Origin of the sequence: Pseudoalteromonas sp. BSi20429 (assembly GCF_000238895.1) — a bacterium.
In the GTDB taxonomy this organism is placed as follows: Bacteria; Pseudomonadota; Gammaproteobacteria; order Enterobacterales; family Alteromonadaceae; genus Pseudoalteromonas; species Pseudoalteromonas arctica.
In genome coordinates this window covers 1-57671 of the sequence record NZ_BADV01000043.1, presented here as the reverse complement: position 1 = coordinate 57671, position 57671 = coordinate 1, and the positions used below count along the sequence as shown (strand labels likewise).

44 protein-coding genes (1 of these 44 running past the window's edge) are annotated in these 57671 nt (G+C 39.1%); 11 read left to right on the top strand and 33 right to left on the bottom strand.

The features are described 5' to 3' along the window. Together asnB and P20429_RS10440 are read left to right on the top strand one after the other, a co-directional pair. Positions 1–1032, top strand: partial view of an asparagine synthase B gene (asnB, locus tag P20429_RS10435; RefSeq protein ID WP_007583083.1) — the 3' portion only. Its footprint begins 642 nt before the window's first position; the window shows 1032 of its 1674 coding nt (coding positions 643–1674); its start codon lies off the left edge, out of view; the stop codon is at positions 1030–1032. Then, a complete protein-coding gene (locus tag P20429_RS10440) occupies positions 1016–1891 on the top strand; it encodes a PhzF family phenazine biosynthesis protein (RefSeq protein ID WP_007583080.1) in 876 nt (291 codons plus the stop codon). The genes asnB and P20429_RS10440 overlap by 17 nt, the downstream gene beginning before the upstream one ends. A gap of 18 nt (positions 1892–1909) precedes the next feature. Here the strand turns inward: P20429_RS10440 and egtD are convergent, their stop codons facing one another. Beyond that, complete coding sequence (gene egtD, locus P20429_RS10445) at positions 1910–2884, bottom strand: L-histidine N(alpha)-methyltransferase (protein ID WP_007583078.1); 975 nt, start codon at positions 2882–2884, stop codon at positions 1910–1912. After that, positions 2881–4152 (bottom strand): ergothioneine biosynthesis protein EgtB, encoded by a 1272-nt coding sequence (gene egtB, locus P20429_RS10450; RefSeq protein WP_007583076.1) that lies wholly within the window; start codon positions 4150–4152, stop codon positions 2881–2883. The genes egtD and egtB overlap by 4 nt, the downstream gene beginning before the upstream one ends. 627 nt (positions 4153–4779) lie before the next feature. On the opposite strand from egtB, the gene P20429_RS10455 reads away from it, so the two are divergent. After that, positions 4780–6360: a BCCT family transporter gene (locus tag P20429_RS10455; RefSeq protein ID WP_007583074.1), complete on the top strand. Its 1581-nt coding sequence runs from the start codon at positions 4780–4782 to the stop codon at positions 6358–6360. 243 nt (positions 6361–6603) lie between these two features. Here P20429_RS10455 and P20429_RS10460 read toward each other — a convergent pair whose 3' ends face one another. The 3 genes from P20429_RS10460 to P20429_RS10470 form a co-directional block, all read right to left on the bottom strand. Continuing rightward, positions 6604–7314 carry a 3'-5' exonuclease gene (locus tag P20429_RS10460; RefSeq protein WP_007583073.1) on the bottom strand — a complete coding sequence of 237 codons (711 nt, stop codon included), beginning with the start codon at positions 7312–7314 and terminating at the stop codon, positions 6604–6606. Positions 7315–7317: 3 nt separating this feature from the next. Further along, entirely contained in the window at positions 7318–9213 is a 1896-nt protein-coding gene (locus P20429_RS10465; RefSeq protein ID WP_007583071.1) for a DUF294 nucleotidyltransferase-like domain-containing protein, read from the bottom strand. Positions 9214–9361: 148 nt separating this feature from the next. Next, a complete protein-coding gene (locus P20429_RS10470; protein ID WP_007583069.1) occupies positions 9362–10369 on the bottom strand; it encodes a rhodanese-related sulfurtransferase in 1008 nt (335 codons plus the stop codon). Between the two features lie 208 nt (positions 10370–10577). On the opposite strand from P20429_RS10470, the gene P20429_RS10475 reads away from it, so the two are divergent. Beyond that, positions 10578–11906 carry a DEAD/DEAH box helicase gene (locus P20429_RS10475; protein ID WP_007583068.1) on the top strand — a complete coding sequence of 443 codons (1329 nt, stop codon included), beginning with the start codon at positions 10578–10580 and terminating at the stop codon, positions 11904–11906. A gap of 2 nt (positions 11907–11908) precedes the next feature. Then, a complete protein-coding gene (locus P20429_RS10480; RefSeq protein ID WP_007583065.1) occupies positions 11909–12742 on the top strand; it encodes a S1 RNA-binding domain-containing protein in 834 nt (277 codons plus the stop codon). Between the two features lie 43 nt (positions 12743–12785). Here the strand turns inward: P20429_RS10480 and P20429_RS10485 are convergent, their stop codons facing one another. From P20429_RS10485 to gyrA, 10 genes are all read right to left on the bottom strand, one after another. Continuing rightward, a complete protein-coding gene (locus tag P20429_RS10485; RefSeq protein WP_007583062.1) occupies positions 12786–13160 on the bottom strand; it encodes a hypothetical protein in 375 nt (124 codons plus the stop codon). A 93-nt stretch (positions 13161–13253) separates the two neighbouring features. After that, positions 13254–13958 (bottom strand): orotidine-5'-phosphate decarboxylase, encoded by a 705-nt coding sequence (gene pyrF, locus P20429_RS10490; RefSeq protein WP_007583060.1) that lies wholly within the window; start codon positions 13956–13958, stop codon positions 13254–13256. A 351-nt stretch (positions 13959–14309) separates the two neighbouring features. Next, positions 14310–15446, bottom strand: a complete 1137-nt coding sequence (lapB, locus tag P20429_RS10495; protein WP_007583058.1) for a lipopolysaccharide assembly protein LapB — start codon at positions 15444–15446, stop codon at positions 14310–14312. Positions 15447–15448: 2 nt separating this feature from the next. Beyond that, entirely contained in the window at positions 15449–15730 is a 282-nt protein-coding gene (locus P20429_RS10500; protein WP_007583056.1) for a lipopolysaccharide assembly protein LapA domain-containing protein, read from the bottom strand. Positions 15731–15751: 21 nt separating this feature from the next. Next, a complete protein-coding gene (gene ihfB / locus P20429_RS10505) occupies positions 15752–16039 on the bottom strand; it encodes an integration host factor subunit beta (RefSeq protein WP_007583054.1) in 288 nt (95 codons plus the stop codon). 67 nt (positions 16040–16106) lie between these two features. Further along, complete coding sequence (gene rpsA, locus P20429_RS10510; RefSeq protein WP_002961176.1) at positions 16107–17774, bottom strand: 30S ribosomal protein S1; 1668 nt, start codon at positions 17772–17774, stop codon at positions 16107–16109. Between the two features lie 95 nt (positions 17775–17869). Further along, entirely contained in the window at positions 17870–18580 is a 711-nt protein-coding gene (gene cmk / locus P20429_RS10515; protein ID WP_007583052.1) for a (d)CMP kinase, read from the bottom strand. Positions 18581–18686: 106 nt separating this feature from the next. Further along, the gene (gene aroA, locus P20429_RS10520) at positions 18687–19964 is read right to left on the bottom strand and encodes a 3-phosphoshikimate 1-carboxyvinyltransferase (RefSeq protein WP_007583050.1); all 1278 of its coding nucleotides are present in this window, start codon (positions 19962–19964) and stop codon (positions 18687–18689) included. Continuing rightward, positions 19964–21046: a 3-phosphoserine/phosphohydroxythreonine transaminase gene (gene serC, locus P20429_RS10525; protein ID WP_010552860.1), complete on the bottom strand. Its 1083-nt coding sequence runs from the start codon at positions 21044–21046 to the stop codon at positions 19964–19966. Before serC ends, aroA begins: the two co-directional genes overlap by 1 nt. Before the next feature lie 321 nt (positions 21047–21367). After that, on the bottom strand, positions 21368–24067 hold the full coding sequence (gene gyrA, locus P20429_RS10530) for a DNA topoisomerase (ATP-hydrolyzing) subunit A (RefSeq protein ID WP_007583046.1): 2700 nt from the start codon (positions 24065–24067) through the stop codon (positions 21368–21370). 176 nt (positions 24068–24243) lie between these two features. Here gyrA and ubiG point away from each other — a divergent pair, with 176 nt between their 5' ends. The 5 genes from ubiG to yfaE all read left to right on the top strand — a co-directional run bounded on the left by ubiG (position 24244) and on the right by yfaE (position 30460). Further along, complete coding sequence (gene ubiG, locus P20429_RS10535; protein WP_007583044.1) at positions 24244–24954, top strand: bifunctional 2-polyprenyl-6-hydroxyphenol methylase/3-demethylubiquinol 3-O-methyltransferase UbiG; 711 nt, start codon at positions 24244–24246, stop codon at positions 24952–24954. After that, entirely contained in the window at positions 24954–25634 is a 681-nt protein-coding gene (locus P20429_RS10540) for an HAD family hydrolase (RefSeq protein ID WP_007583042.1), read from the top strand. Before ubiG ends, P20429_RS10540 begins: the two co-directional genes overlap by 1 nt. A 1075-nt stretch (positions 25635–26709) precedes the next feature. Next, on the top strand, positions 26710–28992 hold the full coding sequence (gene nrdA, locus P20429_RS10545) for a class 1a ribonucleoside-diphosphate reductase subunit alpha (protein ID WP_007583040.1): 2283 nt from the start codon (positions 26710–26712) through the stop codon (positions 28990–28992). 65 nt (positions 28993–29057) lie between these two features. After that, complete coding sequence (gene nrdB, locus P20429_RS10550; protein WP_007583038.1) at positions 29058–30188, top strand: class Ia ribonucleoside-diphosphate reductase subunit beta; 1131 nt, start codon at positions 29058–29060, stop codon at positions 30186–30188. Then, positions 30188–30460: a class I ribonucleotide reductase maintenance protein YfaE gene (gene yfaE / locus P20429_RS10555; protein WP_007583035.1), complete on the top strand. Its 273-nt coding sequence runs from the start codon at positions 30188–30190 to the stop codon at positions 30458–30460. The genes nrdB and yfaE overlap by 1 nt, the downstream gene beginning before the upstream one ends. Positions 30461–30532: 72 nt before the next feature. Here yfaE and aldA read toward each other — a convergent pair whose 3' ends face one another. The 3 genes from aldA to P20429_RS10570 are packed head-to-tail and all read right to left on the bottom strand — an operon-like array spanning position 30533 to position 33804. Beyond that, a complete protein-coding gene (gene aldA / locus P20429_RS10560) occupies positions 30533–31981 on the bottom strand; it encodes an aldehyde dehydrogenase (protein ID WP_007583033.1) in 1449 nt (482 codons plus the stop codon). A 4-nt stretch (positions 31982–31985) separates the two neighbouring features. Continuing rightward, positions 31986–32750 carry a 2,5-didehydro-3-deoxy-L-galactonate 5-reductase gene (locus P20429_RS10565; RefSeq protein WP_033012689.1) on the bottom strand — a complete coding sequence of 255 codons (765 nt, stop codon included), beginning with the start codon at positions 32748–32750 and terminating at the stop codon, positions 31986–31988. Between the two features lie 31 nt (positions 32751–32781). Then, on the bottom strand, positions 32782–33804 hold the full coding sequence (locus P20429_RS10570) for a zinc-binding dehydrogenase (protein WP_007583029.1): 1023 nt from the start codon (positions 33802–33804) through the stop codon (positions 32782–32784). 290 nt (positions 33805–34094) lie between these two features. Between P20429_RS10570 and P20429_RS10575 the strand changes: the two genes are divergently transcribed. Further along, on the top strand, positions 34095–36050 hold the full coding sequence (locus P20429_RS10575; RefSeq protein WP_007583027.1) for a CRTAC1 family protein: 1956 nt from the start codon (positions 34095–34097) through the stop codon (positions 36048–36050). A gap of 91 nt (positions 36051–36141) precedes the next feature. Here the strand turns inward: P20429_RS10575 and P20429_RS10580 are convergent, their stop codons facing one another. The 15 genes from P20429_RS10580 to galT all read right to left on the bottom strand — a co-directional run. Next, complete coding sequence (locus P20429_RS10580) at positions 36142–36345, bottom strand: hypothetical protein (RefSeq protein WP_007583026.1); 204 nt, start codon at positions 36343–36345, stop codon at positions 36142–36144. Between the two features lie 140 nt (positions 36346–36485). Then, entirely contained in the window at positions 36486–36683 is a 198-nt protein-coding gene (locus P20429_RS10585) for a hypothetical protein (protein ID WP_007583024.1), read from the bottom strand. Positions 36684–36826: 143 nt separating this feature from the next. Further along, positions 36827–39061, bottom strand: coding sequence for a beta-galactosidase (locus P20429_RS10590; protein ID WP_007583021.1), 2235 nt, complete (start codon positions 39059–39061; stop codon positions 36827–36829). Positions 39062–39209: 148 nt separating this feature from the next. After that, complete coding sequence (locus P20429_RS10595) at positions 39210–40760, bottom strand: LamG-like jellyroll fold domain-containing protein (RefSeq protein WP_237715156.1); 1551 nt, start codon at positions 40758–40760, stop codon at positions 39210–39212. Positions 40761–40762: 2 nt separating this feature from the next. Next, positions 40763–41347: an RNA polymerase sigma factor gene (locus P20429_RS10600; RefSeq protein ID WP_007583017.1), complete on the bottom strand. Its 585-nt coding sequence runs from the start codon at positions 41345–41347 to the stop codon at positions 40763–40765. A 9-nt stretch (positions 41348–41356) separates the two neighbouring features. Beyond that, entirely contained in the window at positions 41357–42505 is a 1149-nt protein-coding gene (locus P20429_RS20315; RefSeq protein WP_007583015.1) for a lactonase family protein, read from the bottom strand. Between the two features lie 14 nt (positions 42506–42519). Next, positions 42520–44805, bottom strand: coding sequence for an FAD-dependent oxidoreductase (locus P20429_RS10605; RefSeq protein ID WP_007583013.1), 2286 nt, complete (start codon positions 44803–44805; stop codon positions 42520–42522). Further along, positions 44798–46012 (bottom strand): family 43 glycosylhydrolase, encoded by a 1215-nt coding sequence (locus tag P20429_RS10610; protein WP_007583011.1) that lies wholly within the window; start codon positions 46010–46012, stop codon positions 44798–44800. Before P20429_RS10610 ends, P20429_RS10605 begins: the two co-directional genes overlap by 8 nt. Further along, complete coding sequence (locus P20429_RS10615) at positions 46002–47687, bottom strand: sodium:solute symporter family protein (RefSeq protein ID WP_007583009.1); 1686 nt, start codon at positions 47685–47687, stop codon at positions 46002–46004. Before P20429_RS10615 ends, P20429_RS10610 begins: the two co-directional genes overlap by 11 nt. Before the next feature lie 4 nt (positions 47688–47691). Then, complete coding sequence (locus tag P20429_RS10620; protein WP_007583007.1) at positions 47692–48966, bottom strand: family 16 glycosylhydrolase; 1275 nt, start codon at positions 48964–48966, stop codon at positions 47692–47694. A gap of 148 nt (positions 48967–49114) precedes the next feature. Beyond that, complete coding sequence (locus tag P20429_RS10625; protein WP_007583005.1) at positions 49115–52585, bottom strand: TonB-dependent receptor; 3471 nt, start codon at positions 52583–52585, stop codon at positions 49115–49117. Positions 52586–52795: 210 nt separating this feature from the next. Continuing rightward, on the bottom strand, positions 52796–55135 hold the full coding sequence (locus P20429_RS10630) for an alkaline phosphatase D family protein (RefSeq protein WP_007583002.1): 2340 nt from the start codon (positions 55133–55135) through the stop codon (positions 52796–52798). Between the two features lie 67 nt (positions 55136–55202). Next, positions 55203–56231 (bottom strand): UDP-glucose 4-epimerase GalE, encoded by a 1029-nt coding sequence (gene galE / locus P20429_RS10635; protein ID WP_007583000.1) that lies wholly within the window; start codon positions 56229–56231, stop codon positions 55203–55205. A 10-nt stretch (positions 56232–56241) separates the two neighbouring features. Next, the gene (gene galK, locus P20429_RS10640; RefSeq protein WP_007582997.1) at positions 56242–57396 is read right to left on the bottom strand and encodes a galactokinase; all 1155 of its coding nucleotides are present in this window, start codon (positions 57394–57396) and stop codon (positions 56242–56244) included. Continuing rightward, positions 57393–57671: galactose-1-phosphate uridylyltransferase (gene galT / locus P20429_RS19455; RefSeq protein ID WP_033026718.1), on the bottom strand; the 279-nt coding region annotated here is incomplete at its 5' end. The genes galK and galT, both read right to left, overlap by 4 nt.

Here is a 57671-nt window from a genome sequence, read left to right as displayed (position 1 = left end):
GCATTAGAAGCGGCCGTTAAACGCCAATTAATGTGTGACGTGCCTTACGGTGTATTACTATCTGGTGGTTTAGACTCATCGGTTATCTCTGCTATTACCCAGCGCTTTGCTGCAAAACGTATTGAAGATAACGACGAAAGCGACGCATGGTGGCCTAAGCTGCATTCTTTTTCAGTAGGCCTTGAAGGCTCGCCTGATTTAGCGGCTGCACAAAAAGTAGCTGACATGATTGGTACTATTCACCACCCTATCATTTTTACCATTCAAGAAGGTATTGATGCATTACGTGAAGTGATTTACCACATAGAAACCTATGACGTAACAACTATTCGTGCCTCTACACCTATGTACCTAATGGCTCGCCAAATTAAAGCAATGGGCATTAAAATGGTGTTATCTGGCGAAGGTGCTGATGAGCTATTTGGTGGTTACTTATACTTCCATAAAGCCCCTAACGCACAAGAGTTTCATGAAGAGCTAAACCGTAAAGTATCAAAACTGCATATGTTTGACTGTTTACGTGCTAATAAATCAATGGCGGCATGGGGCGTAGAAGCACGTGTACCGTTTCTTGATAAAGAATTTGTTGATGTTGCTATGCGTATCAACCCTGAAGCTAAAATGTGTAAAGATGGAAAAATTGAAAAACACATTTTACGTGAAGGCTTTGAAGGTTACTTACCTGATGAAGTGCTATGGCGTCAAAAAGAGCAATTTTCAGACGGTGTAGGCTACAGCTGGATTGATACCTTAAAAGAGTTTGTAAATGAGCAAGTGAGCGATCAAGAGCTTGAAAATGCTAAATTTAAATACCCTATTAATACGCCAGATTCAAAAGAAGCTTACTACTACCGTACTATTTTTGAATCGCATTTCCCTGGTGATGCATCAGCTAAATGTGTACCGCATGGTAAATCGGTAGCGTGTTCGACTCCTGAAGCACTTGCATGGGACGCATCGTTCCAAAACAATGCTGATCCATCAGGTCGTGCTGCGGGCGTTCATAACGACGCATATGCAAGCAAAGGTTAATACTCTTTGTTTAGCCAAGCGTAAGCCTAAATGGCTTACGCTTCGCTTTATAGAGCTCACTTCCACCGAATCTGTTTTTTATAGCTCTGCACATAACTTAAAAGGCTCAAGCGCTTTAATTGTTATTTATAAAAATGGGTTAACATCAAAAACAATGCAATATATTGCATCACAATCAACTTACCCTGCTACCGTATTTTTAAATCAAAATGAGATAGCTAAACGCCATTGCAATATTCGCTGGTTTAACCAAACAAGTGAAATTAAACGCTGCGGACATGGCACTTTAGCGGCCGCTAATTTTTTAATAGGTTATTTGGGTTATTGCCCTGAAGTATTTACTTCAATGAGTAATGAGCGCTTTACTATAAGAGTAAAAAAACAACGCGCTCAGCTGTTACTAAAAAGCATAGAGCCTAAAAAAAGCGAGTTAGCTGAAGGTGAGTTAAAAAGTGTGTTTTCAGTAGCAATAAAAGCAGCCTACACTACCGCTGATAAAAACGGTTATACGGTTGTATTATTTAGTAAAGAATTTAGTAAAGAATTCGATAAAGCAGTTGAAAAAGACGATTTAAAAAGCTTACAAGTTGATTTTAACGCGTTGAATAAACTCCATAAGAATGCTGTTATAGCGCTCAGTATAAAAAATATAGACAAAAAAAAAACCATAGCGCATTTTAGATACTTTGCACCCCAGTTTGGTGTAAATGAAGACAGTGCTACAGGCTCTGCGGTATCTGTTATTGCCCCCCTGCTATTTAGACTGTACGGTTTAAATAAAGCCAAGCTTATACAACAATCAAATAATGGCGCATTGCTAAACTATGAGTTTAACAATGCTAAAGTTGTCATTTACTAAACATAACTTAAGTAATGCTTAAAGCGGTCTTAATAAACACAGGGCAAAATAGTTACTATCGTCTTGCCATGTTTGCTCTAACTTTAAATTAGCTTGCGCTGCAAGCTGCTTAAACGACTCGAGCGTGTACTTGTGAGAGTTTTCTGTATGGATACTTTCGCCTTCTATAAAGTCTATTTGCTGATCATTTATAATCACGCTTTGAGTACGATTACTTACTAAATGCATTTCGATACGGCTATGTTGCTCGTTAAAGCGTGACTCGTGGCTAAAATTATCTATATTAAATGTGCCGTTTAGCTCGTTATTAATACGTTGTAGTAAGTTTTTATTAAATGCGGCGGTAACTCCCGCTTTATCGTTATATGCATCAAGTAACACTTGGCGCTCTTTTACTAAATCAACCCCAATTAATACATAACCATTTACACCGCATAAGCGATGGAAATTATTCATAATTTCTATGGCTTTAACTGGGGCAAAATTACCAAGAGTAGAGCCCGGAAAGTACACCAAATTAGTTTGACTGTCTAAAGCGGTGTCTTTGGTTAGCTGTTTGACCATTTGGCTATGTGTAAAGTCTCCTAATAATGGCGAAATTGCCAAATCTGGAAATAACGGTGACAAATGTGCAAGTGAATAACTGAGCATCTCCTCAGATATTTCAAACGGTACAAAGGTTTTAACGTTTGCCATATGCGCTAATAAATAGGCTACCTTTTTACCCGAGCCACAGCCGGGCTCTATAATAGAGAGATTTTCAGGTAGCATTTGAGCAATCGACTTTGAGTGTTGCGCTAATATAGAAAGCTCAGTACGTGTAACATAATACTCTTGTAAGGTTGTTATTTGCTCAAATAATGCAGCACCTTTATCATCATAAAAATATTTACACGGAAGCGTTTTTTGTTGTTGAGTTAATCCGCTTATCACGTCGTTTAGAAATTCAGTGTCGGTTATGTTGCTTTGCTTAATCGCTGTTACTTGGCTCATACTATATCCTTAGCTAGTCTTATCCCGCTGCACATCCACGCTTGATGCGGGTAATAAAAATTACGGTATGTTTGTCGTAAATGGTTTTGAGGGGTAAACACACACCCACCACGTAACACCATTTGGTTATTCATAAACTTACCATTGTATTCCCCTGCTATTCCTTCAATAGGCTTAAAACCGGGGTATGGTAAATATGCACTGTTCGTCCATTGCCAACACGAATCAGTTAACTGATTTATTTCAGTATCACTCTTTGCTTGCTGAGGTGTTAGGTAGTGATTATTAATCTCTGTTGAAGGTGTATTTTTAGCTGCATATTCCCATTCGAACTCTGTAGGCAAGCGAGCCTTTACAAAATTAGCATAGGCACTGGCCTCAAAATAACTAACATGACAGATCGGGGCATTTAAATTGAGAGGCTCTAATCCATAGTGTGTAAACTCAAACCACTCGTTATCTATACAATGCCAAAATAATGGTTGCGTTAGAGCGTTGTTTTGTATATTTGCCCAACCGTCGCTTAACCAATACTGTGGATTGCTGTACGCGCCTGCTTTTATAAAGTCTAAATATTCCCCATTAGTGACCAACCTATTGGCGAAGCTAAATGGATGAATTAATACTTGGTGTTTAGGGCGCTCGTTATCGTATGCAAATTCATCGTCGGCATTTGTACCTATATTAATAATGCCTTGCTCAAAGTTTATAAAATTAAGGGGCTTAATATCTGCTGATTTGTTTTGGCTGTTTAAAGGCGATGTTTTATATTGCGGAAATAATGGATTTACTGAAAAGTTATATTTGATGTCCATCAGCATTAGTTCTTGATGCTGTTGCTCGTGGTGTAACCCAAGTTCAATAATATCTTTAATTTGTGGGCTAAATTCAGTTTTAAGTAATTCAACCACACAGCTATCTACATGCTCTCTATAAGCTAAAACTTCATCTAAACTAGGCCTAGATAAACTACCTCGGTGTGCGCGCTTAAATTGCTCTCCAATCCCATTGTAGTAAGAATTAAAAAGCATTCTATAGTGAGAGTTAAACACAGTGTACTGCTTGCAATAAACACTAAGTAAAAACGTTTCAAAAAACCACGTCGTGTGCGCTAAATGCCATTTACTTGGGCTGGCATCTGCCATAGCTTGTAATTGGCAATCTTCTACAGTGAGTGGTTCAATAATAGCCAGGCTTTCGCCTCTAACGCTGTAAAAGCGTTTAACAAGTTCGTTTTGATTGGTATTGTTTAAAGCGCATTCACGCATAATAGTATTAATCCTTTGCCTATCTATTTATAAAATATAGCTTAGTGTTGTGTTAAATCATATTCATATTACAACTTGATTAAAGATGCTTATCAGCTTATAAATTTATACTAGCCCTGAAGGGAAATTTGCTCTTTACTGCTCAGCTTTTAATTATTCTCACGTGTATGTAAGCATGTAGAATAACGCAGATTTGAAACAGCACCGTTAGGTTACAAACTTAGGATCGATTAAATCGCTCCTAAATAGAACAAATTTCAATCCTAAAAGGTCAACAAGCCCTAGTATTTAAGCATTAATTAAGTTGCTTAAAAGTGATCTTTTTTTACTTAGCCAAGTAAATTAATACTTTTAATAGCAAACTAAATTTTAACGTTCACTGAATTTACAATTTTAGGGCTTTTTAAATAAAAGAATCATGAATTTGGCTATATAAACAGCGTTTTAAATGCAAATTCATTTACATTTAATATTTAACTCATACACTACTAGCTGTATGATCACTCTTCAAATTAGTTAGTCTTCAAATAATTATGGTATTACATTTACTTAATATTTAAAGGCTAATGTAATTCGATATAACGCCGAATTTATTTTGGCTTGTTAGGACAACTAAAGAGGTATTGCATGAAGGAAAATCATGACAAATATAGTATTGACAGTACAGACTACACTGTAGGTCAAGACAACGTACAAAAATGGGGGCTTGATATACATAACTCTGTTTTCGGCATAAGTGCCGGACTGATTGTCATTTTTTTAATCGCCATTCTTGTTACCGATCCACAAACGGCTAAATCTGCTCTTGATGGTATAAAAACAGATATTATCAATAACTTTGACGCCTTATTTATGTGGGCTGCTAATTTTTTCGTTGTTTTTTGTTTAGCGCTTATTGTTTCACCTTACGGTAACATTCGTTTAGGTGGTGATGATGCTAAACCGACTCATTCACGTATCTCATGGTTAGCTATGTTATTTGCTGCGGGAATGGGTATTGGCTTAATGTTTTGGGGCGTTGCTGAACCACTTGCTTATTATACAGGCTGGTTTGAAACACCACTGAATGTAACACCTAATACACCCGAGGCGGCAAAAGTAGCAATGGGTGCGACTATGTTTCACTGGGGCCTTCACCCGTGGGCTATTTATGCCGTTGTAGGGCTTTCGCTTGCATTTTTTACTTATAATAAAGGCTTGCCACTGTCTATTCGTTCTATCTTTTATCCTATTTTAGGTGATAGAGCATGGGGCTGGCCAGGTCACCTTATCGATATTTTAGCCGTGCTTGCAACCCTGTTTGGTCTTGCTACTTCTTTAGGACTTGGGGCACAGCAAGCTTCTGCAGGTATAGACCATGTATTTGGTACCTCAGGCGGAGTTGGTTCACAAATTTTAGTCATTATAGGTGTTTCACTTTTAGCTATTGTTTCAGTAATTCGAGGGATTGATGGCGGTGTTAAAGTACTTAGTAATGCCAATATGCTAATCGCCTTAGTTTTGCTTATCTTTGTTTTTTTAGTAGGCTTTGCTGTTTCTGTAGGTAATATCCCAACTACTGTTATGGGGTATATAGAAAATATCATCCCACTAAGTAATCCTCATGGTCGTGAAGATGAAACTTGGATGCACGGGTGGACTGTATCTTATTGGGCATGGTGGATTTCTTGGTCACCGTTCGTAGGTATGTTTATCGCGCGTGTATCACGTGGTCGTACAATTCGTGAATTCTTAATTGCGGTATTGCTTGTTCCTACTGCTGTTACTATTTTATGGATGTCTATATACGGCGGAATTGCAATTGATCAGGTAATCAACGGTGTAGGTGAACTAGGTGCTAATGGCCTAACTGAAGTACCTTTAGCTATGTTCCAAATGTTTGATGCATTACCTATGGCGAACATTTTATCATTTGTAGCAATTATTTTAGTATTGGTTTTCTTTATTACTTCATCGGACTCTGGTTCTTTGGTAATTGATTCAATCACTGCCGGTGGCAAAATTGATGCTCCAGTACCACAGCGTATTTTTTGGGCTGTGACTCAAGGTGCAGTAGCCGCTGCATTACTTTGGATAGGCGGGACTGAAGCGATTCAAGCACTTCAAGCTGGCTCTGTATCAGCAGGATTACCCTTCACTATTGTATTGTTATTTATGTGTTTAAGCTTAGTTTTAGGTTTACGAACTGAGCCTCGCTCAATTAAATAATACTTTGAGTAAGTAACACTTTTACTTAGTAACAAAAGCGCCGCAATTTTTGCGGCGCTTTTTTGTTTAACTATTTAAAATCATACCAATTTGCTTAATAAAGTGATCTATTTTGTGGCAGGAAAATCGTATCGATAGTAAGGCAAAAATTTCGTTATTTAGTTATTCTAAATGAGAGATTTTTAACGCAGCTAGCGTCAGGTTTAACACTCAAAATCATTAAAGCATTATTGCGTATTAGTATTATACCCACAACTCTGAAATTGGAGTATCTACACGGTAATGATGACTCAGTTGCGCTTGTAGGAGCTCGGCTGTAGCAAGCGCATCCGTTAAAGCATTATGGTTATTATATGGAGGTAATGAGTATCGCTCGCGGCAATCTGTTAATCTGAGCGATCCAAGTTTTGTGTTAAACAATCGGCCTAATACTCCCTGCCTTGCTTTTAGTGCTCTTTTTTCTAGCTCCATTGTATCAACAAGTGCAAACTCAATACCTTCTTTAAGCCTCAGTAATAACGCATTATTTAAAAAATGGCGCTCTATTGCAGCGTAATGCACCACGACAACCTTACCACTTAGCGCTTCAAGTAAAGGTTCAATAATTCGATTAAAGTCAGGGGCATCATCCACCTCAGAGTGCGTTATTCCATGGATTAAAATAGACTCTTCATGCAGGTTACGTCTTGGTTGAACAACCCAATGACGGCTGTGCTTACAATAAATACGCTTTAAATTAAATGGCACTAAGCCAACACTCACAATATCGTCGTTTTGGCTATTTAAACCTGTTGTTTCAAAGTCCATTGCTACAAAAGGCACATCTTCTACAGCGGCTTTATCTTGGTTATAAGCACCTGCATAAAAGTGTTTTAGAAGTTTATTTTCGGTGTTGTTGGCAAGCTCGTTGTATCTAGCTTGCCAATCAACTGCTTTGTAATTACGCGGATTCATAGGCTACTTCACACCAGAATTTGCTGTGTAGCTAAATTTTAAATAGCTTTGTGCTTTTTCTAAAATAGCGAATGCCTCTTTCAAGTTTCGCTGTTCAAAAGGAGACAGTAAATGTGGGTCTAAGTCGTTATCAGGCTCTTCGCCCTTCTCTATTTGCCACGCTTGATGGCGAATTCGCATCATGGCAATATACTCAAGTGAATCACGTAAATCTTGCGCTTTACCCTGCGGTAATAGCTTAGCTTCAATAATATCTTCTAATCGCTCAAACGAGTTTTGTTTACGCGAACCAATAGCTAATGCGTGTACACGTATAACATCAGAAAGTGGTGCAGTACCTCTTCGTTTTAAGTTCATTGAACGCTTATGTTGGCCGTTATGCTCCATAACAAAGCCTTTAAAAAAGCCAAGAGGTGGTGTCCTATTTCGAGCATTTGCCGCCATATTTGCTAGAAATATACGATTCACTTTACTTTGTTTCGCTATAAATATTTTAAGCTCGTCGGCCCACTTGGTTTTGCCCCACACACCGTCTAAATCAAAAAATATAGAGCTATTAAGCAGTGCTTGTGGTTTTGGCTGGGCTATCCAATCTGCAAATTGATCGAACCACTCTGAGCGAGTTTTACGCCATTTTTTAAACGACGCCATTATTTCTCCATCACAGTAGGTGTAACCACACTGCGCTAAGCCATCACACACAAAATCGGCAATATTTTGAAAGTACGCGTTATGTTTTTCATCGTCGTAACTGTCATCTAAAATTAGTGCGTTATCTTGATCAGTTACAATAAGTTGCTCGTCGCGAGCCATGGAGCCCAGTGCAATAAAACAATAAGGAACGGGAGGTGGACCAAACTTTTCTTCAGCTAATACCAGTAATCTTTGTTTAAAAGTACGTCCGATAACGGCCATGGCAGTACCAATCATGTGTGAATTTGCATCTTCGTTAACCATACGGACAAATACATTGGGTAATTGGCGTGCATAATGCGCTAAATCCTCAATTGTTTGTTGAGCAAGTATGCCGCGTACAAGTAATAAGCTGCTTTGCGATTCGTAACGTAAAATATCAGAGAGGGAGATAACTCCTATAGGACGTCTTTTTTGTACTACGGGTAAATGATGGAGATTATCTCTGAGCATGGCCAGTACCGCTTCAAAAATATAGTCATTAGCATCTAAAAGCACTAAGTTAGTAGACATAATCTCTTTTGCTTGTGTGTTAAAATCAAGCCCTTTAGCCACTACTTTTGAGCGTAAATCCCTATCGGTTATTATGCCAACGACTTGTCCATCATCTTCCTCAGGATCGTCGTTTATTGGTTTATTTACATCGGTTACCAAAACTGACGATACCGCCTCTTCGGTCATTAATTTAGCGATATCTTGTATTGTAGAGGTTGCATCTACGGTGACTACATCTCGGTGAATTAATGATTTTACTTTAGCGGTTGTAAGGTCATTGCCATCAGCTTGTTCAACAATAGCTTGATGTAAACGCACGTTACCATCTGTTTCAAAGTAATCAGCAAACGCATCAAACTCATCACAGTAACGATTAAATAGCTCAACATTTATACAATAAACTAACGTATCTTCAAGAGCAGTTGCAGGAAAACGCACCTTACGGTTCATCAATAAACCCATTTGACCAAATATTCCTGCGATGGCCAAACGATTGTATAGCTCACCATTTCGGCGATACATTTCTACAGAACCACTTCTAATCACATACAAATCAGATATGTCTTGTCCAAAACTTAAAATGTCTGTTTTTGCTCTAAAATAAGCAACTTCTACTTGTTGAGCTAGCTCATTAAGCGCTTTTTGAGGTAAGTCATCAAAAGGAGGATGTTGTGCTAAAAATTGTGCGATTTCAACTTGTTCGGCTTGCATAAATCCCTTCCTGTATGCGCATTAAAATGACTAAATATGTTTTGCAGATTAACACTATCATCGGAGTGTGAAAACAATTACTGCACAATTTTGGGCACAAAAAAAGAGCCTAAATAGACTCTTTAAATGTAATACTTATTGTAAAAATTTATTTACCACGCTGAGCGTCTTTTTGGGCTTTTTTGGCTTCTTTACGTTGCTGTAAAACAGCTTGTGCCTCATTACCAATATGACCTTCACCACGGGCTTGCGCTAATTCTATTTGCTTTTGGCGCTCCGCAAAACGTGTCCGTTGCTCGTCTGTCACTTCTTCAATACAATGATGACAAGATACACCTTCCATGTATTCAGGCTTTAACTTTTCGTCTTCTGTAATTGGCATACGGCACGCGTGGCATTGATCATAAGAGCCCTTTTGTAAGTCGTGATCAACCGCAACGCGATTATCAAATACAAAACATTCGCCTTCCCACATGGTTTCTTCTTTTGGCACTTCTTCTAGATATTTTAAAATGCCGCCTTCAAGATGATAAACTTCGTCAAAACCTTGCTCTTTCATGTAGGCCGTCGATTTTTCGCAGCGGATACCACCTGTACAAAACATCGCTACTTTTTTATGTTTTTCAGGGTCTAAGTTTTCTTTAGCCCACTGTGGAAATTCGCGAAAAGTTTTAGTATTTGGATCGACTGCATTTTGAAATGTACCAATTTCAATTTCGTAATCATTACGTGTATCAATTAAAATTACTTCTGGATCAGATATAAGTGCGTTCCACTCATTTGGCTTTACATAGCTACCCACAACTTTAAGCGGATCTACGCCTTCAACGCCCATCGTTACAATTTCTTTTTTTAGTTTTACTTTAGTGCGGTAAAACGGGCATTCATCATCGTAAGATTCTTTTGTTACAATGTTTTTTAAATTTGGTTGCTCATCAAGCCATGCTAATAAGTTGTCTATCCCTTCACGTTTTGCAGAAACAGTGCCGTTTATACCTTCGGCAGCGAGTAGTAAAGTACCGCGTACTTCATTTGCTTCCATCACTTCAAGCAACGGCTTACGGATAGCTTCAAATTCAGGTAAACCAACAAATTTATACAGCGCACATACTACAAAGTGATCGCCCGTTACATTATCTTTATGAACAACAGTCATTATATTTCCTATTTTGCCTTATTAGCCAGTATTGGCGTTTACCGAATCGTAAATCCGGCGCATATGGGGCGCGTATTTTACGCTTTTTTAGTTTAATTGCAAAAAATAGCGCTATAGATTGGTTTTTACTGTTAGCGACCTATCTGTGTAAGCTATAATGCGCTGATAAATTTATAGACTTAATTTGCTCATTTTGGAGAAACACACATTGCAGTTTACTGATCTTGGGATTGATACACGCCTTGAAACACAACTAGCACATCAAGGGATCACCCAGCCCACCGATATTCAAGCGCATGCAGTGCCTACCGCACTTGCAGGGCATGACATTTTCGCTCAGTCTAAAACTGGGTCGGGCAAAACCTTGGCGTTTTTATTACCTGCTGTACAAAGGGTTATGAAACAAAAAGCACTCAGTAAACGCGATCCTCGTGTACTTATTGTTGCTCCTACTCGTGAGCTTGCTACGCAAGTATTTACTCAGCTGCGTTTATTAATTGCAGGCACAGCCATTAAGGCCGTAAAAATACTTGGTGGTGAAAACTTTAATGACCAAATAAAAGCACTTAGAAACGACCCACAATTCGTAGTTGCTACACCAGGGCGTTTAGCTGATCACATTACAAAACGTTCATTACAATTGAGTGGACTAGAACTGCTTATTTTTGATGAAGCCGATCGTATTTTAGATTTAGGCTTTACCGAGCAGTTAAAAATGATTAACGAGCAAGCTAATCACCGTTTACGTCAAACGTTATTGTTTTCTGCAACACTTGACCATGCTCAAGTAGATGCTCTATCACGTAACCTATTAAAAAAACCAAAGCAAATTACGCTAAGTGCAGCGAACGAGCAACATAGCGATATTAAACAAACTTTATATCTAGCCGATCACCTTGATCACAAAGAAGCGCTATTAGAGCACTTTTTGAATCAAGATGATGTTGGTCAATGCATTATCTTCACAGCAACACGTTCTGACACGAGTCGCTTGAGTGAAGCGCTTAATGCTAAAGGCTTCAAGTCTGTAGCGCTTGCTGGTGATTTAACACAAAATAAACGTTTAGATATAATGGATTCGTTTAGTCGCGAAAACTTTAAAATATTAATCACCACCGATGTTGCATCTCGTGGTTTAGATTTACTAAGTGTAACGCATGTTATTAACTTTGATTTACCAAAACACGCTGAAGAGTATGTACACCGCATAGGTCGTACAGGACGAGCTGGCTTTAAAGGTAACGCAATTTCATTAGTTGGCCCAAAAGATTGGGCAAGTTACTTAGCTATTAAAGCATTTTTAAATGATGAGTTAAAATTTGCGAGCGTAGAGGGCTTAAAAGCTAAGTTTAAAGGTTTAAAAGAGAAAAAGCCTGAGGCAACGTGGGATAAATCTAAAGAAAAATCCGCCGCTGTTAAAAAGCCTGTATTTAAACGCAAAGCCAAACCTAAAAAGCCAACAGCACCAATTAAAGCACCAATGAACATTGATGGCGATACACCAATGCGCCGTAAAAAAAAGACTGAGCAGGAATAATTATGAGTTACCTAGGAACCACACAAACATTATTTGTAAAAGAAGTGAGTAGCGAAGGTGCTTACTTAGATGGTCATGATTTAGGTGAAGTGTTTTTACCAAAACAAGAAATTAAACATGAGCTTGAAGCGGGCGATAGCATTAGTGTATTTATCTTTTTAGACAACGCTAACTTAGCAACTGCCACAACTAAAAAGCCACACGCACAAGTAGGTGAATATGCCCTGCTTCGCGTTAAAGAAATTAATAGTATTGGTGCATTTTTAGATTGGGGTCTTGAGAAAGATGTACTAACCCCGTTTAACGAACAAAAACCACGCATGCAAGAAGGTCACTCATATTTAGTTCGTTTGTACCTTGATAATGCAAGCCAACGTATTTGTGCATCAAACAACTTTAATCGCTTCCTATCTAAAGATGAGCCGCAATATACTCACTTACAAGAAGTGGATTTAATTGTTGCTGGCAAAACAGATATTGGCTACAAGGTATTAATTGAAGAATCGCATTTCGGTGTTGTTTTTTATAATATGGTATTTAAAAGCTTATTTGTGGGTCAAAAGCTTAAAGGCTTCATTCAAAAAGTACGTGAAGACGGAAAAATTGATGTTGTATTAGAAAAACCAGGTATGGGAAAAGTAAGTGACCTTGGTGAAACTATTATGCAAAAACTAAAAAATGAAGGTGGTGTTATCCCATTAGGTGATAAATCTGAACCTGAAGCAATAAAAAAGATGTTTTCTACTAGTAAAGCTAACTATAAAAAAGCAATTGGTGGATTATTCAAACAAGAGTTGATAGATATTGAAGCGAAATCCATTCGCTTAAGATCTTAATTATAAATAATAGGCTGTAATTACTAATATTATCTGTTTGTAATTAACCTAAAATATACTTATAAGGCAATGTACATTGCGTATATTGCCTTGAATAATCAAGCACTTCACCTTTTGACTCTAGGTTAAGCGGTGCCAAACGAAAAACCTTCTTTTCGCATTCTATTTTTTTATCATCAAGCTTAGATATGCAATCAGTTACTGTTATATGCTGAGATGTAAGTGTATCCTCATTTTTGTAACACAGGTGGTGTGCATAATCTTGCATTGTTTGTTTAAAATCGAACATATTGACAGGGTAATTCGTGATTATATCTGTTACTGATGTAACATCATCATATGCTTTATTAGAAAAAAGATTTTTATTTACTGAAAAACCCGCAACAATAATAATTATAAAACCTAATAATAACTTCAAAACAAACCCCTACTACATTTCAATCCTAATAATGTAACATAAAATACACATGAGGTAAGGGCTTTTAGCACTATATTGCTGCTTTTTGTTAAATTATGCTATAGACCTATTAACATCACTAAGCACTTTTACGGGATCATCCGCCTGAGTAATAGGTCGTCCTATAACTAAATAATCACTCCCTGCATCTATTGCTTGCTTAGGAGTCATAATACGCTTTTGATCGCCAGCATCACTGCCTTCAGGACGTATACCTGGTGTTACAAGTTTAAAGTTCTCACCTAACTCTGCTTTTAAAGCTTTTGCTTCTTGTGCAGAACACACAACGCCATCAAGCCCAGCTTCCTTTGCAAGCTTAGCTAAATATATAACTTGCTCTTGAGCAGATTTATCAACGCCTAAACGCTTTAGTTCTGTTTCATCCATGCTTGTTAATACAGTAACCGCGATAAGTAATGGCGCTTTATCGCCAAATTGTTCTAGAGCCGATTTAGCTTTGCTCATCATTTCAAAACCACCAGAAGCATGAACGTTTACCATCCACACACCCATTTTCGCAGCTGCAGTAACAGCTTTAGCTACTGTATTAGGGATGTCATGAAATTTTAAATCTAGAAAAACATCAAAACCTAAATCAATTAACTCTTTAACAAATGTAGGTCCAAAATAAGTAAACATCTCTTTGCCTACTTTAAGACGACATGTATCAGGAGAAAGTTGTTTAACAAAGTTTAAAGCAACCTCTTGATCATCGTAATCTAATGCTATAAGAATTTTTTTTGAGTGTTCGAAAGACATGACTATCCTAATGTATGGCTATAATACCAATCCGCAATAATACTTAATCAATTTAAGGACCAAATCTGACGCTAACTGCGTTAAAAATTTCTTATATAGAACAATAATATTACGAAATTTTTTGCCTTGTTATCGACACAATTTTCTTACCTCAAAACAGACCACTTAATTAAGCGAATTGATATAAAGTAATTGTATAAGTAGATTTAATGCAATAGTGCTAGCTGGTAATTTGAGAGAAGGTGTAGAGAAATTTATATAGACACAACATCAAAAAATTTCAACCCAGTAAACTCTCAGTTTAATTTGCTAAAATTATCATAGTTAAATCCGATATTATTTAAGGGGTTATTAAAATCCGTCTAAGCCTCGACTTGGAACAATGGTTTCCCAATGCTTACAAGAAGGGCAATTCCAATATATGGTGTAGCTTGTAAAACCGCAATGCTGACATTGGAAATCAGGTTTTGTAGCAATATAAGAGGTTACAAGCTTATCAATTTCATTAAGTACTTCTTTAGTATTTTTATTTTGGTCACCCATTAATTGCAGTAAAAAACTGAAACCACGTATAGTAGGTTGACGTTTTAAGCTATCAGTTAGAAATTCAAAGGCTTGTTTAGTGTGTCCTTGCTCAAGCAATGCTTGGCAATGTTTTATTTTAATTAATACACCGCCCTTTTCTAACAAGTCACTGACTAATTCATGAAATTGATGCGTTAAATTTAATTGTTTATAGCTGTGAGCTAGCTCATCAATAAACAACGGCGCAAACAAAGTGAATTGTGATACAAGCTCACGCCAGTAATAAATAGCTTTAACGTAATCTTCTTTCGCGTAAGCAACTAATCCTAACTCGTAAAGCGGACGTACGGCTTTATAATTTAAGCTAATCGCTTTTCTCATTAGTTGGGGTGTGTTATCACTTAAAGCTGATTCACAATAAAAATTAGCAATCGCTTTAAATTGTTGTTTTTTTGAAAATAGTTCGCTGTGGGCTTCAAACATGTTGATGCCTTTTTCCCATTCACGGGTTTGCGAATATAAAGTAATAATAGGGTCTAGCGCTTCTACATGGCCAGCCTTAACTAACCAAACTAAGTGCTCTTCTGCACTATCTAGTAGACCAGCCATTATATAATCTTCGGCAAGTTCTAAACGGCTAGTTGCAGCTTGTTGTTCATTTAAGCCTGGGTGTTTTAATAGAAGTTCATGAATTTTAATTGCGCGGTCTAATTCACCTCTACGGCGAAACATGGTGGCAAGTGTAGAATAGTGTTCAACAGAGTCAGCTGAAACTTCAAGCAAATTAATCAAGTGCTCTAAGCCTTGGTCTTCTTCTCTGTCGAGTAGAAACTTTAAGCCTTTGCTGTATTCAGAAGTGATCTGACGATTTAGTTGATGAGCTTGGTTTTTAGCACTGTTTTTACCCATAATCCAGCCGTAACCGGCGGCAACAGGTAATAGTAAAAACAAAAGCTCAATCATAGTTAGGTGTCTTTATTCGCGGCAAGCTTTTTTTTATCTTTTTCAGGCGCTAATTGTTTTTTTAAGCGGTAGTTTTGCCACTTTAATTGTGAAAACAATTTAAAGCTAATAAAACAACCCACTAAAACACCTAATAAAAAGCAGATACTTATTATTACAGCTAAAGGTAGTGTATTACTGGCTATAATATAATTTATTTGTACTAACTGTGGGTTTTGTGACCCTAATACAAATGCACTGATGAGGCATAGCGCAACCAGAATAATTTTTAATACCTTGAACAAGTAACTACTCCACTAAGTTAACTAGGCAATGCTTTCATTTACGCGGTCGCGTAATTCTTTGCCTGGTTTAAAATGAGGTACATGCTTTCCTTCAAGCTCAACTGTATCGCCAGTCTTAGGATTACGACCTGTGCGAGGAGCGCGGAAATGCAAAGAGAAACTACCAAAACCTCTGATCTCAATACGATCTGAAGTAGATAATGAGCCGGCCATTTGTTCAAGAATTTCTTTTACAGCATTCTCAACATCTTTCACTGGAACGTGTGCGTGTTGTTCCGCAAGTGTTTCTATCAGTTCTGACTTAGTCATAGCGTTTCCTTAAAAAGAGATATAGGAAGGGCAAAAAATGCCCTTCCAACTAAAAACTAATTATATATTAGTCTTTTTGTGCATTTGCGAAAGCAGCTGCCATTGCGTTTTCAAACACTGGCTCTTCTTTCTTAAGCTTCTCTAGTACTTCTTTCTCTTCTGCTTCGAAAAGAGCTTTTACAGATAAGCTTAAAGTGCGGTTCTTACGATCAACACCAACGTATTTAACTTCAATCTCGTCGCCTACAGAAACAACAGTAGTTGCATCTTCAACGCGTTCTTGAGCGATATCAGCTACACGGATGTAACCTTCAACGCCTTCGATAAGTTCAACAGTTGCGCCTTTCGCATCAACTTCAGTCACTTTACCTTTAACAATAGCACCTTTTTTGTTTGCATCAAGGTAGTTATTGAATGGGTCAGCTTCGATTTGCTTAACACCTAGAGAGATACGTTCGCGCTCTGGGTCAACTTGCAATACGATAGCAGTGATTTCGTCGCCTTTCTTGAATTCACGTACAGCTTCTTCGCCAGGTGTATTCCAAGAAATGTCTGAAAGGTGTACAAGACCGTCAATACCACCGTCAAGACCGATAAAGATACCGAAGTCAGTGATTGATTTGATCTTACCAGTAACTTGATCGCCTTTGTTTTGTAGACGAGCAAATTCCTGCCAAGGATTAGCAATACATTGCTTAAGACCAAGAGAAATACGACGACGTTCTTCGTCAATTTCTAAAACCATAACTTCAACAGTGTCGCCTAAGCTAACAACTTTTGAAGGATGGATGTTTTTGTTAGTCCAATCCATTTCAGAAACGTGTACTAAACCTTCAACGCCTTCTTCGATTTCCACGAAACAGCCGTAATCTGTAAGGTTAGTAACACGACCAGAAAGTTTAGAACCTTCTGGGTAACGACCAGCGATAGCTGCCCATGGATCTTCACCAAGCTGTTTAAGGCCTAGAGATACACGAGTTTTATCTTTGTCGAATTTTAGAACTTTAACTGCGATTTCGTCGCCAACATTAACGATTTCTGAAGGGTGCTTAACACGCTTCCAAGCCATATCAGTAATGTGTAGTAGACCATCAACACCACCAAGGTCAACGAATGCACCGTAGTCAGTAAGGTTCTTAACGATACCTTTAACTTCTTGGCCTTCAACAAGGTTAGCAAGAAGCTCTTCACGTTCTTGTGAGTTTTCAGATTCGATAACTGCACGACGTGAAACAACAACGTTGTTACGTTTTTGGTCAAGCTTGATTACTTTAAATTCAAGCTCTTTGCCTTCAAGGTGAGTTGTGTCACGTACTGGACGAACATCAACAAGTGAACCAGGTAGGAAAGCACGGATTGAATCAACTTCAACTGTGAAACCGCCTTTAACTTTACCGTTGATAACACCAGTAACAGTCTCTTGCTCTTCACATGCTTTCTCAAGACGGATCCATGCTTCGTGACGCTTAGCTTTCTCACGAGAAAGAATAGTTTCACCGAAACCGTCTTCAATTGCATCTAGTGCAACATCTACTTCGTCGCCTACAGCAACTTCAAGTTCACCAGCAGCATTTTTGAACTGCTCAGCAGGGATAGCACTTTCTGATTTAAGACCAGCATCTACAAGTACAATGTTATTCTCGATAGAGATTACTGTACCTTTAACGATAGAGCCTTGCTCTGCTTCAAAACCCTTTAAGCTTTCTTCAAATAACTGCGCAAAATTTTCTGACATACGAATATACGTCTCATATATTAATACCAATAAGCAACCATGCTGCATGGGGTTGTTAAAATAGCACTGGCATCCTGCTGGCGCATAAAATGTGTTTAGCTTCGTTTAGGAAGCTTACCTTCAGAGATTGCAATATCCAATAAAGTTATTACCTTATCAAACACTTGCTGTGCATTGAGTTCGCTAGTATCAAGCTCAATAGCATCATCTGCAGGTACAAGCGGAGCAACGGCACGATTCATATCGCGCTCGTCACGAGCTTGAATGTCCTGTAATAGACCACTTAGTGTAACATCAAGACCGCGCGTATTCAACTCAACAAAGCGTCTACGAGCACGCTCTTCTGCACTTGCTGTTAAATATATTTTTAACGGCGCATCTTGAAAAACCACAGTGCCCATATCACGGCCATCGGCAATTAAGCCGTTTTCAGTGCGAAATGCACGCTGGCGACGTAATAACGCTTCACGAACGCGAGGTAATGCTGCAACTTTTGATGCTGCAGCGCCTACTTCTTCATTACGAATAGTAGTGGTTACATCTTCGCCTTCTAAAATAACTTTTCCTGCATTAGTTTGGCTATCTACCAAAAACTGCACATCTAAATTTGCAGCAAGAGGGACAAGCCCTTCTTCATTGTCTAATGCAATTTGGTGATGAAGTGCAGCTAAAGATAAAACGCGATAAATCGCACCGCTATCTAATACATCCCACCCTAACTTGTCGGCTAACAAGCGACAAACAGTTCCTTTACCTGAACCACTTGGGCCATCAACGGTGATCACGGGCATTAATAACGCCTGCATTTAAAACCTCCTGCAATGCACACCTAAATAAACCGCGACATTATACGTCAGTTATTAAAATATATCTGCTATTAGTGTGTAACTTTTGTAATTACTTCTAATTAGCTTATTCACTGACTGACGCTAAAACATTGAAAAATGTAGGAAATGTTTTATAGGTACACTTTGGATCATTAATCGTTATTGGCTTTCCACCAACGGCAACCATTGCAAAACACATGGCTATACGGTGATCGTCGTAAGTGTCTATTGCTACATCGTTGAAGTGTTTAGGCGGTGTAATTTCTATAAAGTCATGCCCTTCTACCACTTCTGCACCTACTTTTCTAAGCTCAGTTGCCATCGCATATAAACGGTCTGTTTCTTTTACTCGCCAGTTATAAATGTTACGAATGGCAGTTGGGCCTTTAGCGAAAAGAGCAACAGTTGCAAGGGTCATAGCAGCATCAGGAATTGCATTAGCGTCAATATCTACGCCTTTTAATTCGCCTTTGCGAACAACTAAACGCTCATCATACCAATCGATTTTTGCGCCTACTTGCTCCATTACTTTAGCAAAGCCTATATCACCTTGAACTGATTTAGCACCCACGCCTTTAATTTCAATCTCGCCGCCAGCAATTGCAGCCGCAGCAACAAAGTAAGAAGCAGAAGATGCATCGCCTTCAACCATAATTCGTTCGAGTGATTGATACTGTTGACCACCTTTAACTTTAAAAGTTGCATAATCACTGTGTTCAACACTAACACCAAAACGTGCCATTACATCAAGCGTAATATCAATATAAGGTTTAGATACTAAAGTACCTTTAATAGTTATCGTTGTATCACCGCTAAATAATGGCGCTGCCATTAATAGAGCCGTTAAAAATTGACTTGAAATACTACCGTCAATTTCAACCTCACCACCTTTTATTTGACCACCTACAATTTTAAGTGGTGGATAGTCTTTGTGTTTTGTATAAGTAACATCACCACCAAGCGCTTGTAGAGCATCAACTAAGTGCCCTATCGGACGCTCTTCCATACGTGGTTCGCCTATTAGCTCATACTCACCTTTAACGGCAGCAAGTACAGCCGTTAAAGGTCTGTAAGCAGTACCTGCATTACCTAAAAACAAGGGCTCAGTAGGTGTATTAAACACACCACCAACTCCCTCTACGGTCGCTACAGTGTGTTCATCATTTAAAGTTACATTTACACCTAATAACTTTAAAGCACCCAGCATATGGCGTATATCGTCACTATCAAGTAAGTTTTCTACAACGGTGGTACCGTTTGCCAGTGCTGCTAATAATAAAATTCTGTTCGATAGACTCTTTGAACCTGGTAGGGTTACCGTACCATTTACTTTAGAAATAGGTTCTAAACGGAGCTGCTCCATTAGCTGTGCTCCTTTGCAAATGCAGCCATAAAATCTACAAGTGCTTGAACACCTTCAAGAGGCATAGCGTTATAAATACTTGCGCGCATACCGCCCACAATTCTGTGACCTTCAAGTGCAAGTAAACCGGCCTCGTTTGATTGAGCAACAAATTTGCTATTTAAGCTTTCATCGTTTAACCAAAATGGAACATTCATGCGTGAGCGGCAATGTTTAGCGACTATATTTGAATAAAAATCTGAGTTATCGATAAAATCATACAGTAAATTTGCTTTAGCAATATTTTGTGCTTCCATGGCTTTTACACCACCATTGCTTTCAAGCCATTCAAATACTTCAGCCGCTAAATACCAAGCAAAGGTAGGTGGGGTATTAAACATACTGCCCTGCTTTGCTTCAAGTGCGTAATCTAAAATACCAGGCTTTGGCAAACCTTCGCGCTCAAGTAATGTTTTACGAACAATAACAATTGATATGCCCGATGGACCGATATTTTTTTGCGCACCAGCATAAATCAAATCAAATTTATTAACGTCTATCTCACGCGATAAAATAGTTGAAGACATATCAGCAATAATCGGAGCTGTTGGGTGGCTTGGTACATCAAAAATCTCTAAGCCATCGACAGTTTCATTAGGGCAATAGTGGATGTACGCAGCGTCTTCTGGTAATTCCCAGTCAGCAACGTCTTTAATTGAAAACTCACCATCAGCATCATTACGGACATCCGTAAAAGACGTTTGAGTAAACTTATTCGCTTCATCTCTGGCGCTTTTCGACCATACGCCATTCTCGCAATAAAACGCTGTTTTGCCTTCTTGGTGTAAGTTTAATGGCACAGCACTAAACTGGCCACGACCACCACCATGCATAAACAGCACTTCAAATTCATCACTAATATTCATTAGGCGACGAAGGCTAGCTTCACATTTAGCTGTAAGCGCTAAAAACTCTTTACTGCGATGGCTAATCTCCATCACAGACACACCTAGGTCTTGCCAATCTAGGAACTCTTTTTGCGCTTTTTTCATAACCGCTTGCGGAAGCATAGCTGGCCCCGCACAAAAATTATATTTACTCATTACCTTTGCCTCATTCCAGTAATTTAACTACTAAGCATGAACATTTAATACCAATCCGCTAAACCTTTAAAATTTAATGAATAATACCAATCCGCAATAATACTTAATCATTTTGCGGGGCTAAACGTGTCGCTACTTGCGTTAAAAAATTCTCATTTAGAACAACTAAATAGCGAATTTTTTGCCTAGCTATCAACACGTTTTTCCACCCTCAAAATAGATCTCTTAATTAAGCGAATTGGTATGAGTATAATTTCACACCCTATTAATTTTTTTCAACAACATTAAAAAAAGCGGCCAAGGCCGCTTTTTCAATATCAATTATTCTGAAGGAGGATTATCATCCGCTACTTCATCAATAACCGTATCTACTGTTTCAACGTCTTCAATATCAATTAAGTCACTTTCTGTAACTTCAATCTCTTCTATACGTTGTAAACCAACTACTTGCTCTCCGTCAATAGTTCTGATCAAAATAACACCTTGTGTGTTACGTCCAACCGTTGAAACTTCATTAACGCGAGTTCGTACTAAGGTACCACGATTCGAAATAATCATTATTTCATCGTTGTCATCAACTTGCACAGCACCAACAACAGCACCGTTACGTTCACTCACCTTAATTGATACAACACCTTGTGTTGCACGACTCTTAGATGGGTAATCTTCAAGTTGTGTACGCTTACCGTAACCATTTTCAGTTACCGTTAGAATAGCACCGTCAGTTTTTGGTACAATTAACGATACTACGCGTTGCTCGTCTGGCATTTTAATACCACGAACACCTGTAGCAGTACGACCCATTGGGCGAACACCTTTGAAGCGAATCTCAGGGTTACCTTCTTCGTCTAATACTGGGTTACCGTTTTCATCAACAACTGTTGTTTCTTCAGCTTCTTTGAAGCGTACAACTTTACCTGCATCAGTGAACAACATAATTTCGTTGCTACCATCGGTAATATCAACACCAATCAAGCTATCGCCATCATTTAAGTTAACAGCAATAATACCGCTTGCACGTTGACGACTGTAAGCCGTTAATGGTGTTTTCTTAACTGTACCGAATGCAGTTGCCATAAAGATATATTTATCTTCTGCGTACTCGCGTACTGGCAATATAGCAGTAATACGTTCATCAGCTTCAAGTGGTAACAAGTTAACAATTGGCTTACCGCGCGCTGCACGACTTGCTAGTGGTAACTGATACACTTTAAGCCAATATAAACGACCGGCCGTAGAGAAACATAAAATAGTATCGTGTGTATTTGCAACTAACAGACGTTCAATGAAATCTTCATCTTTCATCTTCGTTGCTGACTTACCTTTACCACCACGACGCTGTGCTTCGTAATCAGACAATGCCTGATACTTCACATACCCTTCGTGAGAAAGCGTTACAACAACGTTTTCTTCGGTAATTAAGTCTTCAAGGCTGATATCGTGAGCCGCTGCATTAATCTCGGTACGACGTTCGTCGCCATACTGCGCTTTAATTTCAACTAGTTCGTCACGAATAACTTCCATTAAACGCTCAGGTGTTGCCAAAATATAAAGTAGCTCAGCAATTAACTCTAACAACGCTTGATATTCAGTTAAGATTTTTTCGTGTTCAAGACCAGTCAGCTTGTGTAAACGCAAATCTAGAATTGCTTGAGCTTGTTGCTCAGAAATATAGTATTGACCGTCGCGAATACCTAAATCATCAGCAAGCCAATCTGGACGGGCTACATTATCTTCGCCTGCTTTTTCAAGCATACCTTGTACATGACCTAATTCCCACGGACGTGCAGTTAAAGCAATTTTAGCTTCAGCAGGTGTAGGTGATTTACGAATAAGCTCGATAATTGGGTCAATGTTTGCAAGCGCAATTGCTAAACCTTCAAGCGTATGAGCACGGTCACGCGCTTTGCGTAAATCAAACACGGTACGACGAGTTACTACTTCACGGCGGTGAATAATAAACTCTTCAAGCATTTCTTTTAGATTAAAACACTTAGGTTGGTTGTTAATTAATGCAACCATATTCATACCAAACACAGTTTGTAACTGAGTTTGTGAATACAAGTTATTTAAAATAACTTCGCCTACGTCACCACGTTTAATTTCAATAACGATACGCATACCGTCTTTATCTGATTCATCACGTAGTGCACTAATACCTTCAATTTTCTTATCTTTAACAAGCTCAGCAATTTTTTCAATTAAACGGGCTTTATTAACTTGATAAGGAATTTCGTGAACGATAATTGTTTCACGGCCTGTTTTTTCATCGGTTTCGACGTCGGCGCGTGCACGCATGTACACTTTACCACGGCCAGTTAAATAGGCTTGTTCAATGCCTTTTTTACCGTTGATAATTGCAGCCGTTGGGAAATCAGGACCAGGAATATAATCCATTAACTCTAAAATAGTTAAATCAGGATTTTGAATAAGTGCCAAACAACCGTTCACAACTTCAGTTAAGTTATGTGGTGGTATATTTGTAGCCATACCTACTGCAATACCCGACGAACCATTCACTAATAAATTAGGGACTTTCGTAGGTAACACGTCAGGGATGAACTCAGTGCCGTCGTAGTTAGGAACGAAATCAACCGTTTCTTTTTCAAGATCGGCTAATAACTCATGCGACATTTTTGCCATACGTACTTCTGTATAACGCATTGCCGCTGCTGAATCACCATCAACCGAACCGAAGTTACCTTGGCCATCTACAAGCATATAACGTAGTGAGAATGGCTGAGCCATACGAACTATCGTGTCATAAACTGCACTGTCGCCGTGTGGGTGGTATTTACCGATTACGTCACCGACCACACGGGCCGATTTTTTGTAAGGCTTGTTCCAGTCATTACTAAGCTCGTTCATTGCAAACAAAACGCGGCGATGAACAGGTTTTAAGCCGTCACGTACGTCTGGTAATGCACGTCCTACTATTACGCTCATTGCGTAATCTAAGTAGGAGTTTTTTAACTCGTCTTCAATATTGACTGGCAGAATTTCATTGGCGAGATCAGTCATTTGATATCACATTCCTTCAGTATCAGCTCTCAACAACCCGGTATTGGGTATTAAGAGTATTGTTATTATTTCTAACAGCCATGCTATCACAATTAATTTTAATTTACAGGCGCAAAACTTTGCGATTTATCAATTTAGCCCTATATAATGGCCTCAGATTGACGAGGAAGTATTTTATGACCGAACATCAAAATGTAGATCACGCAGAAATAGCAAAATTTGAAGCCATCGCTGAGCGTTGGTGGGACCTAGACGGAGAATTCAAACCTCTTCACGAAATTAACCCGTTACGTTTAGACTTTATAGCAAACAAAACGCAAGGCTTATTCGATAAAGAAACACTCGACGTTGGCTGTGGCGGCGGTATTTTAAGCCAAAGCATGGCGCGCATGGGCGCAAAAGTAACTGGCATCGACATGGGGCAAGAGCCTTTAACTGTTGCTAAGTTGCACAGTTTAGAAACTGGCGTAAATGTAGATTATATAAAAGTGCCTGCAGAAGATTTTGCAACACAGTACCCTGAGCGCTTTGATGTAATAACGTGTATGGAAATGCTTGAACACGTTCCCGACCCAGCATCTATCATTCATGCTGTAGCTGCACTTGCCAAACCAGGCGCGGACGTGTTTTTTTCAACCCTGAACAAAACACCTAAAGCATACTTATACGCGATTGTTGGCGCTGAAAAACTCTTAAAAATGGTGCCTGAAGGTACACACGACCATAAAAAGTTTATAAAGCCTGCACAGCTTATTGCATGGGCAGAGCAAGCCGGTTTAAAAGTTCGTGCAAGTACAGGGCTTTCTTATAACCCACTATCAAAGCAATATACGCTCAATAGTGACGTTAGCGTAAATTACATACTTTATTTTGAGAAGTTAGCTTAATGGCTAACTCTCAAGCCCCCCTACCCCTTATTGAGTACGATGCATTTTTATTTGATTTAGACGGCACCCTACTCGACACCGCTGATGATTTAGGTGCCGCTTTAAACGCAGTCCTTATTAGCAATAAAATAGAACCTGTTAGTAGTGATATATACCGTCCTGCCGCATCTAACGGCGCAGGCGCATTATTAGAGGCTGGTTTTAAAGAATTATGGGCTAAACAACCCCAAAGCGAGCTTATAAAGCAATTAGTTGACGAGTACGCCACAAACATAGCAAATCACACACGTTGCTTCAGCGGAGTTGAATCGTTACTTATCGCCCTTGATCAGAAAAAGATCAAATGGGGGATCATGACTAATAAACCAGGGTTTTTAACCGATCCTTTAGTGGCAGCTATTCCCGCATTAAAAAATGCCAGTGTAGTAATAAGTGGCGACACATTAGCTGAAGCTAAGCCATCACCTTTACCACTGCTACATTGTGCAAAGCTTATGCAGGTAGAACCAAGCCGTTGTTTATACATTGGTGATGCACAGCGTGACATACAAGCAGGCAAAGCAGCAGGTATGCATACCGCAACGGCACTTTGGGGTTACATCCCAAGTAAAGATGAAGCGATAGCTTGGGAAGCCAATTTTAACTGGCTAAGCCCAATTGATGGTTTTAACCATATATAGTGCTATGTTAATTATTAAACACTATATATTGTGATTGTGTTAGCTTTCACACAAAGCTTGCTGATAAAAAAAGCAGTCAGAATTTATTTTTAAAATGCGTAAATTTAGCAGTTCACTAATTGATTTTTGCATATTTCAACTTAATTGATTGTTCGAAGGTGAGTCTCTACTAACACAAATGCGTTATCCTAAACTTATCCACAAACAGGGGCAATTATGTCCCTTGCAAAACAACTCAGACCACATTAAAGTTTTATTAACACTTTGATGGAATTGATATTTCAACTAGGTGGAGGGGCTAACATCATACCCAAGGTTTGAATATGATGTTAGCAAAGACACTTGCTAAAATTTTAGGAAAGCGCCCAAGTGTGGAAGTTTGAGCGTAACTGATTCTTATATTGTCGGCAAGTGACTAACTCAGATTTAGGATAACTAAAGTTGAAACTCAATATTTCTATAGAAATCTCAGAGAGTGTAATAATGATTGTTTTTAAAATTATTACACTGGGTAGTTTGCTCGTAGTATAAATTTAAATGGGCTAATTTTTAGCCCATTTTTATATCTTACATTCCAGTATAACTATATCTGAAAAACTTACCTTGCCTCAATCTTATATATTACAACCATATACCCTGTACAAAAATTCGATTCAACCATATATAGTGCTATGTTAATTAATAAACACTATATATTGTGATTGAGTCAATTTTCACGCAAAGCCTGATGATAAAAAAAGCAGTCAAAATTTATTTTTAAAATACGTAAATTTAGTAGATCATTAGTTGATTTTTGCATATTTCATCTTAAATGATTGTTCGAAGGTGAGTGTCTACTAACACAAAGGCTATATCTCCTCATTATCAGATAATAGACACAATTCTACCTCTTGCAAAACAACTCAGACCACACTATCTTGTGATCATTAAATTGAACAGCACCAGATATTGTGGCCAAATGTTATTCAATTAAATTCTCCAATTTAATTAACTTTATACAAAACGAGTATCTACCTTGCTTCGGCGAGGCATAAAGCATTGGTCAAAATACATAATTCCCAAGGAATACAGGCAAATGAACCAACAGTTATCTGTAAGCAAACGTGACGGGCGCAAAGAGCCTCTTGATCTGGATAAGATCCATCGCGTTATTGAATGGGCCGCCGAAGGTTTAAGCAACGTTTCGGTTTCGCAAGTTGAATTAAAATCGCACATTCAGTTTTACGACGGTATTCGTACTAAAGACATTCACGAAACCATCATTAAAGCAGCAGCGGATCAGATTTCAAAAGAATCGCCTGATTATCAATACTTAGCTGCACGTTTAGCTGTATTCCATTTACGTAAAAAAGCGTACGGTCAATTTGAGCCACCACGTTTATTTGACCACGTAACAAAAATGGTTGGCGATAAACGCTACGATGCTCACTTATTAGTAGATTACACAGAGCAAGAATTAGACGAGCTTGATGCATATCTTGATCATTCTCGCGATCTTAACTTTAGCTACGCGGCTGTAAAACAGCTTGAAGGTAAGTATCTCGTTCAAAACCGTGTATCGGGTGAAATCTACGAAAGTGCACAGTTTTTATATATTTTAGTAGCAGCGAGCTTATTCTCTGACTACCCAAGTGAAACACGCGTTTCTTACATTAAGCGCTTTTACGACGCAGTATCGTTATTTAAAATATCTCTACCAACGCCAATTATGTCGGGTGTACGTACGCCTACTCGCCAGTTTAGCTCGTGTGTATTAATTGAATGTGGCGATAGCCTTGATTCAATTAACGCTACATCATCTGCTATTGTTAAATACGTTTCACAACGCGCAGGTATTGGTATTAATGCTGGTCGTATTCGTGCGCTAGGTAGCCATATTCGTAACGGCGAAGCGTACCACACAGGTTGTATTCCTTTTTATAAGCACTTTCAAACAGCTGTTAAAAGTTGTTCGCAAGGTGGTGTACGTGGCGGCGCTGCAACATTGTTCTACCCGCTTTGGCATTTAGAAGTAGAGAACCTACTTGTACTTAAAAATAACCGTGGTGTAGACGATAACCGCGTTCGTCACCTAGATTACGGCGTACAGTTTAATAAACTAATGTACTCTCGTTTAATTAAAGACGACTACATTACGTTATTTAGCCCATCAGATGTGCCTGGTCTTTACGATGCATTTTTTGAAGACCAAGCTGAGTTTGACGCGCTTTACGTAAAATACGAACAAGATGAGTCTATTCGTAAAAAACGCATTAAAGCCATTGAGCTTTTCTCTATGTTTGCGCAAGAGCGTGCAAGTACAGGTCGTATTTATTTACAAAATGTGGACCACTGTAATACACATAGCCCGTTCATTGCTAAAGTTGCGCCTATTCGCCAATCTAACTTATGTTTAGAAATTGCATTGCCAACTAAGCCACTTAATAACGTAAATGACGAAGAAGGCGAAATTGCCCTTTGTACACTGTCTGCGTTTAACTTAGGTGCAATAGAATCACTTGATGAGCTTGAAGAGCTAGCAGAACTTGCAGTACGCGCACTTGATAACTTACTTGATTTCCAAGACTACCCCGTACCGGCTGCTAAAAATGCAACTATGGGTCGTCGAACGTTAGGTATAGGCGTGATTAACTATGCATACTACCTAGCTAAAAATGGTAAGCGTTATTCAGATGGCAGCGCAAATGCATTAACACATAAAACCTTTGAAGCGATTCAATACTACTTGATGAAAGCATCAAACGAGCTTGCTAAAGAGCGTGGTGCCTGTCCTAAGTTTAACGAAACAACGTATTCACAAGGCATTATGCCAACAGATACGTACAAACGTGATTTAGATAAAATTTGTGATGAGCCACTTCATCTTGATTGGGATACACTGCGTGCAAATATTAAAGAGCACGGTATGCGTAACTCAACACTAAGTGCGTTAATGCCATCAGAAACATCGTCGCAAATCTCTAATGCAACAAATGGTATTGAACCACCACGTGGACATATTAGCGTTAAAGCAAGTAAAGACGGTATTTTAAAGCAAGTTGTTCCTGAGTATGAGCGTTTAAAAGATCAATACGAGCTACTGTGGGACATTCCATCAAACGATGGTTACTTGCAGCTTGTTGGTATAATGCAAAAATTTGTAGACCAAACAATTTCTGCAAATACAAATTATGATCCAAACAAGTTCGAAGGCGGTAAAGTACCTATGCAAGTCTTATTAAAAGACTTACTAAGCGCGTACAAACTAGGTGTTAAAACCTTGTACTACCACAATACTCGTGATGGCGCCTCAGATATGCAAGAAGATACTCCAGAAGTGGAAGATGATGATTGTGAAGGCGGCGCGTGTAAAATATAACTGCTGATTTTTATTTTAAGCGGGCATTTAGCCCGCTTTTTCTGATAGTTTTTTGAGTGATAAACATGTCTTATACTACTTTTAGCCGAAACCATAATAACCAAATGCAAGAGCCAATGTTTTTTGGCCAAACTGTAAACGTATCTCGTTACGACCAACAAAAATACCCTATTTTTGAAAAATTAATCGAGAAGCAACTGTCTTTCTTTTGGCGTCCTGAGGAAGTAGATGTAAGTAAAGACCGTTTAGACTTTCAAGCGTTACCCGATCACGAAAAGCATATATTTTTAAGTAACCTAAAATACCAAACTTTGCTTGATAGTGTGCAAGGTCGTTCGCCAAACGTTGCCCTACTCCCTATTGTATCGCTACCAGAGCTTGAAACATGGATAGAAACGTGGGCATTTAGTGAAACGATTCACAGCCGCTCATACACACATATTATCCGTAACGTAACACAAGCACCTGAACTTATTTTTGATGACATTGTTAGCAACGATAAAATTAGCGAACGTGCTGATGCCGTAACAAAATACTACGACGACTTAATCAACTCTGTATCGCTTTACAATTTATACGGTGAAGGCAAGCACGAGATTAATGGTAAAACTGTTATCGTGAATTTGTTTGAGCTTAAAAAGAAACTATACCTAGCTATGATGTCGGTAAATATTCTTGAAGCAATTCGCTTTTACGTAAGCTTTGCATGTTCGTTTGCGTTTGCTGAGCGTGAATTGATGGAAGGTAACGCTAAAATCATCAAGCTTATTGCGCGCGATGAGGCACTTCACCTTTCGGGTACTCAGCATATTTTAAACATTATGCAAGACGGTAAAGATGACCCAGAAATGGCGATTGTTGCAGCCCAGTGCCGCGACGAAGCGATTAAAATGTTTGTTGATGCTGCAGAGCAAGAAAAAGAGTGGGCTGAGTATTTATTTAAAGATGGTTCAATGATTGGCTTAAATAAACATATTTTATGTCAGTACGTTGAATACATTACTAATGCACGTATGACTGCCATTGGCTTGCCAGCACAGTTTGAAAATAACAGTAACCCTATCCCATGGATAAACTCGTGGTTAGTGTCTGATAATGTGCAAGTAGCACCGCAAGAAGCAGAAATTAGCTCATACCTTGTCGGTCAAATAGACTCTCAAGTTGATGCATCAGAATTTGGTGATTTTGATTTATAATGAGTGACAAGTCTACTGCAAGCATAACGCTTGCAGAAAACAGCCAGTGTATAGAATTTACCGCTGGCTGCCCTTCTCTTTTACAGTGCTTAGAATCCATGAAAATAGACGTCGCATTCCAATGCCGCGAAGGTTACTGCGGCGCCTGTAGAGCAACGTTAGTGTCAGGTAGTGTTGAATATAACGAAGAGCCACTTGCGTTTGTGCGCGAAGGCGAAATACTCCTGTGCTGCTGTAAACCCAATGGCAACGTAAGTATTAATTTAAAGTAATTTTCTGACAAATAAAAAGCCAATAATGAAAACGTTATTGGCTTTTTTCTTAAGGTGCATTACGGCTAAGTTTTATTTTTCTTTCAAATAAACGGTTTTCTTCTCTAGATATTGCTCTAAACCAAATTTACCATCTTCGCCGCCAAAGCCGCTCTGTTTCCAGCCATTATGAAAACCTTGATGCTGCTCACCCATACCACGGTTAATATAAACTTCACCCACTTCTAACTCGTTAATTGCTTTATTAATATCTGAAAAGTTTTGCGTAAATATATAAGCGCTTAAGCCATAAATACTGTCGTTACAGTATTTAATCGCTTGATCCATATCTTTAACTTTGACAATTGGGAGTACTGGCCCAAAAGTTTCTTCGTGTACTGCAATGTTATCTTGCTTAACGTCTACAAGTAACGTTGGTTCGTACCAACAACCACCTTCGAAACCCTCAACAGAAGCAACTTTACCACCAGTGGCGACAGAAGCGCCTTGTTGAATACTTTGTTGAACTATGTGATCAATGTTGTCTATTTCACGTTGATTACATTTAGGACCCATTTGTGTATCTGGGTTCATAGGATCCCCAACACGAAGTGCTTTTACAGCTGGTAAAAATTTAGCCATAAACGCATCGTACACAGACTCTTGAACATATAAACGCTCAACACAGGTGCATACTTGCCCGCAGTTAGCAAAGCGACCCCAAAGCGCACCTTCAACAGCCTCATCAAGGTCGGCATCTGCCATAACAACCATCGGGGCTTTACCGCCAAGTTCAAGCATTACAGGCGTCATATATTCTGCGCTAGTTTTATAAATTTGCTTACCTGCAGCAGTAGAGCCTGTCATGGTGATCATTTTAGTAATTGGGCTTTCACACAATGCTTGGCCAACAACAGAACCTGATCCATTAATAACGTTTAGCACGCCAGCAGGAATCCCCGCTTCGTTTGCTAAACGACCCAGCTCGGTGGTTGCTAAAGGTGTTTCTTGAGTAGGTTTTAATACAATAGAGTTACCTGTAATCAACGCAGGTCCAATTTTACGACCAGCCAATGCCAGCGGAAAATTCCACGCAGTAATACCAACAACTACGCCACGTGGCACTTTATGAATGTATATTTTTTCATCTTCGTTATCTGAAGGTAAAATATCGCCTTCAATAGTAAGTGCATGGTCGCATGCATAGTCAATAAAAGTCGCTGTTACGTCGACTTCCATTTGTGCAACTGATAGCAATTTACCTTGCTCTGCAACAAGCATTGGTGCAAGAATATCTTTATTTTCACGAATTTTATTAGCAAACACGCGCAATATATTTTGACGTGTGCGAGCTGTCAATTTAGCCCACTTTTTCTGGCCTACATTCGCTGACTCAAGTGCATACTGCGCATCTTCTATACAGCCTTTTGGTATTTCACCAATTTTTTTACCCGTAGATGGGCTTAATATTTCAATGGTGCCACTTACTTTAGAAGCGACATATTCACCATTTATAAAATTCACATTATTATGAAAGTTCATTGTACTATCTCCCCATCCATCCGCCATCAACCAATAAAATAGCGCCGTTTACATAACTAGCAGCCTCAGAAGCCAAGAACACTGCGGGCCCTTTAAAGTCTTCAGGATTTCCCCATCGACCTTGTGGAATGCGCGCTAAGATGGCTGCATTACGCTCTTTGTCATTGCGTAATGCTTCAGTGTTATCGGTATCAATGTAACCTGGCGCAATGGCATTTACATTAATGCCTTTGCCAGCCCATTCATTTGAAAGCGCCATAACCAATTGCCCAATAGCACCTTTACTAGCTGCGTAACCTGGTACTGTAATACCACCTTGAAAGGTAAGCAAAGAAGCTGTAAAAATAACTTTACCCTCGCCATGTTCTATCATTTGTTTGCCTATTTCGCGGCTTAAAATAAATTGAGCATTTAAGTTAACTTCAATCACTTTATCCCATAAATCATCACCATGCTCAGCCGCAGGAGCACGTAGGATTGTACCTGCATTATTAACTAAAATATCAATTTTTGAAAAATCACTTTTTACATCATTAATAAAAGAATAAAGCGCATCACGATCACCAAAATCACATTGGTAGGCTTTAAAGTTTCGGCCAAGGGCTTTAACTTCTTTTTCTACTTCTGAGCCTTCAAGCTCTAAGCTTGCAGATACACCAATAATATCAGCGCCAGCCTGCGCTAAACCTAGTGCAATACCTTTACCAATACCGCGCTTACAACCTGTAACTAGGGCTACTTTGCCTTCTAAGCTAAATTTTTCTAGCATCTGATTCATTTTCATACCTTTATAATTTTTATTATTGTGGATTACATTCAACAAGCGCTTTCATGCCTTCTGGATTTCCATCCATACTCGCAAATGCACTACCAATATCAGTTAACGAACTAACCGAACTAATGAAAGGTTTAAGATCTATTTGGCCCGATGAAATTAATTCGATAGCCAAATCAAAATCGGCCGCTTCGTATACACGTGCACCTAATAACTCCAACTCTTTCCAAAAGAATTGAAATAAATCGATTTCAGGTTTAACACTGTGAATAGCCACCATTACTATACGACCCCGACGCCCTGCTATTTCGGTCATAGCCTCTATTGCGGGTTTTACGCCTGATACTTCAAATACAACATCTGCACCTTTTGTTTGTGTCCAACTATCTACATAGGCAGCTAAATCTTCTTCAATGGGATTAACCGATTTAACACCTAGCTCATCGGCAAAAGCACGGCGGCTTTCGTTAGGTTCAGACACGAGTACTTCTGCACCAACACTTTTAGCAACCGCAGCAACTAATTGCCCAATTGGCCCGCCACCAAGTACAACCACTTTCTCACCCGCTTGTAAGCGCGAGCGTCGTACATCATGGCACGCAACCGATAAAGGCTCTATTAATGCGCCTTGTTTTAAATCAACGCCTGCTGGTAATTTATGCAAAGTACGCGCTTTAACTGTCCAGCTTGACTGAAAAGCACCTGGTGTATCTATTCCCATAAACTTTAAGTTTTGACAAATATGCGTATGCCCTGCATTACACGTAGGACAATCGCCACACCAATCTAATGGGCGTACTACCACGTTTTCCCCTACAGCAAAGCCTTCAACGCCTTCACCTATTTCTGCAACAACACCTGATATTTCATGGCCAATTGTTTGCGGAATAGATACTCGTTGATCCATCACACCATGGTATATGTGCATATCAGTACCGCAAATCCCAACGTATCCAACACTCAATCTAATCTCACCCGCTTTAGGTTTAATAGATGTGCCTTCAACAATGTTAAATGACTTGTTACCTATATATTGTGCAGCTTGCATATTTTTATACCTTCAAGAATGTTTAATTAAATAGTAACCAAGTAATGCATCATTAAAACAATGCCGATACGAGGAATATCAAAGTGAACTATTACACCTTAATATGGTTTATTGTTAACAATTTACACCTAGGTATGTTGTTTGTAAAGCCACTCTTAATATTTAATATAACTTCAGAGCAGTAAAGCGGGCCTGTTAAAAACATTAAGGCTTGAGTAATAAAATTTACTTGTATGTTTTACTTTCAACCTATATTGTCAACAATTAACACAATATAAAGAGGGACTATAGTGATTAAAAACAAAAAATCAATTCTTAGCTTACTGATAATTAGCGCTATAAGCTTAGCGGGATGCAGCCAAAACACACAAACGCCCAGTAGCCAAACAAGTAATAACGTTGTATTTTCTGATGTGTCTGAACAAGCAGGCTTAATAACACAAAAAAACTGGAAGTATGGCGGCCCTACCATTGCCGATATAAACAGTGATGGTCATTATGATCTGCTGCTAACAAATCACGACACCACCCCTATTCGTTTATTTATGGCAAATGGAGATGGCACATACACACTACAAAACGATATTTTTCCACGAGCAGATCTACACGGTATGTCGGCCGGTGATTACGACAACGATGGCGATCTCGATGTACTTATTGCACTAGGCGGTGGAAATGGCACCACACCTCAACCCCAGCGACTACTTAAGAACAATAATGGTAAATTTGAAGATAAAACTGTTGAAGCTGGCTTATCTAAAATGGGGGCTCGCGGGCGCTCTGTGCGCTGGGTTGATGTAGATACCGATGGTGATCTTGATTTTATACAAGTAAACGCCGAAAAATTAATTCACGAAAACTCACCACGCAATATCATTTTTGAAAATCTCGGTAATGGAAAGTTTACTTATCACCCATCAGCTACTTTTGAAAATATAAAAGCCGAGCGTGTATTATTAACCGATTACAATAACGATGACATACTCGATATTTTTGCTTTTGATGGATACAACGATTTAACTATTTATCAAGGTAATAACGACTTTACCTTTACCAATGTTACTAAAGATCTATTAGGTGCAAATAGTGAAGCCTACAAAGGCACGCTCGCAGTTGCACAAGCTGATATAGATAACGACGGCGATATGGACTACTACCTTGCTCGCGGAAAGCTAAGCTACGCTATCGCTAATAACAGTCTATCGTTTAATAAAGGCAGCAAACGGCTAGACCTGCGTGATGAAGGTAATAAAAGCCACGATGGCATAACACTCATTACCGACAACACAAACTCAGGAAGTCTTATACTAAGTGACTTTTATCACTTCCCGCGTGCCAAGCTATTAAGCCATATGGATGTATACATAGGTGAGAAAAAAGAACTAATAAATACACCTAGTAAAAACACCACCATTAGCCAGAAAAAAGCGCAAGGGTTTCCAACTAAGCTTGATAAAACCGGCTGGTACATTGGGTATTTAGGGAATAATAAATGGCGAGTGGAATGGGTACTTACCGACAACCTTGCATGGGATGTACGCGCATCATTCAAAAATGTAAAAAACTATCAAAGCGATTGGCAACCACAAAATCTCGCCCTTCCTGATGTATTACTACGTAACGATAATGGTAAGCTGGTTGATATTTCATCTAAATTATCAGCATTAACAAACAGTAATAACTGGGGAGTTGTACCCGGCGATTTTAATAACGACACAAAAATAGACTTTATGGTCTATCGCTTTGGCGAACTAAAAGAGCGAGTTGCTGATGTTTTACTCATTAACCAAGGTGATTACAAATTTAAAGCAACAATCACTCACAACGCTGATACCGAACGTGGCTTAGACTCACACGGCGATATGGGAGCCGCATTTGACTTTAACCTAGATGGAAAACTCGACCTACTAAGCGGAGATGAAGATAACGGCCAATGGCATTTATATAAAAATACCACTGAGTTAAGTCACGCCCACTTCACCCTTATTAGAGTTGGATACTCAAAAAGTGGGGTTGATCCGTATGGTGCAAAAGTACAAATTAAAACAGCAACTGCGAACCAATATCAAGTTATTGGCTCACAAAGTGCTACTCACTCGCAAAGCTTACTTAATATTGTACATTTTGGATTAGCACAAGCAGATTCAATCTCATCAGTTATCGTTACATGGCGAGATGGCAGCTCTGAGCTTTTAAATAAACAACCTGCAGATCAATTAATAAGTATTGGTAACTTAAATAACTGATCTATAGACGCGACTCTCATGGCCCCCTTAATTAAGCGAATAACGACAGGGGGCTTGTTTTACCAATTCAATATTCTGCTTATTTAACTGCTCAAAAAAACTTATCTATCTGTACTTTGTATTCCCATGGTTGCTGCAATACATTATTCGTATTGTGTTTATTCCACTCATTCCAAAGCTTTGCTAATTTCGCTTGTTCAGCAGGTAATGTATCAACCAAGATATGTCCTAGAGTGTTATCACTAACTTTAAGTGCGTTAAGCTTATCTAATACGACAACAATCGGGCGATCCATAGCAAAATTCGTCGCAGCTAATATTCCCCCTCGCCTATAAAATATGCAAACTGAGCTTAAGCAGCATCCGTTGCTTACTCGGCCTATGAACCGCTGAAAGCGATAATACAGCAAAGAAAGGTTGTTTATTTGGCGACTGATTAATCAGTAAAATGACTGGCTTGAGTCGCAAGTGTATCCACTAAGTACCCTTCGTGTTCAGCATAGTGTTTAAAGTCTCGCTCCATCTTTTGAGAAGGGTAAGCCTGTTGTTCTGCTTTACCATATGAAAAATAACCACGCGCGCCATCACGAAAACAAAAGTTATCAAACTCTCGCTGAGTAGCGATGATATTCATCGTGATTACCTTGAAGCCTATGCGGTAGGGTTTAATAACTCAGCGTACTTTTCAACGGTATTTAAAAAACACACCGAGTTATCATCAAAAGAATACCAACAACAATGCCAATTAAAGTCATCGATGAGGGCAGTTAAATGAGTTTATTTAATTTCCACATCACCATAACGCTGCTGATACAAAGATTTATGAACTTGTTTAGCCGCTTCAACTAACTCTGGGTAGGGAATGTCTGTTGTTGTTACAAATCCAACATTATAATTTTCGCCATCATACGCCCGACCGGTAATTGGCGAATCAATATATTGGAACCAGTGAGCACCAATTAAATACGGATTATCAATAACCGTTTTCATATAGGTTTTGTACATATCAGCACGATCGCGTTGATTAGCAGCATGGATAATGCCTGGATTCGGTTGACCAGTATCACCTGAACCAATGTGAAATTCCCCAATAATCGTAGGCATATCTAGTTCTTTCAACATATCCCATGTCATCGGGTCTAGTCCTTCACGATAATAATTATAACTGATCACATCGGCATACTTCTCAGCAGACCAGCGAGCTTCTGGCGATGTCCCCCAAGAAGTAAACCTCGCGCCCATATATAAATGGTCAGGCAATACTGATTTTAAAGAATGATTTACAACCTTAAAATATTCATCGGAGAAACGAGTTAACAACCACGACAAATCGGCAATCATAGCGTTATTAAAATTACTGTCTTTTTTATAGTTAACGCCAGTATTATTAAATACTTCCCATGACTTAATATTTCTATTCCATGCCTTATTTAGCTGGCTAATGGTTTTATACTTTTGTTTTAACATATCACTGAACACTGATTTGGTCGGGCTATTCGCAGTCGTTTTAGATAGTGCATCAAGTACAATGCCATAACGTAAGGTTGTTGAGCCCTCTCCTCCCCAGCTCATTTCGTTATCAATAAACACCCCAATACACCAAGGGTTATTTTGTACTTCTTGGGCAATAACTTGAGTGGTTATGTTCGCTCTTTTAACAAATTCAGGATCGAAAGGGTCAGGCATGGCTCCCCAATAATCAAAACCAGAACTCAACCTTTTAAAGTCGCCGATGATCCACCCATTCGCAAAATAGGGAACTTGTTGATTATTATAAAAACTAGCATCGGTCCAATTCCCAAATGAAGTAAAGCCCCAATCTTGCATTCTTTTTAAGGTTACTTCGCGCCATTTATCAATATAAGAATCTGGGTATTGCTGAGCATAACGACGTTCTAAATTTGCTTGGTAAAAGCTAAAAACTTCCCCATGTTGGATTGGTCCAAGATGAGATGAGCGCTTGTAACTATAGTGATTTGCCAACTTATCATTATACTGTGGTAGCCAATTAAACATGGCTCTTCGGTCTGGATAAGCGATGTAGGCTGATTTTTGATATTTAGCTAAATTACTATTTAAGCCCTTTGAATCTTCTGGCGTTACATCATCAGGGTCACGCGCTCTGACCGCATCATCGCGATAATCTACACCTGTAAATGTTGTTGTGTTAGCCATTCGCGCGTTGGCAATACCTGAGGAAAAAAACAAATAACCTTCGGGGTCAACTAACGCCCATTTGCCATTTACTTTTTCCGTACGAAAAAAACCTGTTGCCTTTAACTTAGGCCCTTGCTTCCAACCGCCAAACTTACTTCTATCCGCCCGCGGGGTTACTTTCGACAAATCATTTAACTCTTTATTTGCGATTGCTCTTAGTTGTTGTTCAGAGCTGACCTTTAACGGGTAGTTGACCTGTGTAGATTGACCAAATTTATCGACTATGTTTGTTAAAAAATCTGGTTTTGCATCGGGTATCGTTTCGAATCGTAAATTATCGACGGTTACAGCCGTTGGATTTATTTGAGTTTCTGTATAGATAGCGATACTTTCAACTTGGCTAAAATCTACATTGAGTTTAGCGCCTCTCAAGATCATTTTTCGTGCGGCTGTTTTAAAGCTAGCAGGAGTGTCTCTGAGTCCTGTATCAACATTTAAAGTCTGGGAGTTGAGCTCAAAATATAATGTAGCGTGCTCGTTAGTTGTTAGCCCAATTGTACGTCTTTGGACTTGTTTATCTTTACCTGTGATATTCACACTGAGCATCACTGGAAAGTCGCTTACGTTTGAAACATCGAAAAATAAAGCGCTATTGCCCAAAACACTCAGATCCCATAACTTATTCGGTTTGAGTGTGATCCCAGAGAATTTATGCTTAGTGGAAAACGAAAGCTCTAATGCTTTATTTTTATTTTTAATTACTTGTGTCGTTTTTATATTTTTATTTGTTAGTTTATAACTGTTACTAGCGTGCTCAAAATCGTCAATTAAAATAGTCTTGTTATCGTGTTGCAAGTCAAATTCCCTTGCAACACCTTCACCGCTTAAAACTAACGTTGAGTATACAAAGATAGATAAGCATCTAATTATTTTATTCATTTTATTACCTTATACTTTAACGAGTAATAGGTAATGTTATGAAAACGCACTCTGACACATATTTTTATTCATTTAACTGGTTATGAGTCATTAGTTGAATTATTTGCTGTTGATTCAACGCCGCTTCTACTACATAAAGCTCATCGAGTCCGCCTTTAAAGAACATTTGCTTCTCATGTGTTGCGCCTTCTATGTAACCAATATTTTTTCCTATCGTCAGTGGCCGAGAGGCTGGGTGCTGTAAATTTGTTGCGACTTTAGCGATTGACTTTTTCTGCGTTTTTTCAAGCTTACCATCAACATATAGCAAAACATGTGTCGCTAAGTTACTCTTTAGTCCACCGTATAAAACCACTGCAATATGGTGCCACTCATCATCTCGCAGATCGGTATTACCCACAATTTGAGCATTATAGGTCCCTATTCTGATCCTACCTAAAGGCCCGTCAATTGACTCTGGATTAGGGGAAATTTGCCACGCTGAATAATCTTGCTGTAATCCCCAGCTCACAATGCCGTATGCATTTTCCGGTAAAAAATCACTAGGTACTTTGAGCCAAAAGGCGACCGTTCTGGGGTTATCACTGCCAACACCTGGGTACTGTGTTTCTAACCAATTATTTTCACCATTAAAGCTAATTGCCTTATCATATACACCCGCTACCTCTGTTAACTGTTCATCAATGGGAGATTTATCTTTGGCTACATACTGCTGACCATCAATACCACGGCCGCTGGAGAGATAATTATGTTGCTGCTTATCATCAAATGACCAATGTAATAAGTGAGGCTCTTCTATTGAGTCTCCAGGTAATACACGCATAAAATCAGAAGGTACGCTAACAAAGCTGGTAATTTGATGATTTAAATCAAACGCTAATGCCTGATCTTTTTTCACATGTTGATAAGACTGCGTTTTATTGCCACGCGCTTTTATTTCACCATTGAGCACATGTACTTGAGATTCACCGCTATTAGACACTTCGACGCCAAATTCTGTGCCTAAATCTATTATCTCTGAACTTGGGGTATCAACTCTAAAGCCAATTGCATTTTGTGGTACTCGGGCCACTAACTTACCATGATGAAGCGTTACTTTATCTCTGGATTGCAAATTCACTTTAACCGGCGCTTCTAAAACGAGTACCACGCCATTTTCGAGTAAAATTTCACTGTAACCATGCTCAAGAATAATATCTCCTTGACCTAATTGACTGCCAACAGAAAAATTAGCGTTATGCGAAGCAGTCATTTTTGTGACTTCAGCAAACTTATTTGTGTAGTCCAAGTGCTCTGCCAAAAATATAACGCTGACAAAAAGCATAATACTTGCAGCAAGCGCATACGGGCTTGAAAACCAGCTCATTGTACTTTTCGGCCGAATCGTTTTTTGTTGCTCGCTTAGTTTTGCCATTACACTGCGGGTAAAATTGTCTGGTCGCGTATCCGATTGATGATGTGCTTTTAATAAACGTTCACTCGTCACATATTTACTCACTTGTGCAAGTAAATTAACATCATACTGACAGGCTTCAAGCAATTCGTCGGCAACATCTTCGCCAGCCAAATACGCGGCTAATAGCTGTTGTTGGTGCTTCGTCATTTGTTCAGTCATGCTCATCGTTGCTGCTGCTGTATTCTTTTATCAATACATGTTTTCAATGATTGACGAATTCTAAATAAGCGCATAGTCATAGTAGAATGTTTATCTTCATATTTTCGACATAGCTCAGCCAATGAAACGCCTAATGTGTAATGTTCAGTTAATAAATTGCGCATTTTCTCGCTTAATTTTTCAAGGCAAATAGTTAAATTATCAAACATATCAAGCTCGACCCCTTCATGGATATTTTCATCAATGTGTTGATTTATTAAGTGCTCTAACTCATCAGCGCTGCCTAATGCCACAGCTCGGTGTTTACGTTGATGGTTTTTTAATAAATAAGCAGCAATCCCCCTCAACCAAGCTAAAAAGGAACTTTCACTGTTAAACTCAGCGATTTTTTTAAAAGCAATAATAAAGGTCTCTTGTGCTAAATCTTCTGCTTCGTGAGGGGTATTTAGTCGAATAACTAAAAAGGCCCTCACAGCAGACTGATAACGCTCAACTAACAGAGAATATGCAGCAACATTGCCTTGTAATATATCGTCAATTATAGAACCATCACTTTTACCATCTAACGATATTATATTTTCTTTCAAATCAGAGTCCTAATTGAAATAACTGACGTAAGATGGTGCGTCAATTTGCAATTGACTTTGAGTCGTAAATAACTTCCCAGATGCTAAATCACGCTTAATAATCACAACATTATTACTATATTGATTAGCCACTAATAACTGTTTTTGTGATTTTGAAAAATTAAAATCACGAGGATGTAAACCGCCACTTGAGACTTTATTAATTAATTGTAGTCGGGTTTCTGCGATTAATTGATAACCATAAATTGCATTCTCACCGCGCACAGCCACATAAACATGGCGACCATCCTCAGAAATACGAATTGCCGATGCAAGGTTTTGTTGCTCGCCAACTTTTGCGGGCATTATATTTGTTTTTGAAACGTGTAATAACGCACCATTTTGTAATATATTGAAGATACTAATACTGTTACTCAATTCATTTAAGCTAAACACTAATTTTTTAGCCGGATGAAAAGCAAGATGGCGAGGCCCATCCCCCGGCGTTAATTCAATGCGGTGTACTGGCGTAAAATCACTTTTTAAGCTATCAAAAACAATAATCTCGTCTGTGCCTAAATCCGTCAAATACAGATAGCGACTTTGCTTATCCCACCCCGAAAAATGTAAATGAGCACTTCGTTGTCTGGGCGTGATACTACTTCCTGTATTAGTAAATTGACCCCGTGATACTAATAATCCTGCCTTATTAATATTAAACAGTTCACTATTACCTGTCGTGTAATTTACAACAGCTAACTGCTGGCGATCATCCGAAATATTAATATGACATAGCCCTTTTCCTTCAATCGGGTACGTTTTAAGCTTTGTAAACGCGTTACTTTTCCAGTCATACACGTTAATAACAGATTTTTTATCAAGCCCTCTGCCAATGCTATACAATTTATTTATTGTCGGTTGCCAATTTAGATAGCTTGGATCGGTTGCCGATACAACGACGCGTTCGTTAATTAATAGATCATCACTTTCGTTATAAGAAACTAAATAAACGCCCTGATCAGGCTCATTTGTGTAGCTGCCGACTAAAAAATAATTAAGTCGAGATTGTTCATCGCTGATACTTTGACAACCACCAAGGCAAAAAATAAAGGATATAAGAACAAACAGCTGAGCGCACTTTTCAAGTCGTATATGTAATCCTGTTAGCCATAAACTCATTTATTCAATTCCCTTTACTTAATTTGAATTTCAAACAGTGCTGCAGGCACATTTTTAGATGGATGAGCGAATTCTAGAATCAAGTGTTGCGTTGTTATAGGCTCTACTAAATCGATTTTATTAATACTTTGATAATTACCCGTAACGTGTGCAATTACCTCACCAGAATCTGTTTTAATTGTATAGGTTTGCACACAATAAGGTACCTGGTCTTCGTTATGCTCCATTAATACGGTTTCTAACGCATGGTCAAAGTCACTATCAAAATAAAGAATTATTTGCCTCATCGTTACTTTTTCTGGCCATACTAACCTTAGGGTTGGCGATGGATCTGCTAAGTCAGCAACCCATGCATTCGTTTGTAGCCAAGGCCTCACAAAGCCGTTAATTACCTGCGTCGCTTGGTGATTATGAATGGCGGGAGATATACCGATTGCCAAATTTTGACCGTTTGGCCGCCGCGCTGGTGTCCAAAATTCAAACTCTTCAAGACCACTATTTTCAGGTACTGTTTGTTTGCCTTTATTTGATACCGCTTTGTGAACTTTATTGAACACAACCATAGTGCCCGTAATAAGCTGCTCTGTGGTAGCAAGCTCTATATCACTGTTTTGTAAAAAACAAATGAACCCGTACTGCATCTCTAAGCTGCAATCACTAAAATCAAATTCGAGCGTACTTTCGCCCGCCGTGACAGACAAACTGATAGTTTTATTTATAACATCTGGCGTATAGTTTTCATGCTTGATACTAGTGCGCAATTGACACGTTAACTCTGTCTCTTTATGAGCAAAAACCGTTATGCTAATTGTTGGTCCTTGGCCTTTTGCAAAAGCAACCAACTGTGCACACGATGAATCTAATTGCATTCTACTGCCGCTAGGTTGAAAACCATTGAACACTAATTCACTCGATGCAGTAATAGAGGCTTGGGCTGCTAAATTATTGTGCTTATCTAAACGGATCCCAGGGATACTTTGGCCATTTAGATTCAGGTTTTGCTGTAACTGTGCTATGTGTTCTGGCTGTAATAGCTCTTTGGGTGTGATATTGAGTTTATTACACATAGCAGCAGCTGCCCCCACCGCTTGTCCGCCGTGTGCGCAGGTGATCATAACTCGTGTTGAACCAAACGCCATATGTGTTGCGCTGATTATTCGTCCTGCATAATATAAATTTTCTATATCACGGCTAACAAAGCAGCGGTACGGTATTTGGTAAACCCCTTTTGAATGATATTGAGAGCAAGGAGGTCGTTCGCTGTATATGCCTTCAGCGGGGTGAATATCAATCGCCCATCCACCAAAAGATACAGCATCATTGAACTGGGTTTGCTCAATAATATCTTGCTGTTTTATCATATATTCCCCTTCAAAGCGCCTGCTTTCGCGTTTTCCAGGAATTGTACCTACCCATTCTAAGGTTAGATTTTCGACATCATCAAACCTGCCGCTATTTTTTATATAGTCCCAAATTCCGTAAACGAGTTTCCAAAGCTCCCATTTGATATCCTCCGTTTCATAAATAGTATCGCGTATTCCGCCAAATTCTATCCACCAAAACTTACAACCAGAGTCACTTCCGGCAATATCTTTACAGCGAGGTATCGCCTCTATTTGTTCATACGAGTAAGCAAAATCAGGAGCTTTGTAACTAATAGGCTGATCCATTTTTTTACTGTAGAAAAATAATGTATGGCCAAGCAACTCCATGTTCTCTTCATCAGATGCTAACAGCTCACCAAACTCTGCTTTTGATTCAGCACCAATTCTGAACCCCGCTCCAGCATTAAACGCAACAAGGCCATCGCCGGTCGCATCACAAAATAACGGCGCACTAATAATGTAATGAGTAGAATTTTGACTGCAAAATGCCTCTACACTGGCAATCTTAGTGCTGTGCTGTTTATTTACATCAAACACAGAGGTATTTAACAACAAGGTAATATTTTTTTCGGCAATCACTTTGTCGAGCAAAATGGTATCGAAAATTAATGGGTTACCATGTCTGTTTAACTTAAGATTATCCAGCATGATCTCATCAATAACCCCACCCTCACGTGACCAGCGATTATTGTTGCCCATATGCGATGTTGCCCCCAACGCCCATAATCTTACTTCACTTGACGCATTACCACCGAGTACGGGACGATCTTGAATTAACACAACCTTGCTACCCGCTCGCGCCGCACTGATTGCTGCACATGTACCTGCTAAGCCACCACCGGCAACAACAAACTGAGTATTTAATTGTTGTTTCTTATTTTCACGTGCAGCTTCATTAAAGTTTTGCTTAATCATAACTCTTGATCTCTTTTTCTTGTTTTTGATATGAGCGTTTATTTTTTAATTCTGGGCTTAATGACTGCGCAAAATAAACACTAGGCTGGTGAGGTACATCCGTAACTTTTAATTCTTTTTCAAGCTCATTTACCATTAAACTACAATCAAATCTGGCTAAAAAACTGTGTTTATTGCGCGCTTGTTTGTCTGAAAAGTGGCACAAGCCCCACTCAATCCCGTTTGATTTGCTTTCACAGTCAAATGCATTGGCAACATAAGGACCTGCTGCAATTGGCATGAGGGATGTCACCGCGGCAATCGAAAAGTTCACCCCATCAGGTGAATATTGAATAGTGTTACTTTCATTGCCATTTCTGATAGTAAAAGCAGCTATTCCTGATTTAAACGGAAAATAAGTAGTTTCGTGGCCTGAGTTTAAAATAGGGTTCAGAGGGTGTTTATCAAAAGGCCCAAAAGGATTATTCGCGGTTGCCAAGCCATTACCCACTAAGTAATCGGGTCTATCTCCGTAGGCGGCTTTATAGTATAAATGTATTTTTCCGTTATAAATTAATAAATAAGGGTCATGAATCGAGAATTGATCCCAACTTCCCGGCTCACCATTTTCAATAATAACCTCGCCATGTGGCAACCACGGTCCATCTGGCGTATCGGCAACTGATAGTGTTACCGGACAATGATCACCTTTCTTACCGCTAGCTTCATTAAAGGCTTGATAATAAAGATAATATTTATTTTCATAAATCAAGATATCTGGTGTACTAACCGAGCGCCAACCTAACTGCGGGTGCTTGGGCCTAGTGACGGCGATACCTTGTTCAACCCAGTCAAATCCATTAATACTGATGGCATAGCCAATTTCGGATAAATCCCAATCAGTGGAGGGAGTCAACTCATTACAGCGCTGCGCCCCTTTTGGTGGGAATTGAGTGCACCGTTTTGTGTACCAAACATAATAAAGACCATCAACTTTGATAATTTTAGATGGGTCGCGTCTTGAAATAGTCCCATCATTATTATGATAGCTAAACCCAGTGAGCTCAGTGTACTTAAAGCTAGTAAATAAAGGGTTGTCTTCCGGACGAGGGGTTAAATAGTTGTCATACAACCTCGACATTGCAGCACTCAATTCTCGTGCTGGTTTTTTAGCTGGAATATCCCATGGATAACTTTGCTGCTTTAATTTGTTATTGCTATTGCTCATTGATACGTACCTTTACTGCCTTACTTCTAAACTTAAAAACTAAAACACCCCCTAATATAAAAATGCCACTGCTTATTACTGTTATTTCGATTTTTCCGGTGGTTGCAATTGCGGCCAACGAAAGCATAATCGCGCCAGTAGAGAGAATACCAAACCCTAAAACTCGAATACCATGATTGTTATCCGCGCTTTTTTCTGGAGTTATTAATTCGGCCGTCGGTTTAATTTGGCTTAATTCGACTAAGTAGTTTTCATAACACGCAGGTGTTTTTCTTTGTGCTCTTAAGTACAACTCAAATACAGTTAGCATCAATACAGGAAATAACACCCCCATCATCATCTCCTGCGCTCTATCTAAGCTAAAATCAAATAACCAAGGACTCACAAACTTAAAAAAAGCATTCACCAGTAAACTAAAAATAGTGGTTATTAAAATCGTTTTCCCAGTTTGATAACGAGAAAAAAGCAACCAAATGGGTGGTAAAAACAACGGTCCGCCAGTGAGCGCAGCCATGGTCATTACCACTTCAACTACACCACCAAGTAAGGGAATTAGTAACGCAACAATAATCGTAATTAGACCGAGTACGCCAGTTGCAATTCGACCGACCTTAACTAGCGTAGCTTGGGAAGCATCTGGTTTTATATTTTTATATATGTCATTACTGATAACACCTGCGGCGATGTTTAAAGACGTGTTAATTGAGCTTGATGTCGCAAATACCATTCCTGCTAGCATTAATCCAAGCATCCCTACTGGCAATACTTCTTTGCACATTTGCAAATAAGCCCCTTCACTTTCAAACCCAACTAGACTGGGGTTCATCGTTCGATAAATCATCGGGGCTAACATCCAAACTACTGGGCAAATAAGATAAAGAATCGCAAATAGTCCCCCAACCTTTTTTGCATCCTTTGGTGTTTTCACACTGGTGAAGCGTTGAATATAAGACCAGTTACCAGCAATAAAAAATAAGTTATAGAGCCCAAAGGCAAAGATAAACTCCCATGAATACTCATCATTTACTAAGTTAAAAAAATCATCAGGTGCTTTGTCGATAAAGTTCTCAATGCCGCCAATCGCCTCAAATGATAGCGGTACCACAATTAATACCGCTGCAGTGAGCACCACAAATTGCAAAATGTCGGTAATTATCACCGCCCATAAACCGCCAACAGCGGTATAGGCTAAGATCAATAGTCCTAAAATGATGACGGTATATTCAAGAGATAAACCCGTAGCGACTTCAACTATTTTTGCCACTGGATATAAAAAAGCACCAGTCGAAAAGCTCGCAATTAAGAGAAAAATATAGGTATAAGTTCTTTGTACATTTAAGCCAAGGCGCTGCTTAATAAATTCGGCTGCGGTTAATACACCGGTTTTCTGCCATTTAGGCGCAATAAATAAAGCAATCAACACCCCTGCTAAACACATAGTCCATTGAATAGTAATCGCCACCCAGCCATGCTTATATGCAATAGCTCCCCATACAACAAATGTACCTGCCGAGAAGAAACTCATAAACAGTGACAACCCACTCATCCACCAAGGTAGCGCACCTCCCGCAGAGAAAAAGCTTTTCATATTCTTTCCAGCAGCAGAAAAACTTAAGCCACACCCAATGATCAATAAAGAAAATATAACGACTACACTTATATCAATAATATGCATAGCCTTAGTCCTCGCTATTTTCTTTTCGGGTGTAGTACCTAACCCAATCTATCGCCATGCTGGTACCATCAATATCATCACTTACAGGACCTGCAATCGCCGCTTTTAAAATAGCTAAACTAAATAACATCGTTGTTTCACTAAAGCAGACATCATTTCTCATTGTGTAATAGAGTTCACCGTCAAAATAAAAATTAAAGTAATCTTTATTCCATTCAAGTCCATAGGTATGAAACTCTTTTGAAAAATCAGCAACGTCAGCGGCATTATATGAGGTGATTTTTTTCCAATTCTCTCCATCGTGATACTCGATGTTGTAATCGGAAATTAAATTGCGATAAGCACCTTTATCAACACCATGCTCTTGCAGCCAACCATTAATAAATTGAATAGCGCCAATTTCATGCGACTTATCCCAACTGAGTTCTAAAAACTTTTCACCATGTTTTTCTGACACCCAGCGTGTTTGCGGATTACCATCAATAGCAAAAGACTCTTCTGATATTAACTTATTAAATAACCCATTCGTTTTTATAGAAACATCGTCAGCTTGCGCTAAATTACTTATATTCTTTATTTTTTCTTCGTCAAATGCATCAGGGTATTGAGCGCTAGGCGCAAAGACTCTAAATTCAGAAATATGAAGAGACGTAGGATTAGTCGATGTTAATCGTATTTTTTTAGTTTTAACTGGCTTGTTAAACTCAACAGTGTGATCAGGCTTGCCGATTAAAGTGTGGTGTAACTGGTTATCACTGTGAGTAACACGGCCATTTGGTAGTGTATAAGTATCGGTCCAATTATGTACGTTGGTATTAATTATATTAGGGAAATGGCCTTCATTAATATCAATCTCGCATGCCTTTAAGCCATCTTTAACCCCTTGTTTTGGCCAAAACCAAAATGAGTTATTCGTGCCATAGGCACCGGCATATTTAAAGCGAGCTTCAAAGTAGCCATAATGAAATGAGCGTTTTGACCAAATATTACCTGTCGTCCAGTCTTGGCCACCTCGAGGTTCTTTCTTCGCTAATAAGTGCAGTATTCCGTCTTTAACTTGTGCATTATCGCGCCAGCGACTACTTAATACCCATGGGTTTTCTGTCGGCCCATTTTGAGAGACCCAGTTTTTATCTAATTCAGCATTCGCATAATTAAACTCATCATTCCACTGTAATTGCCATGTTGAGGAGTCAAGTTCGCGTGGTTGATCAGCACCAGCAAAAAACGATGTGACAACTATTGTTGCCAGCGTACATTTAGAAAATACTTTAAACATGTTTTACCCTTTATTGTTGTTTTATCTAACGAGTTATAAGTTTTATTTCATGCTAGGTATTGTCTTGAGAAATCAAAATGACACAATTTTTATTAAAAAAATAAAAAAGCCCGCAGAAATGCTGCGGGCTTTTTATTAGATTAAAAATTTAGAAATTAATACGGGTATTAAGTCTCAATGTCCGGCCTGTTTTATATGCGTAAACAGTACGTGATTTAGTTGCATCGCCTTCAAGCGGGCTGCCTTCAGAAAACGTTTGGCCACCAGCATTTAAGAAACGACTGGTAAAGTATTGTCTTACGCCTTCATCAGTTACGTTAGCTACCTGTAACGATACAGTCATGTAGTTATTTACTTTATAACTTGCAGAAAAATCGAGTGTTTTACGTCCTTCTTCCCACAGCGATCCGTTTTCCCATGAGCGTTGTACAAGTTGATCTGTAGTGCCTTGATACGCTAAACGAATTTGGTGTCCGTCTTTTTCCCAAAAACCTGTTACGTTGTAGCTGTGCTCTGGTGTATACGCTACCGCTAATGAAGGTAGTTTTACGCTGTCATCAATAGATGATACTTCTTGATCGTACTTACTGTCTTGAAATGTATAGTTAGCCTGCAAGCCGAGGCCCGACCAAATACCAGGTAAGTTATCGTAGGTCTGCATATATTGAAGCTCTAACCCTTTAATACTTGCCCCTTTACCATTTTTAATTCGGGTGGTGTTAAATTTGGCACACATTTGCTCTAAGTCGCCCGAATACATCCACTCTTTTTGATAATCCTGGCCACCTTGAAAACGCTTAGGCATACATTTTTCTAAGCTATCTTGGCCTGCAATAAGTACTAAATCGTCTGGGTTATAAGATTCGCCCTCTTCGAGTCCCACTCCACGTAGGTCATCCATGTAGGTAACAATCGTTTCAGACTCTTCAAAGTTTGTCATGTCTTTATAAAATAATGATGCTGCTAATAATCCCGAATCGTTGAAATACCATTCATATGATAAATCAAGGTTTATTGATTCAAGTGGATCGAGTTTAGGATTGGTAAGCGTAATTGAGTTGTTACGGTTTTCACCGCCCCATTGTGTTTCTCTTACTTTAAAACCAGGACGTAGTGAATCTATTTGTGGACGAGCCATTGTTTTAGATGCTGCAAAACGAATAATGGTGTCTTCACTTTGCAAGTAGTTAATATTGATACTGGGTAAAAACAAATCGTAGTCGTGCTCACCAGTTACTGCAAACGAGCGTAAGCTTCTGTCTTCTGTTGGTAATAAGTTTCCATTTGCATCAAATTTACGCTCGCCATATATCCAGTTTTTTTCGGTTGATACATCAGAATGGCGCCATAACCACCACTCAGATTCATTTGGATTACCACGTACAGCGTTAGGATCATGACACGCGCCTTGAGCAGGAATAGCCACATCGTCTGATTTATCAATAGTGCCTTTTGTGTCGTAGCCTAGACCATCGGTTCTCGACCAGCGTATTTCTTCGTTGTAATCTGCACCATAAAATTGCGTTGCAGCACACAGTGGTAAGCTAGTATCACGCAACTCTGCTAATTTAAATGGGTCCATTAAACGAGCATTATTTGAAGGGTCAAATGCAAACTGTACACCCGATGCACCTTGCACTTCTACAGTCGTTTTTACATAACGCACACCCACATCACCTGTAACACGTCCATCTGCTAATTCGAAATTTAGCTTGGTGTAAAATGCTAAGTTATCTAGCTCTGTATTGCGTGTGTTTGAATCGTCTGTGGCAAAAGCAACTTCTGGACTCCCTAAAGCTACTTCAAATGCTTTAAAAGCCGAAAATCGATTCCACCCGTCGGTTACATTGTCGCGGCCATAACCTAAATCAGCCATAAAATCGTCAACAGGAAACCCTTCACCGTCGGTTATTAAATCACCAGAAATATCTCTTAAACCGCTACCAAGTACTGCAGGTTGGCCTGTTGCAGGGTTTATAACTACAACCCCCTCGCCTACACTATTAAAGGCTCCTTGCTGAGCATCTACATATTTTGTACGTTTTGACCATTTTGCACCAAATTCAATTGAGCGTACATAGCTTGTGTCAAGCACGTAATCAAAATCGACAAAGAGCGACTTTTGTTCATCTTCGACTTCGTTGAGGGTTCTGCCCATGTACGATAAATGCTGCGCTTTTAGCTCATCCGGATTAAATCCCGTGGTGCTGTAGTTATCCCATAGATTTGTTGGGTCACCAAAAGTGTCGTTTTCGCCGTAATCAATTAAGCCGGTGCCTGTAACTAATTTACACGGACCGCCTGCTGTACAGTCATAACCAACAGGCTCCATATCCTCTGGTGGCACATTTACTAAGCTCCATGCACTAATATTGGCAAAATTTTGCAGTGCAACGTACACTGAGTTTTCTGGTATTTGCTGCGTTTTAGAGTACCCAACGCCAGCTTCCATCGAAAATGAGTCACTAAAACCGTGATTCATATCAAGTGAGTAAACTTGGTTTTTATTTTCAAATTCACCTTCTGACTGCACTAAACCACCGTTACCAAAGCGGTTGATAAACTTAGTAAATGTATTCGTTTTTAAATCGATTGTACGCCAGCTAGCTTCAGGATCAGTAAATTTAGCTGTCACGCCAGAAAGGCCTGGGTCTTCACCTTCAACTAAGTTTTTAGTTTCCATTGAGCGCGTATTAATACCATGCATTGAGTTATTAACGTCTTGTTTTGCAAGGTTTGCGTTAAAGTTAAACTCTGTGTTTTCACTTGCTCGCCACTGCAAACCTAAGTTAATACTGGTGCGGTCATTTTGACTATCAAAAAGCTGATAATTAACTAAACGAGGTGTAATACCTACCGCATTTTCAACAACGTTGCCATTTGTATCTGTTGCTAAAGGCGACTGAACTGCTGTCCACTCTGTAGCAGAGTATTGGTCTTTTCGGTATTCGTTAGTCTCTTTAACTGCAGTAAAAACCACGCCAAAGGTATCGTCAAAAAGCTTTTTCGACATCGTACCCGATATTTTATAATTTTCTTTATCAGATAAATCGTTGTACCTGCCTTCTAAAGTCATAGTGGAAATTTCATAATTTAAATCAAGCGGCTTTGTAGTCGAAAGATTGATATTTGCGCCTAGCGAACCCTCTTCATGATCTGCACTCGGTGTTTTTACCACTTCAATTTTAGATAAAATATCGGATGAATACTGCGATAAGTCTACGCCTTGGCTAAAACCTGTAGAACCTAATTGCACACCATTCATGCTAATATTGTTTTGTTGTGAGTTAGCACCACGCACAGATATTCGTGCACCTTCACCATCAACGGATTGTACTGATACACCAGTTACACGCGAAAGCGCATCAGCGATGTTTTGATCAGTGGACTTACCAATGTCTTCAGCGTTTATGGAGTCAACAACGTTTTCAGCAAAACGCTTATCATTAATAGATTTTTTAAGACTGGCGGCTAACCCGCTGACTTCAATTATTTCAATATCGGCTTCTACTTTCGGTTTTTCTTGTGTGCTTTCGTCTTGCTTGGCGTAAACCAATTGTGTTGCAAGTACTGCAGCTGTAATCGCGCTCAACTTGAACGCTTTGTTGATGATTGTCATGTGTGTTCCCTTTCTAAGGTATTATTATGTTGTCAGGTTAATCTTTTGTAAACAATAATATAATAACCAAACAATTGTCAACTGTATTTTGTTAACAATATTTATTTGATTATAAAAAAGCAACTTAATGCGTAAGCATTAAATTGCTCTTAAGTAACAGTGTTAAAGTAAATATTTACACAGAGTTTATCGTCAATAGTTCTAGCCTAATCAAAATTCTTTTATATACGGCCAACCAGTAAACTGCTTTTCTGTTGATGGATCTGTATTCCACTCCCAGCACTCTAATTGATAATATTTTTTTGCATGGTTTATTTTAATAATCCCATAACCTTCACTTTTTAAGTTTCTGTCAGCTAAAAACTTACCCCACGTTGTATTTTGTTTAGCAAAAAGTTTATGCGTAACTTTAGGGTTAGCTGCCGCTAGAACTCGCATTTTATTGCCAAACGTGTCGGTAAAATCACCGGTGTTTTTGTCGTTGTTTCGCTGATTTGGTAAAGGTGCGTGGGGTTCAAACCATCGCTGCCAAAATGCTGCGCTAGCTGGGCCTGCAAAAAACAAGCTGCCATCATCAAAAGTATTGATTCCTTGATAGGCAAGCAATCCGAGGTGTTGATCTCCCGCAATTACTAATGCGTTAGCGTCACTTACTAGTTTTACTGCGCGTGTACGCCCATCAGCCGGGTAGCCATTTGCATCGTAATCTATTAATGCTTTGCCATTTTCATCGGTTTGAGGCGACCCCCACATGGAAGCTGTAATACATATTTTAGGTTTACCCGGGTGCATAGTTTGCCAGTCTTTTAAAAAGGCTTCTTGGCGTTTACCTAATAACTCACCCGTTGTGGCAAGCTTATTCGCTTTGTAGTCAGGTGGCGTTTTAAATTTACGATCCTCAACCATCGCAAAACTAATACCACCATATTCAAATGCAGCATAACTAACCGGAATATCATATTTTATCGGTGTGGGATCATAAGGGTCCGGATTATGCCCATTTTGCATACGGTAGATCATTCTAACAAGGTCTTTGTCCCACTTATAACCGCCGTCTTCCTCTTTTAGCATATCGGAGTGATCGCCACCATCGCCCCACAAGTTACCTTGCAGCACATCATGGTCATCAACTAAAACAAGTGTAGGCTTATCTTTTATACTATCGGCAAACGCCCAGTACCATAAGTACCATTTATATAAGGTATCTAGTTTGGCATCTTTGGTGTGGCGACCATAGCGAGTCGGGTATGTTTCGTAGTACTGATCGCCACAAAAGACATACATATCAGGGTTGTGGTAATTAGCATTTTCTACAAGTTCAGTGTGAGGAAATAAAATATTGTCTTTGGTGTAACGTCCTAAATCGCGCTCGTTACTAATAAGGCGTGTGTAATGTGTGTTGTCTAAGCTTTTAGAAGTAGGAATAATACAAGAGTACAATGCAATCGTAAATTCTTTACTACTTTGTGGGTCCTTAGCAATAGTTCCAGAATATAAAGTGTCATCAGGCTTTTGTGGGTTAACAATTCTGTATTGAGCTTGTTTTAAATAATCCCAATTACTTAATCTAAACCTTGCTACAAAACCATCTTCAATTTTTGCTGTACTTGCATATTGCCAATCCGATTGGTTTTCAAACTGATATTGCAGCTCCACGCGTGAGAACTTTTTAATATTAATAGGCATTAACTGACAAGATAGCTTGAGTACCTGCTGATTAACGCTATACATACACCCCATAACGGGGCCTAAGGTATTGGCATTATTTAGAGTTATTTTACCTCCACCGGTTTCAATATCACTAAACCCCCAACGAGCGCCTGCTACAAAAGGCTCTGAGGAGCTTAATAACGAAATACCTCCTTGCAGTTGATCTGCGGGGACTTTGTGAAGTACTGCAAATCCTAACTCCTCGGCAGTATTTGTGTTACTTGCCACAAGACGAATATCAAAATGGTTTGCATCTATTGGGTCTAAATGGCAATCGAGTGTTATTTTATCGCCGCTTTTATATTGTTGTATATTAAATGGAGTACGATTAATAATAGTAAAATCAAGGGCTTTGCTTTCATCATCAAACTGTCTAAATGATAATTTACCTAAACTGTCAAAGGCCGCAATTATTCCGCCATTTTCGCCACCAGCTCGCTGCGCTAAAGCAGCACCTTTAGCGGTTAGCTCACCTTTACCAATCCCTAATAAAAATCCACAAAAGCCTTTTTCGTTCGGCGTTAAATTACGTACGGTGGCTTTTATACGCCCACTTTGTAAAGAGCTATTAAGCTGCCTAGTGAGTAACGATACGGTACGCGCTTCAAAATCTTTTTCTTCTCGAGTACATAATAGCTCATTACCTATGCGTTGCCAGTCTTGAAGTCTGTTCCCCCAAAAATGCTTACCGAGCCACACTTGCTTGCTTAAATTTGTATTATCTAATGGTGCAGTTGAGGTTAAGTCACCTCGGTATGATGCAAATAAGCCGCTGCAACCACCTAACATACTTGAACTTAGTAGGCCGGCGCTGAGTTTTAAAAAACCTCTGCGTTTCATTTTAGTTACCTTTATTATTGTGTGTTAATAAGACGCCTTGTGTAGACAGTGTTTTTACGTAAGGGGGTTATACATTTGGGTAGCCATTAGGGTTATTACTTTGCCAGCGCCACGTGTCTTTCATCATGTCTGCAAGGGTATACTTACATTGCCAGCCTAAAACACCCTGAGCTTTAGATGAATCAGCCCAAAAAGCAGCTAAGTCGCCATCGCGGCGCTTTACAATGTCAAAGTTAATATCAACTCCGGTATACTCAATAAATGCTTTTACTATGCCAAGCACAGAATAAGGAGTACCAGTGCCTAAGTTAAATGCTTCATATAAGCTGTGGTGTTGCTCGCCAAGCCATTTAAGGGCTTTAATATGACCATTGGCTAAATCACTAACGTGTATATAGTCACGCTCACATGTACCGTCTTCAGTAGGGTAATCGCCTCCATAAATGGCTAATTTGTCACGTTTACCTACAGCAACTTGAGCAATAAAGGGCATTAAATTGTTAGGAATACCTAATGGATCTTCCCCTATTTGGCCGCTAATATCTGCCCCAATAGGATTAAAGTAGCGTAAGCTTGCTACTTGCAAACCAGTATTTGAGGCTACTATTTCTTGTAGTATTTGCTCAATCATTACCTTTGTTTGCCCATACGGGCTTGCTGCACGCCCTAGAGGTAAACTTTCGGTATAAGGCATCGAGGCGCCTTGTCCATAAACTGTAGCTGATGAGCTAAACACGAGTTTATTAACATTATATTTAAGCATGCATTGGCATAAATTTAAGGTAGACACCAAGTTGGTATAATAATACTCAAGTGGTTTTTCTATGGATTCGCCTACCGCTTTTAAACCTGCAAAGTGAATAACTGAATCAAATTTATGCTCGCTAAACGTGGCAGACAACTTATCGTTATCAAGTAAACTGGCGTGAATAAATTCAACTTTTCGCTTTGATAACGCTTCTACGCGAGTTAGCGATTCACGACTCGAGTTACTTAAATCGTCTATTACTACTACGTCAAAACCATCTTTTAATAAGCTTAAAACAGTATGGCTGCCAATATATCCCGCGCCTCCTGTTACCAGTACTTTTTTCATTAGATTGTCCTTATGCTCTTATAAGTGATACACCAGCTGAAGGTACGCTTGTGTAAATCGTTTCTTTTAATCCTGTTTGTTGCTCGTACTGCGTTTCAATAGCACTAATTACATTCTCTACCAAAAAATTAGGAACAAACGCCACTACACAACCACCAAAGCCACCGCCCGTCATTCTTACGCCGCCGTGTTCATTAATTACTTTTGCGATAATATTCACAAGAGTGTCGATTTGGGAGGTGGTTATTTCGAACAAATCCCGCATAGAAGCATGGCTTTGTGCCATTAGTGTGCTTAGTTTGGCGATATCGTTATTAGTAAAAGCTTGCATAGCTTCTAATGTGCGCACATTTTCATACACTATATGCTCAACACGTTTAGCTACACTTGGGTCAAGGGTATGCTTTTTACTTTCGTACTCACCAATACTTACTTCCCGCAAGCTCGGTTTAGACAAGGCTTCTGCTCCTGCATAACATTGTTCTCGGCGTAAATTATATTCACTATCTAGCAAGCCACGTTTAACGTTTGAGTTAACCATTAAAATGGTCATCTTTGGGTCAATACTCACTTCAATTAAATCAAGTGAGCGGCAATCTATACCCAATGCTTGTCCTTGCTGACCACACGCCGATATGAGCTGATCCATAATTCCACAGTTGCAGCCCACAAAATTGTTTTCAGCGGCTTGTGCAATTTTGGCTATATCTTTGCGCTCAATAAACAGTTCGCATAAGTGATTAAATGCATAAGCAATACCTACCTCAAGTGCAGCCGATGAACTCAAACCAGCTCCTTGCGGGACATTACCTGTGATGCATATATCGCAGCCACTGAGTTTATGATTTCGTTTTTGCAGTTCATCAACTACGCCGCGAACATAATTACTCCACGTTTGCGTACTGTGGCTATTAAGCGGTTTATTTACTAAAAAGTTGTCGGTTTGGTTATCGCAATCAAGTGCAAGTACATTTACTACATCGTCAGTTCGAGGTGACACTGCAATGTAAGTAGCGTATTCAATGGCACAAGGCAGTACAAAACCGTCATTGTAATCGGTGTGCTCACCAATTAAATTAACACGCCCTGGGGCTTTGACAACAAAGTCGGCATCGCGTCCAAAGTGGTTTGAAAAAGCTAACCGTGCGCTTTGTTCAACATTCATTTAGTATTCTCTTTATAATGCGTTAGTGATTGTTTCTTCAAAATAGTGGCAGCTTGCTCGGGTGTAATATCACGCTGTGCTTCGGCCATCATCTCGTAACCAACCATAAATTTTTTAACACTGGCTGATCGTAGTAATGGCGGTAAAAACTGCGCATGTAATTGCCAAAATAAGTGGCTTTGACCATCATAAGGCGCGCCATGCCAGCCCATAGAGTAAGGGAACGAGCACTGAAACAAGTTGTCGTAACGAGTTGTTATATTTTTAATAATTTC

Excerpts from the sequence above, each read along its gene's own strand:
- P20429_RS10440 (WP_007583080.1), top strand. The coding sequence starts at position 1,016 with ATGCAAGCAAAGGTTAATACTCTTTGTTTAGCCAAGCGTAAGCCTAAA.
- egtD (WP_007583078.1), bottom strand. The coding sequence starts at position 2,884 with ATGAGCCAAGTAACAGCGATTAAGCAAAGCAACATAACCGACACTGAA.
- egtB (WP_007583076.1), bottom strand. The coding sequence starts at position 4,152 with ATGCGTGAATGCGCTTTAAACAATACCAATCAAAACGAACTTGTTAAA.
- P20429_RS10455 (WP_007583074.1), top strand. The coding sequence starts at position 4,780 with ATGAAGGAAAATCATGACAAATATAGTATTGACAGTACAGACTACACT.
- P20429_RS10460 (WP_007583073.1), bottom strand. The coding sequence starts at position 7,314 with ATGAATCCGCGTAATTACAAAGCAGTTGATTGGCAAGCTAGATACAAC.
- P20429_RS10465 (WP_007583071.1), bottom strand. The coding sequence starts at position 9,213 with ATGCAAGCCGAACAAGTTGAAATCGCACAATTTTTAGCACAACATCCT.
- P20429_RS10470 (WP_007583069.1), bottom strand. The coding sequence starts at position 10,369 with ATGACTGTTGTTCATAAAGATAATGTAACGGGCGATCACTTTGTAGTA.
- P20429_RS10480 (WP_007583065.1), top strand. The coding sequence starts at position 11,909 with ATGAGTTACCTAGGAACCACACAAACATTATTTGTAAAAGAAGTGAGT.
- pyrF (WP_007583060.1), bottom strand. The coding sequence starts at position 13,958 with ATGTCTTTCGAACACTCAAAAAAAATTCTTATAGCATTAGATTACGAT.
- lapB (WP_007583058.1), bottom strand. The coding sequence starts at position 15,446 with ATGATTGAGCTTTTGTTTTTACTATTACCTGTTGCCGCCGGTTACGGC.
- ihfB (WP_007583054.1), bottom strand. The coding sequence starts at position 16,039 with ATGACTAAGTCAGAACTGATAGAAACACTTGCGGAACAACACGCACAC.
- rpsA (WP_002961176.1), bottom strand. The coding sequence starts at position 17,774 with ATGTCAGAAAATTTTGCGCAGTTATTTGAAGAAAGCTTAAAGGGTTTT.
- cmk (WP_007583052.1), bottom strand. The coding sequence starts at position 18,580 with ATGCAGGCGTTATTAATGCCCGTGATCACCGTTGATGGCCCAAGTGGT.
- aroA (WP_007583050.1), bottom strand. The coding sequence starts at position 19,964 with ATGGAGCAGCTCCGTTTAGAACCTATTTCTAAAGTAAATGGTACGGTA.
- serC (WP_010552860.1), bottom strand. The coding sequence starts at position 21,046 with ATGAGTAAATATAATTTTTGTGCGGGGCCAGCTATGCTTCCGCAAGCG.
- gyrA (WP_007583046.1), bottom strand. The coding sequence starts at position 24,067 with ATGACTGATCTCGCCAATGAAATTCTGCCAGTCAATATTGAAGACGAG.
- ubiG (WP_007583044.1), top strand. The coding sequence starts at position 24,244 with ATGACCGAACATCAAAATGTAGATCACGCAGAAATAGCAAAATTTGAA.
- P20429_RS10540 (WP_007583042.1), top strand. The coding sequence starts at position 24,954 with ATGGCTAACTCTCAAGCCCCCCTACCCCTTATTGAGTACGATGCATTT.
- nrdA (WP_007583040.1), top strand. The coding sequence starts at position 26,710 with ATGAACCAACAGTTATCTGTAAGCAAACGTGACGGGCGCAAAGAGCCT.
- nrdB (WP_007583038.1), top strand. The coding sequence starts at position 29,058 with ATGTCTTATACTACTTTTAGCCGAAACCATAATAACCAAATGCAAGAG.
- yfaE (WP_007583035.1), top strand. The coding sequence starts at position 30,188 with ATGAGTGACAAGTCTACTGCAAGCATAACGCTTGCAGAAAACAGCCAG.
- aldA (WP_007583033.1), bottom strand. The coding sequence starts at position 31,981 with ATGAACTTTCATAATAATGTGAATTTTATAAATGGTGAATATGTCGCT.
- P20429_RS10565 (WP_033012689.1), bottom strand. The coding sequence starts at position 32,750 with ATGCTAGAAAAATTTAGCTTAGAAGGCAAAGTAGCCCTAGTTACAGGT.
- P20429_RS10570 (WP_007583029.1), bottom strand. The coding sequence starts at position 33,804 with ATGCAAGCTGCACAATATATAGGTAACAAGTCATTTAACATTGTTGAA.
- P20429_RS10580 (WP_007583026.1), bottom strand. The coding sequence starts at position 36,345 with ATGGATCGCCCGATTGTTGTCGTATTAGATAAGCTTAACGCACTTAAA.
- P20429_RS10585 (WP_007583024.1), bottom strand. The coding sequence starts at position 36,683 with ATGAATATCATCGCTACTCAGCGAGAGTTTGATAACTTTTGTTTTCGT.
- P20429_RS10595 (WP_237715156.1), bottom strand. The coding sequence starts at position 40,760 with ATGACTGAACAAATGACGAAGCACCAACAACAGCTATTAGCCGCGTAT.
- P20429_RS20315 (WP_007583015.1), bottom strand. The coding sequence starts at position 42,505 with ATGAGTTTATGGCTAACAGGATTACATATACGACTTGAAAAGTGCGCT.
- P20429_RS10605 (WP_007583013.1), bottom strand. The coding sequence starts at position 44,805 with ATGATTAAGCAAAACTTTAATGAAGCTGCACGTGAAAATAAGAAACAA.
- P20429_RS10610 (WP_007583011.1), bottom strand. The coding sequence starts at position 46,012 with ATGAGCAATAGCAATAACAAATTAAAGCAGCAAAGTTATCCATGGGAT.
- P20429_RS10615 (WP_007583009.1), bottom strand. The coding sequence starts at position 47,687 with ATGCATATTATTGATATAAGTGTAGTCGTTATATTTTCTTTATTGATC.
- P20429_RS10620 (WP_007583007.1), bottom strand. The coding sequence starts at position 48,966 with ATGTTTAAAGTATTTTCTAAATGTACGCTGGCAACAATAGTTGTCACA.
- P20429_RS10625 (WP_007583005.1), bottom strand. The coding sequence starts at position 52,585 with ATGACAATCATCAACAAAGCGTTCAAGTTGAGCGCGATTACAGCTGCA.
- P20429_RS10630 (WP_007583002.1), bottom strand. The coding sequence starts at position 55,135 with ATGAAACGCAGAGGTTTTTTAAAACTCAGCGCCGGCCTACTAAGTTCA.
- galE (WP_007583000.1), bottom strand. The coding sequence starts at position 56,231 with ATGAAAAAAGTACTGGTAACAGGAGGCGCGGGATATATTGGCAGCCAT.
- galK (WP_007582997.1), bottom strand. The coding sequence starts at position 57,396 with ATGAATGTTGAACAAAGCGCACGGTTAGCTTTTTCAAACCACTTTGGA.